The organism is Rhodanobacter glycinis (assembly GCF_900114325.1).
Classification (GTDB): Bacteria; Pseudomonadota; Gammaproteobacteria; order Xanthomonadales; family Rhodanobacteraceae; genus Rhodanobacter_A; species Rhodanobacter_A glycinis.
In genome coordinates this window covers 199364-255594 of the sequence record NZ_FOSR01000001.1, presented here as the reverse complement: position 1 = coordinate 255594, position 56231 = coordinate 199364, and the positions used below count along the sequence as shown (strand labels likewise).

The window sequence follows — 56231 nt, the reverse complement described above, 5'->3', positions numbered from 1 at the left end:
ATCGAGCTTCTTGCGATCTTCCGGCGACTGCAGGCGCTCGCGATCCGGCGCCGCGCTCTGCGTACGGATCCACGGTTTGATCGAGGCGAACTGGGCGTAGAAGTGCGTGAGATCGGGCACCAGATCCTTCACCACCGGCATATGCGGCAGCGGATAGATCTTCACGTCGCCCTTGGCCACGCCATCGATCGCGCAGATGCACGCCAGCGTGTTGGTGCCATCGATGTTCATCGCGCACGAGCCGCAGATGCCTTCGCGGCAGGAACGACGCAGCGTGAGCGTGGGATCGATCTCGTTCTTGATCTTCAGCAGTGCATCCAGAACCATCGGACCGCACGCGGCCAGATCGACCTCGTAGGTGTCGATGCGCGGATTCTCGCCGTCATCCGGCGACCAGCGATAGATGCGGAACGTACGCGGTTTTTTCGCGTCCTTCGCCGGAAAGTGCTTGCCCGGCTGGATCTTGGAATTCTTGGGTAGCGTGAACTCGGCCACGATTGCCTCTCCAGTCGGTAATCAGTAAACGCGCTTTTTCGGGGGCACCACGTCGACCTCGTCGGTCAGCGTGTGCATGTGCACGGGGCGGTAGTCGAAACTGGTCTTGCCGTTTTCGTCCACCTTCACCAGGGTGTGCTTCATCCACTCGGCATCGTTGCGGTCCGGAAAATCCTCGCGCGCATGGGCGCCGCGGCTTTCCGGGCGTTGTTCGGCCGAATGCATGGTGCCCACTGCCTGGTCGAGCAGGTTGGCCAGTTCCAGCGTTTCGATCAGGTCGGAATTCCAGACCATCGAACGGTCAGTGACGCGCACATGCTTGAAGGATGCGTGGACGGCGTCGATCTTGTCGCAACCTTCCTTCAGGGTCTCGCCCGTACGGAACACCGCGGCATCGGTCTGCATGGTGCGTTGCATGTCGAGGCGAATCTTCGCCGTCGGCGTATCGCCATCGGCATGGCGCATGGCGTCGAAACGGGCCAGTGCCTTGTCCAGCGCGCTGGCCGGCAGATCCTTGTGCGCTGCGCCCGGCTTGACCAGCTCGGCACAACGATGCGACACCGCACGACCGAACACCACCAGGTCGAGCAGCGAGTTGGAGCCGAGGCGGTTGCCACCATGCACCGACACGCAGGCCGCTTCGCCAATGGCGAACAGGCCCGGCACCACCGCATCAACGTCGTCGCCGCGCTTCTGCACCACTTCGCCGTGATAGTTGGTCGGGATGCCACCCATGTTGTAGTGGACCGTGGGCAGGATCGGAATCGGCTCCTTGGTCACGTCCACGCCCGCGAAGATGCGTGCCGATTCGGCAATGCCCGGCAGGCGTTCATGGATCACTTCGGCGCCCAGGTGCATCAGGTTCAGGAAGGCGTGGTCCTTGTGCTCGCCGACACCGCGACCCTCGCGGATCTCGATGGTGATGGCGCGGCTGACCACGTCACGCGAGGCCAGGTCCTTGGCGCTCGGCGCGTAGCGCTCCATGAAGCGCTCGCCCTTGGAGTTGGTGAGGTAACCGCCCTCGCCGCGCACGCCCTCGGTAATCAGGCAGCCCGCGCCATAGATACCGGTGGGATGGAACTGCACGAACTCGAGATCCTGCAGCGCCAGACCCGCGCGCAGCACCATGCCGCCGCCGTCGCCGGTGCAAGTATGGGCCGAAGTCGCACTGAAATAGGCGCGACCGTAGCCGCCGGTGGCCAGCACCACGGACTGGCCGCGGAACAGATGCAAGGTACCTTCGTTGAGATCCAGCGCGAGCACGCCGCGGCAAACGCCCTCTTCGTCGAAGATCAGGTCGATCGCGAAGTACTCGACGAAGAACGTGGCATCGTGCGCCAGCGCCTGCTGGTACAGCGTGTGCAGGATCGCATGACCGGTGCGGTCGGCCGCGGCGCAGGTGCGCTGCGCGGTGCCCTTGCCGTAATGCGTGGTCATGCCGCCGAACGGGCGCTGGTAGATCTTGCCGTCCTCGGTGCGCGAGAACGGTACGCCATAATGTTCCAGTTCGAGGATCGAGGGAATGGCCTCGCGGCACATGTACTCGATCGCATCCTGGTCGCCCAGCCAGTCGCCACCCTTGATGGTGTCGTAGTAGTGGAAGCGCCAGTCGTCCTCGCCCATGTTACCGAGCGCGGCGGCGATGCCACCCTGCGCTGCCACGGTGTGCGAGCGGGTCGGGAACACCTTGGTGATGCAGGCGGCCTTCAGGCCCTTCTCGGCCAGACCGAACGTGGCACGCAAGCCCGCGCCACCGGCGCCGACCACGATCACGTCATACTTGTGTTGCTGAATCTTGTAGGCTTCCATCGAGCTCAGGCTCCCAGTGCGATGCGCAGTACGGCCAGCACACCCGCGAGTGCACAGAGCACCGCGAGGAACTTGATCGCTACCAGCAGGACGACTTCCTTCCAGCGGGTATGCACGTAGTCTTCGATCACCACTTGCAGGCCGAGCACGGCATGCCAGAACGCGGTGACCACGAACAGGATCAGCAGCAGCGCGTTCCACGGCTTGGCCACGGTGGCCCGGGCCGTGGCGAAATCGGCGTGCAGCAGGCACAGCACGGTGATCACGAACCACAGGCCGAGCACGACCAGTGCCGCGGCAGTGACGCGCTGGGTCCACCAGTGGCCCGCACCGGACTGTGCCGAACCCAGCGCGCGGGCGCGCTTGAGGGGATTGCGCAGATCGTTTGCGTTCGCGCTCATGCGGCACCTCCCGTGCTCAGCACCCAGGCCCAGACAATCACCACCAGCACGATGCTGGCGATCAGCGACAGCCAGCTCGAGCGCACGAACTTCGGAATCGCGTAACCCGCGCCGGTGTCCTGCACCAGATGACGGATGCCGTTGCACAAGTGATAGAACAGGGACCAGCTCCAGCCGATCAGCAGGATGATGCCGACGGGACTGCCGATGCAGGCCTTGAACTGATCGAAATGACTTTCTCCAGCGGCCAGCGCGAGCAGGCCCCACAGCACCAGCAAGGTGCCTACGGCCAGCGCAATGCCGGTGGCGCGATGCAGGATGGAACTCACCATCTGCACTTGCCACTTGTAGATCTGAAGATGCGGAGAGAGCGGTCGTCGCGTGTCTGCCATGGCGGCTATCCTGGGGTGGAATCGCTGGATGTCCTTGCCGCCTCGCCTCGTTCCCTCGCCGATCGACGCACGCGCCGATCATGCGCGAATCAGAAGTCGATGCAACGCCCGTTCTTTTCCCAATCGCCATAACGCGTCGGGTCGGGCGCCGGCCGCTCGACCTTTGCTTCGCCGGACGTGTCGGAGGCAGGAACGACAGAGCGTTCCGGCACGGCGGACTCGGGCTTGGTTTCGGTTTGAGAGGGCGTCTTGGACATGGTTTTCTTTAGCCGAGAAAGCGTAATACTTGCGGCAGTGCGGCACAACCATTGACATGCACGCATCCACCTTGTGCAACCCGCCCCAAGCCCCTACATGACATTGCAGATGACGACTCCGCTTCCCGCCCATACCCTGCTGATCGAAGGCCCGGACGCCATCGCCTTCGCGCAATCGCAGTTCAGCAACAATATTGCCGCACTGCCGAACGGACGGTGGCAATTCAGTGCATGGCTCGATGCGCAGGGGCGCGTACGCGCGCTGTTCCACCTGCTCCGGCTGGATGACGAGCGCCTGCTGCTGTTGCTGCGCGGCGACCATCCCGATGAACTGGCTTCATCGCTGCAGCAGTTCGTATTCCGCGCCAAGGTCCGGCTGACGCACTCATCTTCATCGATGCTCGCGTGCGGCCCGGCACGACCGATCTTCGACGTGAATTGCGATGGCGATCTCATCGAACTGGGCTGTGGCAATCATTCATTGCTGTGTGGCAACCACCTCTCCGGCGACGACAGCTGGCGCCGATTGCAATTGCTCGACGGTTGGGCGTGGCTGCCGGAGGCCGCGACCAACACGCTGCTGCCCCCCGCACTGTCGATGTACCGATTGCCCGCCGTCGCACTGGACAAGGGCTGCTATCCCGGACAGGAAATCGTCGCACGACTGCATTACCGCGGCCGCCACAAGCGCCACTTGCACCGCGTCAAGTTGTCGCAAGCCGTATCTCACGGCACGGTTCTGCACGTCGAACACGATGACGCCGTGCAGTTGCTGCAGGTGCTGCTACACGAACACGGCGCCGAAGCACTCGCCGTCCTCTCCGATGAACTGGCGGAACGCTTTCCACACGGCTCCGAGGTCGCCTCCGACGAAGGTCCAAGCCTTCGCCTTGAAACCGGCTGGAGCGACTGATACAGACGCATTGCAAGACGATCTTGTCGTTCATTCAAACGTGAAATGAATGTGAACATTTCCCTCAAGGCACTTGCACACGACGAAAAGCGCCACTAGTCTCCGCCGATCATTTGGAAGCGCCGCCAATACTGGGCGCTGATGTACGCGACGAACCGGAGGGGTCCGGATCTCAGCGCGACCCGGCAGCAACAACGCCGGATGGAATGAACGCCGAATGGCGAAAGCAGTTGCAGGCACCAGGGCCGAAACGGCTCTTGCAGCGCCAAGACAACACACACCTCGACCGACATCGGATCAGCCGGTCGAACGCCACAATCCCGTGGCAAAGCACCCGACCACAAGTTTCGGTTCGGCGTGATCAATCCAGGTGGAAGGGCCTGCCCGCTCTCCATCGCAACGGCGCGCGAGACATCCATTCGTCCCGCGCGTACAGCACGTTGGAGGCAGAATGAAACTTGCAATGATGTTGTGGCTGGCGTCCGTGCTACCCCAACACCTCGCCAACCAGACCTGTCTGGCGACGACGGTTTACCTTGAAGCGCGCAGCCAGCCCACCATCGGCCAGCTCGCGGTTGCAGAGGTGGCCATGCGTCGCCGCGACCAGGGCCGGTGGGGCAACACGGTGTGCGATGTCGTCACGGCGCCGCACCAGTTCGCCACCGCCACCACGCCGAAATCATTCGAGATCACCAATCTCGCCGCGTTCCAGAAGGCATGGAAGATCGCCGGCGACTCGATCAACAACTGGAACCTGCCGCGCAACGAGCGCCGCTTCGTGGTACCCCATGCCGACCACTTCGCCACTGCCGCGGTATCGCCGACGTGGGAACGCAATCGCACCGGCACCACCATCGGCGCGCACACGTTCTACGCCGTCAACTGACGCGACAATCGCCCACAAAAAAGGCCCTCGTTCGAGGGCCTTTTTTTGGACGTATAAACGGCTAAATGAAAACAAGGATCAGCGTGCGTAAACCTGGTTTCCGCTGACCTCGACATAGTCGCCGCGACGAACACCGGGATCATTGCGCTGGGTCACGGTGACATACTGGCCATTGTCCAGCCGCACCGAAACCTGCCACGCCGTCTCGGAACCGCCCGAGCGCTTGCCGACCTGGTCGCCCACGACACCGCCCGCCACGGCACCGGCAACGGTCGCAGCCTTGCGACCGTCACCCTTGCCGACCGTATTGCCCAGCAAGCCGCCGGCGACTGCACCGATCACGGCACCCAGGGTGCCGTTGCTGCTTTTCTGCACGTAGACCTGCTGCACGTCCTGCACCACGCCACACTGCTGGCAACGAGCACCCCGTCCGCCATAACCCTGCCCTTGCTGGACGTAACCGCCATTGCGAACGCCATAGGGTTGCTGTGTTGCACAGCCGGCCAACCCCAGGCTGGCAGTCAGCGCGACAACAAGAATCGGCTTGCCGATACGGATACTCATGCTCGTCTCCTTTTGAAAAGAAATCAGCGTGCGTCGGATACGGCCACTACACCCTGCTGCACTTCCACGCGATCACCCGGATCGTGATCCATCCGCGTCGAACGCGTTACACCGTTGTACTGGTACGTGACGTCGTAGCCGACGATCTTGGTGGACGAGCTGTTGACCGTATTGCACTCGCGCTCGGTGGTCGACGTCACCGTGCCATGCTGATGGGCTGCTTCAATGCGGTTGCCCGCGTAGCCACCACCCACGGCACCGGCCACTGTCGCCAGCGTCTTGCCCTTGCCACCGCCCACCATGTGGCCAAGCAGGCCACCGGCCACGGCGCCGATCGCGGTACCGGCAATGCGATGCTGATCCTTCGGTGGCGCCGTGTGGTTGACCACCACATCCTTGCAGACCTGATGCGGATTGTTCACGGTCTTGCGTACCGGCGTCACGCTGACCACCTTGGCGTACTGCGGACCACTGTTCGCGGCAGCCTGTTGGGCCGCCGGCGTGCCCGCCGCACCTGCATCGGCGCTGGCATCGCGGTTGCAGGCCGCCAGGCTCACCGCGAACGTGGCCGCGATCCCCATGTAAAGCGCATTGACTACCAACCTGTTCATCGCGAATCTCCCATGTTGAATTGATGGTCACGTCTGACGTCTTCCGTCACGCCATGCTCCACCTGATTACATTGATAACCCGTGCAGACTGAATCCGAACTTGATCAAATTCGTCACACATCCTTCACAACTCCCCCATGCCCCGCGCAGATTAGCCACAAGCCATGGCACAAGGAAGAATCCACTTCACGAAAACTCCATGCCCATCCTTGCCGACAGCCACGTACACCTCGATGACCCGCGCTTTGACGACGATCGTGGCGACGTACTCGCACGCGCCCGCCGCGCCGGCCTGAACACCTTGATCATCCCCGGGGTCGATGCAGCCAGCTGGACCAAGCTCCTCGCGCTGCATCATGCCGAACCGGGTGTGTACGTTGCGTATGGCCTGCACCCGATGTTCCTGGCTCGCCACCAACCCTGCCACCTCGACACACTCAAGCAATGGCTGGTCCGTGAACGCCCGGTAGCCGTGGGCGAAATCGGGCTGGACTTCCATGCCGAAGGCCTCGATGCCGAGACCCAGCGACAGTATTTCCATCGTCAGCTCGAGCTGGCGCGCGAACACGACCTGCCGGTCATCGTGCACGCCCGCCGCGCGCTGGACGAAGTCATCCACACGCTGAGGCGCTTCGATATCCGTCGCGGCGTGGTGCACAGCTTTTCCGGCAGCGAGCAGCAGGCACGCCAGCTATGGCAACTCGGCATGCATCTGGGTATTGGCGGACCGGTAACCCATGCGCGCGCGCAGCGCCTGCAGCGCATCGTGGCGAACATGCCGATCGAACACCTGTTGCTGGAAAGTGATGCGCCGGATCAACCCGGCGCCGGACACCGTGGCCAGCGCAACGAGCCTGCCTTCATCACCGAAACCCTGCGCTGCATTGCACGACTTCGCGACGAAGCGGAAGACGCGATCGCAGCGGCCACCCTCGCCAATACCCGCCGCCTGTTCGGACTGGACGCACGCGCAGACACGTAATCCGGATTGTCCGGTTCGCGCCGCACCGTGTCGTCACGGCACTTGCACCCCTCTGCATCGACTGCTAAATTTTTCACTTCATCAGTGAAATATAATCCAGTGAAGTGGTCGCGCTGAAATGATTGGACTGGGCAACTGCATCGAAATGATGGACGAGGGAATCGACCGGGTGAACCAGGTCATCCCCCAACTGCCTCGCGACGAGGCCAAGCTTTGTCGCCTGCTGCTCATGGTCGGCACTGGCCTGGAAGAGGATCTCGAGTTCCAGCTCAAGCCGCACAAGCTCAACCACAGCGAATTCCTCACCCTGATGATCCTGTACAGCCGCCCGGATGGCAGCTCGACACCCGGCGAGCTTTGCGAATTCGCCAGCCAGGGGGCCACCAACATGACCCGCATCGGCAACGCGCTCTCCAAGCGCGGCCTGATCGTCCGTGGCGCCAGTGCCGAGGACCGCCGGCGCGTGGCCATCCGCATCACCGCGGCGGGCCGGCGCTTCGTGCAGAAAGTGCTGCCGCCGCTGTTCCCCCGCCTCGACACGATGTTCGATGGCTTCAGCACCACCGACAAGCGCAACTTCAGTCACCTGCTGCGCAAGCTCGCCCACAACCTCGATCAACTGCACGCGGACCCCGCGCCATGAATCATTCCCCATCCCGGCCCGCGCGACTCGTCTTGTCGGCCGCGCTGGCGATTGCCGTTGCCGGTTGCGCCCTCGCGCCAGCGAAAATAAAGCACCCCGCATTGCGCGACGACGTGCCGCTGGCCGGCCTGCAGGTGCCTACCCGCGCCGGCTGGCCGGCGGCCGACTGGTGGCGTGCCTACCACGACCCGCAGCTCGACACGCTGATGGCGCTGGCGCTGAAACAATCGCCCAGCCTGGCCGAAGCGCATTCCCGCGTGCAGACGGCGGAACAGTCGGTGCGCCTGGCCGCGGCCCAGGCCGGCCTCAGCATCAACGGCAGCGCCCAGGTCACGCGCCAGCGATTGAGCGAACACGGCATGATCCCGCCGCAGTTCCTCGGCTTCACCTGGTACAACCAGGCCGACCTCGGCGTGCAGTTGCAGTACGACTTCGACTGGTGGGGCAAGAAGCGCGCCGCCATCGATGCCGCGCTGGACCAGGCGCACGCCGCCGAGGCCCAGCGCAGCGCCGCCGCGCTGACCATCGAGAACGCTGTCGCCGATACCTACTTCGGCTGGCTGGCCGACCAGGCGCGACTTGAGCTTGCGCGCAAGGCCGTCGCCACCCAGCAACAACTTCTGCAGATTGCCCGCCTGCGCGTGAAGCAAGGCGTGGACGAGCCGGATACCGTCCAGCAGTCGGCATCCAACCTGGCCGCCGCGCAGCAGATGCAAGTCGCCATCGACAGCTCGGCGCAAATCCGCAAGGTGGCGCTCGCCGCGCTGCTCGGCGTGGCGCCAGCCGACCTGCCCGACTTGCAGCCGCGCGCCCTGCCCGCCATCAATGGCGCACTGCCGGCCAATGCTCGCCTCGACCTGATTGCCCGCCGCCCGGACATCGCTGCCAGTCGCTGGCAGGTGGAAGCCGCACTGCGACAGACCGACCAGGCTCGCGCGCAGTTCTTCCCCGACATCAGCATCAGCGCAATGGCCGGCCTGTCCAGCACCAACCAGGGCGCCCCGGCGATGTTTGGCGGTGGCAGCAGCGGCGATCTGATGAATGTCTTCAGCCCGAGCAGTCGCGTGTTCAGCCTGGCTCCTGCCATCCACCTGCCGATCTTCGAAGGCGGCCGGCTGAAGGCGGCCTACGGCGTCAGCCGCGCCCAACTCGATGCCGCCGTGGCCCAATACAACGCCGTGGTGACCGATGCGGCGCGTGACGTCGCCACCCAGGCACTGGGCGCCGAGCAGATCGCCGCCCGTCGCAAGCAGCAGGCACGCCAGGTACAGGCCGAACAGCAGCTCGTCGACAGCGCACAGGCCCGCGTGCGCCAGGGCGTGCGCGATGCCCGCGCCAGCCTCGCCGCCACCGCGCAATGGCTGCAGCAGAAAGACACCGCGATCAATCTTCACGCGCAGGCACTGACCACCGATCTGGCCCTGATCAAGGCGCTCGGCGGCGGCTATCACATGCCGGCGCCCGCCGATTCCACGTCCGCACCGACGACATCCCCCTCCGGAGCCCACACCCCATGAGCGCGAACGAAACCACCGCGTCGCCCGAAAGCAACGACAGCGGCATGGCCGCCAAGGACCCGGCCAAGCGCCGGCGTGTCCTGCTGATCGTCGCCGGCATCTTCATCCTCATCGGGCTGGTCTGGTTCCTGCTGTGGCTGTTCGTGTTCTCCACCCGCGAGACCACGGACAATGCTTACGTCGGCGGCAACCAGGTGACCATTTCGTCACAGGTTCCCGGCACCGTCGTGGCGATTCTTGCCGACGACACCGAACATGTGAAAGCCGGCCAGGTGCTGGTGAAACTGGACAGCACCGATGCCGACGTGCGCCTGCGCCAGGCACGCAGTGCGCTGGCCATGGCCGTGCGCCAGGTGCGCCAGCAGACCGATTCGGCCGGGGGCGCCGACGCCGGCGTCGCCGCGCGCAAGGTGCAACTGGCACAGGCGCAATCCGATCTCAAGCGCCATCTGCCGTTGCTGGCCGCCCATGCCGAATCGCCCGAGATCGTGCAGCACCTGCGCGATGGCGTGGCGCAGGCGCAGGCTGCACTGGCCACTGCCGAAGCCCAGGCCAAGGCGGCGCACGCGGCGATTGCCGGCACCGATATCGCCCAGAACCCGGCGGTGGAACAGGCCCGCGCCAATTTCCGCGCCGCCTGGGTCGCCTCCGAGCGCAACACCATCGTGGCGCCGGTCTCCGGCTACGTGGCACAGCGCAGCGTGCAACTCGGCAGCAGCGTGGCGCCGGGCCAGCAATTGATGACCGTGGTGCCGCTGCATCATTTATGGGTGGACGCCAACTTCAAGGAAAACCAGTTGCGCCACATCCGTATCGGCCAGCCGGTGAAGATCACCACCGACCTGTACGGCGATGACGTGACCTATCACGGCAAGGTGGTCGGCATGGGGGCCGGCACCGGCAGCGTGTTCTCGCTGCTGCCCGCGCAGAACGCCACCGGCAACTGGATCAAGGTGGTGCAGCGCGTACCGGTACGCATCTCGCTGGACGACAAGGAGCTGGACAAGCATCCGTTGCGCGTGGGCCTTTCCGCCGATGCCGTCGTCGACATCAAGAACGACAACGGTCCCGTGCTGGCCCCGGGCGAAGCGCTGCCGGCCGCCTCGACCAGCGTCTACGACCAGATCGCCAGCCAGGCCGACGCGGAAGCCGACAAGATCATTCGCGCCAACCTCGGTTCCGCGTCGCACTGACCGCCCGGATCCCCCGACATCCCCATGGCCGACCTCCCCGCCGAGACCACCGCCGCGCCCAAGCCGTTGCAGGGCATGCCGCTGGTGCTGCTCACCATCGCCGTCGCGTTCAGCACGTTCATGGAAGTGCTGGACATGACCATCGTCAACGTGGCCGTGCCACACATTTCCGGCAGCCTGGGCGTAAGCCCCAACGAAGGCACCTGGACGATCAGCTCCTACGCGCTGGCCAGCGCGATCATGCAACCGCTGACCGGCTGGCTGGCACGGCGCTTCGGTGAAGTACGAACGTTCACCGTCTCGGTGTTGTTGTTCGTGGTGTTTTCCATGCTGTGCGGCATGGCCACCAGCATGCCGATGCTGGTGATGTGCCGCCTGCTGCAGGGCGCCGGTTCCGGCCCGATGGTGGCACTGTCGCTGACCCTGCTGCTGTCCAGCTATTCAAAGGAAAAACAGGGCATCGCGCTGGCCTTGTGGGCGATGACCGTGGTGGTGGCACCGATCTTCGGTCCGATCCTGGGCGGCTGGCTCACCGACAACTTTTCGTGGCCGTGGATCTTCTTCATCAACCTGCCGGTGGGATTGCTGGCGGCCATCATCACCTGGACTTTGCTGCACAAGCGCGAGACGAAGACCGTCAAGGCACCGATCGACATGATCGGCCTGGTGCTGCTGGTGGCCGGCGTGGGCTGCCTGCAATTCATGCTGGACAACGGCAACGACCACGACTGGTTCGCCTCGCCGCTGATCCTGACCCTGGGCATTATCGCGCTGGTCAGCCTGACCTTCCTGGTGGTGTGGGAGATCCACGCCAAGCACCCGGTGGTGGACCTGTCGCTGTTCAAGCAGCGCAACTTCACGGTCGGCGTGGTCGCGTTGTCGCTGGGCATGTTCGCGTTCTTCGGCATCAACGTGGTGTTCCCGCTGTGGTTGCAGGTGGACCTTGGCTACACCGCCACCTGGGCCGGTCTGGCCACCGCACCGGTGGGCGTGCTGGCGTTCCTGATGTCGCCGATCCTCGGCAAGAACATGCACAAGCTGGAACTGCGCTGGGTGGTGACCTTCGCGTTCGTGATCTTCGCGATCACCTCGTACTGGTTTTCGCGCTTCGACAGCTCCGCCTCGTTCGGCACGCTGGCGCTGCCGCGCTTCGTGATGGGTCTGGCAATCCCCTGCTTCTTCATTCCGCTGAACCAGATCTACCTGGCTGGTCTGCCCGCCACCGAAATTGCCAGCGCCTCGGGCCTGTCCAACTTCTGCCGCACGATCGGTTCGAGCATGTCCACCGCCATCACGGTGACGCTGTGGCAGCACCGCAGCGAAATGCACCATGCCACGCTCACCGAATATGTCAGCCCCGGCCAGCCGGCAGCCACGCACTTCATCGAGCGGCTGTCGCACAGCGGTTTGTCGCACACGCAAAGCCTCGGCCTGATCGACAATCTGGTCACGCGCGAATCGCTCACGCTGGCGGTGAACGACGTCTTCCTGGCCTGCGCCGTGCTGTTCCTGCTGCTGATTCCGGTGTTGTGGTTTGCTCGCCCACCGTTCGGCAGCGGTGGCGCCATGGGTCACTGACGCCGCCCATGCTGCACCATGCAGTGCAGCATGGATTGGCCACTGGCGACTGGTGCGGCGCAATAAGTTCTGCTAGGTTGCCGCCATGGCACAAGCAACCCGCATCATCAAAAAGTACCCGAACCGCCGGCTGTACGACACGGAGATCTCCAGCTACATCACGCTGGAAGAAGTCCGTCAATTGGTCCTGGACGGCGAAAATTTCGAAGTGCGCGACGCCAAGAGCGGCGACGACCTGACCCGCGCCGTGCTGCTGCAGATCATCTCCGAACACGAGGAGAAGGGGCAGCCGATGCTGTCGCCACAATTGCTGCGGCATATCATCCGTTTCTACGGCGACTCGCTGCAGGGCTTCATGGGGCCGTATCTGGAGCGCAGCCTGCAGGTCTTCCTCGACCAGCAACAGCAATTCCGGACCCAGCTCAACAGCCTGATGGGCCAGACCCCGTGGTCGATGCTCAACGACCTGACCGAGCGCAACATGGATGCGTGGAAGTCGATGCAGCGCGGCCTGATCGACGCTGCCACGCAGGTGCAGTCCGCCACCACCGGGCCTGCCGGACGCGGCGGCAAGAAATCCGGCTGACGGGCCTTTCCCGCCATCCCCGCGCTGCAGCACGATACGTGCTGCTGTGCGCCATGAGCGCGAGTCGAGATCATGAGTTCTTCCGCATCCGAAGCCCGTCTGGCCGTCGTCACGGGCGGCCTTGGCGGGCTTGGCACTGAAATTTGCCGTCACCTGGCTCGGGCCGGCCGCCGCGTGGTGGCGCTAGACCTGGCCGCGCGCACGGAACGTATCGAAACCTTCCAGCGCGAACTGGCCGATCTCGGCGACAGCGTCACTTTCGAACCGGGCGACGTGGCCGACTTCGATGCCAGCCAGACCGCCATAGAGCGCATCGAGGCCAAGCACGGCGACATCGACATTCTGGTCAACGCCGCCGGCATCACCCGCGACGCCAGTCTGCGCAAGATGACGCCGCAGCAATGGCACGAACTGTTGCGGGTGAACCTGGACGGCGTGTTCAACATGTGCCGCCACGTGGTCGAAGGCATGAGCACGCGCAGCTTCGGGCGCATCGTCAACATCAGTTCGGTGAATGGCCAGACCGGGCAGTTCGGGCAGACCAACTACTCCGCCGCCAAGGCCGGCGTGCACGGCTTCGGCATGGCGCTGGCTCGCGAAACCGCACGCAAGGGCATCACCGTCAACACCGTCTCGCCCGGCTATTGCGACACGCCGATGGTCGCGGCGGTACCGGAAGACATCCGCGCACAAATCATTGCCGGCATCCCGGTGGGGCGCCTCGGCTCACCCGCCGACATCGCCCGCGCGGTGGTGTTCCTGGCCGCCGACGAGGCTGGCTACATCACCGGCGCCAACCTGCCGGTGAACGGCGGCTACTTCATGAGTTTCTGAACACAAGAATCTCCTGTAGGAGCGCACCCTGTGCGCGAATGCTCTTGGCTTCGATCCGGCGCGAGAGCATTCGCACACAGGGCGCGCTCCTGCCTCGGAAAGACGAGCTCGCCGAGGGCGTAGGGATTGCGGTCGCGTACGACTTGCGGAACAGTGGCGCGATCCCCTCGACGGAACGCGGCATGACGAAGCCCTCCATCACCCTCATCGGCGGCGGCCTGGTCGGCGCACTGCTCGGCACCCTGCTCGCACGCCGTGGCTACCGGGTCGACCTGTTCGAGAAACGCACGGACCCGCGCCGGGCTGGCTTCGCCGGTGGACGCTCGATCAACCTTGCCCTGGCCGAACGCGGGCTGCATGCGTTGCGCCAGGCTGACCTGGCCGACGAGGTGCTTGAACACGCGGTGATGATGCGTGGCCGCATGGTGCATCCGCGCGAGGGCGCCTCCGGGCTGCAACGCTACGGCGTGGACGACAGCGAGGTGATCTGGTCGGTCGCGCGAGGCGGGTTGAACGTGTTGCTGCTGGACGCCGCCGAGGCCGCTGGCGTGCAACTGCACTTCGGCCAGTCGCTGGCGAGTGCGGACTTCGACGCACGACGTATCCGGGTAATCGATGACCACGGTATCCACCGCGAAGTCGAGGCCGGCGTGCTGATCGGCGCCGACGGGGCCGGCTCGGCCCTGCGCGCGGCGATGGACGCACACACGCCACTGGGCCTGCGTGTGGAAGCACTCGGCCACGGCTACAAGGAACTGGAAATTCCACCCGCGCAAGGCGATGGCCGCGCCCGCTTCGCGCTGGAGCCGAACGCGCTGCATATCTGGCCGCGCGGCGGCTACATGTGCATCGCACTGCCGAATACCGAGGGCAGCTTCACCGTCACGCTGTTCCTGCCCGCGAAGGGCGCGCACCCCAGCTTCGCCAGCCTGCCCGACGCGGCGCATGCCGCCGCATTTTTCCGCGAGGATTTTCCCGACCTGCTGCCGCTGATCCCGAACTTCGCCGAGGACTACGACAGTCATCCGGTCGGCACGCTTTCCACGCTTTACCTGGATCGCTGGCACCTGGACGGTCGCGCGCTGCTGATCGGCGACGCCGCCCACGCCATCGTGCCGTTCCACGGCCAGGGCATGAACTGCGGCTTCGAGGACACCGTGGCGTTGGCAGATCTGCTGGCCGAGTCCGGTCGCGACACCGCCGATGCCTTCGCCGAATTCCAGCGCATCCGCCAACCCGATGCCGACGCGATTGCGCAGATGGCGCTGGAAAACTACGTGGAGATGCGCGACTCGGTGGCCGACCCGCACTACCTCGCCAAACGCGAACTGGGTGCCGCACTGGCCGAACGCATCCCCAGCCACTACATGGCGCGCTATCGACTTGTCACGTTCACCCACCTGCCCTACGCCTACGCACTGGAACGCGGCCGCGCACAAGATGCCTTGTTGCGCCGGCTGCTCGGCGAGAGCTGCGACGCGAAGACCGTCGACCTCGCCGCCGCCGAAGCGCTGTTCAAGTCCGCACTGCCGCCGCTGGCGCATGGATGACGCGCTGCTGGCGGCGTATCGCGCCAGCACCTATCGGGTTCGGCTGACCGGTGGCGGCTGGGCCACGATTCGCATCGATGAAGCGCTGCCCGACGCGCTGGCTCCGCACGTCGGCCGGCAACACTGGGCATTCATCACGGCCTGGAACCCCGGTTCGCAACCCGTCGCCCGATCGATCAATCGCCGCTCGCAACGCACCTTGCTCGAAGCCCTGCATGCGCTCGCGGCCACAGTCGTCGTGCGTCCGGGCTGCGGGGTCGGCACCGACGGCTGGCACGAACCCAGCTTTTTCGTGATCGGCCCGGGCTTGGGCGACATGGATATCCTGGCCCATCGATACGAACAAAATGCCTATGTCCACGGCGAAGGCGCCCAGCCGGCCCGACTGCGACAACTGCGTTGAACCCAGCGGCAGCGCGCCGCATGGACAAGGTCAGCAGGCATTGCGGACAATGGCGGTAATGACCGCCGCCATTCCAGCCACGCCACTGCTCGAAGCCCGCGCCCTGTGCTTCCATCGCCAGGACGAGCCGGTATTCGGTCCGCTGGATTTCCGTCTCGACGCCGGCGAACTCACCCTGATCGAGGGCGACAACGGCAGCGGCAAGACCACGCTGATGCGCATCCTCACCGGTTTGCTGCACGCCGAGGAAGGCGAGTTGCTGTGGCGTGGCGAGCCGCTGCATCGCGACCGCTGCGTGGGCGACATCGTGTTCCTCGGCCACCAGCTTGGTCTGAAATCGGAATTGACGCCGCGCGAGAACCTGCGCGTGGCCATCGGCCTGCACGGCCATCGCGAGCACACCGACATCGATGCCGTGCTCGCCCAGGTTGGACTGGCAGGCTACGGCGATGAACCCGTGCGCCGTCTCTCCGCCGGCCAGAAAAAACGTGCGGCACTGGCGCGACTGTTGTTGATTCCGGCGACGCTGTGGCTGCTGGACGAGCCCTACGCCAACCTCGACCGCACCGGCATCGAGCTGGTCAACCGCCTGCTCGCCGAACACATTGCCCGCGGCGGCGCGGCGCTGGTGACCAGCCATGGTGCGGTGGGCTTCCACGGCGGCGAACCACAGCGTATCCGGATGCACGCATGAACCACGCACCGCTTGCGCCCGCCTGCGCCGCGCTGCTGCGACGCGACCTCACTCTGGCCTGGCGCCAGCGCGGCGACATCGCCTTGCCTGTGCTGTACGCACTGATCGTCAGCACGCTGTTCCCGTTCGCGCTGGGGCCGGACCTGGCCTTGTTACAACGGATCGCCGGCGGCGCGGTACTGGTGACCGTGCTGCTGGCCATGCTGCTGGCACTGGATGCGATGTTCCGCAGCGACATCGAGGACGGTTCGCTGGAACAACTGATGCTCTCGCCGCAACCGCTGGCGCCGATGCTGGGCATGAAGATCCTCGCCCACTGGCTGACCACCGCGCTGCCGCTGATCGTGATCGCACCGCTGCTGGCCAGCCTGCTGCACCTGCCCGTGGCGGTGATGCCGGTTCTGCTGCTAGCGCTGTTGCTGGCCACGCCACTGATCAGTCTGCTCGGCGCCGTGCTGGTGGCGCTGACGGCCGGCTCGCGACGCTCTGGTATGCTGCTTGCCTTGATGCTGTTGCCCTTGTGCGTCCCGGTGGTGATCTTTGCAGCCGGCGCCTTGGCGGCGGCCCAACAGGGTTTGCCGTGGATTGCCCCCATCGCCTGGCTGGGCGCCGCACTGGCGCTGGCCGTGGTGCTGGCGCCGCTGGCCTGCGCCGCCGCCTTACGCATTGCGCTGGATTCATAAGATGGCCAAGTGGATTCCCCTCTGGTTGCACAAGTTGAGCTCACCGCCGACGTTCTACGCGTTCGCCGGCAAGGTGCGGCCGTGGGCCATCGCGTTGGCGCTGATCCTCGGCGTGATCGCGCTGTACGGCGCTCTGGTGCTGGCGCCACCGGATTACCAGCAAGGCGATGATTACCGCATCATCTTCATCCACGTGCCGAGTGCGTGGATGAGCCTGTTCATCTACGCGGTGATGGGCGTGTCCGCCTTCATCGCGCTGGTCTGGCGGATCAAGCTGGCCGAGGTGGTGGCGATGGAATCGGCGCCGATCGGCGCGGCCTTCACCTTCATCACCCTGGTCACCGGCTCGCTGTGGGGCGAGCGCATGTGGGGCACCTGGTGGACCTGGGATGCGCGGCTCACCTCGGAGCTGGTGCTGCTGTTTTTGTACCTGGGCGTGATCGGGCTGTACCACTCGTTCGAAGACCGCCGCCAAGGCGCGCGCGCCGCCGCGTTCTTGGCCATCATCGGCATCATCAACGTGCCGATCGTGCACTTCTCGGTGCAATGGTGGAACACGCTGCACCAGGGCAGCACGGTGAACCTGTTCGGCAAGTCGCACATCGCGACGGACATGTTGTGGCCGCTGCTGACCATGATGGTGGCGACCAAGGCCTATTACGTGGCCAGCCTGTGCGGCCGCGTGCGCACCGACCTGCTGGCGCTGGAAGGCGGCAAGGACTGGGTGCGCAAGATCGCTGCCGCGGAGAAATCCCGATGAGCGGTTCGTTCGAAAGCTTTCTCGCGATGGGCGGCTACGCGGCCTACGTATGGCCGTCCTATGCGGTGTTCCTGCTGGTGCTGCTCGCCGACTGGCTGGCGCCCGCCTTCCGCCGCCGCCGCATCCTGCGTGAACTTCGCGGCCGCATGGCCCGTCAAAGTGCCCGCGAACGCGGCAAGGATGGCGCCGCACCTTTTCCACCCGCGCCCTAGCGCAATCTTTTCTGCGACATCGACATGAACCCCACGCGCAAACGCCGACTCATCATTGTCCTGCTGGTCATCGCTGCTGCCGCCGTGGCGGTGGGGCTGACGGTCTTCGCGTTGCAGCGGAACATGAATTACCTGTTCACCCCCAGCCAGGTGGAAGCAGGCAAGGCCCACGCCTACAGCACGTTCCGCCTCGGCGGCATGGTCAAGGCCGGCTCGATCAAGCGCAGCGACGACTCGCTGAAAGTGCAGTTCACCGTGGTCGATGCCTCCGGCGCAATGCCCGTGGTGTACACCGGCATCCTCCCCGACCTGTTTCGCGCAAATCAATCGGTCATCACTACCGGCCACATGGACGGCAACCACTTCGTGGCCACCCAGGTACTCGCCAAGCATGACGAGACCTACATGCCGAAGGAGCTGAAGGACGCGATGGCGCAAGCCCATGCGGGCAAGCACATCGACGAATCCGCCATGCCGGAGAAAACACCATGACACCCGAACTCGGCCAACTCGCCCTCATCCTGGCCATGCTGCTGGCAATGGCGCAGGCCGTGCTGCCGCTGGTTGGTGCATGGCGCGGCAACCGCGCGCTGATGGCCACCGCGCGCCCCGCTGCCGCCGGACAGGCGGTGTTCGTGGCGCTGGCCTTCCTGATCCTGGTGTGGGCCTTCCTGCACTTCGATTTCTCGGTGCGTTACGTGGCCGACAACTCCAACCTGGAGCTGCCGTGGTACTACCGCATCGCCGCGGTATGGGGCGCGCACGAGGGCTCGCTGCTGCTGTGGATCCTGATCCTCAACGTGTGGACCATCGCGCTGGCGATCTTCAGCCGCAACCTGCCCGAAGCTTTCGCCGCGCGCGTGCTCGGCGTACTCGGGCTGATCTCGGTCGGCTTCCTGTCGTTCACCATTTTCACTTCTGATCCCTTCGGCCGCCTGCTGCCGATGCCGATGAATGGCGCCGACCTCAACCCGGTGCTGCAGGATCCGGGCATGACCTTCCACCCGCCGATGCTGTACATGGGTTACGTGGGGTTTTCGGTGGCCTTCGCGTTCTCCATTGCGGCGCTGCTGGGCGGTTCGATGGAGCAGGCCTGGGTGCGCCAAGCGCGCCCGTGGACCAACGCGGCATGGGGCTTCCTCACCTGCGGCATCGTCGCCGGCAGTTGGTGGGCCTACGCCGAACTGGGCTGGGGCGGCTGGTGGTTCTGGGACCCGGTGGAAAACGCCAGCTTCATGCCGTGGCTGGTGGGCGCGGCGCTGATCCATGCGCAGGCGATCACCGAAAAGCGCGGCTCGTTGCGCGCGTGGACCATCCTGCTTTCGATCTTCGCCTTTTCGCTATCGCTGCTGGGCACCTTCCTGGTGCGCTCGGGCGTGCTGACCTCGGTGCACGCTTTCGCCTCCGACCCGCGCCGCGGCGTTTACATACTGGTCTTCCTGGCCATCGTGGTCGGCGGTTCGCTGCTGTTGTATGCCTTGCGCGCGCCCAAGGTGATGGGCGGCAAGCCGTTCGCCGTGTTCTCGCGCGAAACCGCCTTGCTGATCGGCAACCTGATGTTCGCCGTGGCCGCCGCCATGGTGTTGCTGGGTACGTTGTTCCCGCTGATCGGCGATGCGCTGCACCTGGGCAAGATCTCGGTCGGACCACCCTACTTCGGCCTGCTGTTCCCGCTGCTGATGACGCCCGTGGTGCTGCTGTTGCCGATGGGCCCTTATCTGCGCTGGGGCAAGGGCGATGGCGGCCTGCTGAAAGGCATGCTGATCCGCTGCGCCATCGCGGCCGTGGCGTGCGCCATCGTTGCGGCCTTCTTCGTCGACGGCAGCCTGAAGGCCATCGTCGGCGTGGCTGCCGCCGTCTGGGTCGGCGCCGGCGTGCTGCTGTACGTCATCAAGCGCTGGCGCGAGATGCCGCACGGCCGGCGTTATCCCGCCGAAATGGCCGGCATGCTGTTCGCCCACTTCGGCGTGGCCGTGTTCCTGATTGGCGTGCTGCTGTCCGAATCGCTCAGCGTGTCGCGTGACGTGCGCATGGCGCCGGGCGACGTGCAGACCATCGGCAGCTACCAGTTCCGCTTCGACGGCATCAAGCAGACCACCGGTCCGAACTGGCATGCCGAGCAGGCCTCGGTGACAGTCACCCACGACGGCAAGCTGCTCAGCGTGATGCACCCGCAAAAGCGCACCTACCCGCACGACCAGGTGCAGACCGAATCGGCGGTGGACGCCGGCATCACCCGCGACCTGTACGTGGCGCTGGGCGAGCCGATGGACGCGGGCAACCTGCACGGCGCCTGGGCGCTGCGCGTGTACTACAAGCCGTTCGTGCGCTGGATCTGGGGCGGCGGTCTGCTGATGATGCTGGGCGGTTTCGTGGCGGCCTGCGATCGCCGCTTCCGGGTCAAGCGCACGGCCACGGAAACTGCCGTGACAACCGCACCGTCGCCGAACACCCGCTTGGCTGGCGAGGCGCAGGCATGAGTCGTCTGGTCCCTTTCCTCGGCTTCGTGCTGCTGGCCGCCCTGCTCGGCTTCGGCATCTGGTGGAATACCGGCCACGATCCGCGCACGGTGCCGTCGCCGCTGATCAACAAGCCCGCGCCGGATTTCGTGCTGCCGGAACTGGACGACCCGGCCAAGACCGTCAGCAAGGCCTCGCTGCTGGGCAAGCCCTATCTCGTCAACGTGTTCGCCAGTTGGTGCTACGTCTGCGGCGAGGAACATCCGGTGCTGATGGCCGAGGCCAACCAGCTCGGCGTGCCGCTGATCGGCTACAACTACAAGGATGCGCCCGACGACGCCAAGGCGTGGCTGGCCCGGCACGGCAATCCCTACAGCATGGTGATCGCCGATCGCAGCGGCCGCACTGCGCTGAATTTCGGCGTCTACGGTGCACCGGAAACCTACCTGATCGACGCCAGGGGCATCATCCGTTACAAGCGGATCGGACCGCTCACGCCGGAAGTCATCAAGCAGCAACTGGAACCGGCCATCGCGGCGCTGAAAAAGGAGGCGCCATGAACCTGTTTCCATGGCGCGTCACCCTGCGCAGGAGCGCACCCTGTGCACGAACCCCTTTTGCCGCACGTTCACGCAAGACCCATCGCGCACAGGGTGCGCTCCTGCGCGCGCTGTTGATCGTGCTGGTGCTGGCGTTCGCCGCCAGTGCCACGGCACAGGCGATCGATCCGCTGCCGTTCAAGGATCACGCGCAGGAGCTGCGCTTCCAGCACCTAACCGCGCAGTTGCGTTGCATGGTCTGCCAGAACGAAACCCTGGCCGACTCCAACGCCAGCCTGGCGCGCGACATGCGCCACGAAGTGTTTCGCCTGATGCAACAAGGCAAGACCGACGTGCAGATCAAGCAATACCTGGTCGACCGCTACTCCGACTTCGTGCTGTACGACCCGCCGGTGCAACCCAGCACATGGCTGTTGTGGTTCGGGCCGTTGCTGATCCTGCTTGCCGGTGCCGCGGTGGTGGCGGTCAACGTACGCAAACGCAGCCGTGCCAATGCACGCGCCGCAATGGAATCCGCCGGCGCGGCCGACGACGGGCGCGCGGATATCGGGCCTGACCATACTGGGCCGGACAATATTGGGGACGACTGGTGAAGCTCGCTTTCTACTTGGCTGCCGCGGTGATGATCATCGTGGCGCTGGCCCTGCTGTTGCTGCCGCTGCTGCGGCACGGTCGTCGACAAGGTCACTCCCGTCGCGTGTTCGCGCTGGCGCTGTCGATCGCTTTCGCACTGCCGCTGACCGCCGCCGGCCTGTACCTGTACATCGGCACGCCGGCAGCACTCGACGGCGTGGCCTCGCAAGACCAGGCCACGATGAACATCGACCAGGCCATCGGCAAACTGCGGGCGCATCTGGCGGCACATCCCGAGGATGCCCAGGGCTGGATGTTGCTGGCGCAAACCGCCACCGCCATGCAGCAGCCGGACGAGGCACGCGAGGCCTACGCGCGGGTATTGAAGATTTCGCCCAACGACACCGCGGCCATGGTCGGTTGGGCCGAAACCGATGCCATGCTGCGGGCCGACCACCGCATCCAGGGCCATGCCCGCGACCTGCTGGAGCGCGCGGTCAAGCTGGAACCGGACAACCAGCGCGGCCTGTGGCTGCTCGGCATCAGCCAGTTCCAGGCCGGCGAATTCGCCGATGCCGCCTCCACCTGGCGTCTGCTGCAACCGCAGCTTGAACCCGGTTCGAAGGTAGCCCAGGCCGTGGCCGAACAGATCGCCCTGGCCGACAAGCAGGCGGGTGGCAGCAAGCCGGCGCAAGCCGGATCCACCGCGGCTGCCGCGCCCCAAGGACCAGCCATCACGGTGAACGTATCGCTGGCCCCGGCACTGAAAAGCCGGCTCGCCGCGGGCGACACCTTGTTTGTCTACGCGCGTGCCGAGAAAGGACCGCCGATGCCGCTGGCCGTGGCCCGGATGAAGGCGGGCGCGCTGCCGACCACCGTGGTGCTCACCGACGCCATGGGCATGATGCCGCAGATGAAACTCTCATCGGCCAAGCGCGTTTTCGTCGGTGCCCGCATCAGTCGCAGCGGCCAGGCCATCGCCGCATCCGGCGACCTTGAAGGCAATGCCGGCGTGGTGCCGGTGGACAGCAAGAAACCCGTCAGCATCGTCATCGACAAAATCCACGGGTGATCCATTCCGCATGAAGACTCCCGCATGAGCAACGACGCGCGCCGTTACTTCAACCTTCCTTCGCCGTTCCCGATGAAACGCGGCGGCGCATTGCACGGCGCGCGCGTCGCCTACGAAACCTGGGGCTCGCTGAACGAAGCGCGCGACAACGCCGTACTGATCCTCACCGGCCTGTCGCCGAGTGCGCACGTCGCCTCCTGTCCCGAGGACCCGTCGCCTGGCTGGTGGGAAGGCATGCAGGGTGCGGGCAAGGCCATCGACACCGATCGCTGGTTCGTGATCTGCGTGAACTCGCTGGGCAGCGACAAGGGTTCCACCTGCCCCGCCTCGATCGATCCGGCCAGCGGCAAGCCATACCGGCTGGACTTTCCCGAGCTGGCGCTGGAAGACGTCGCGCACGCCGCGCACGCCGTGGTCGCCAGCCTCGGCATCGACCGCCTGGCCTGCCTGATCGGCTGTTCGATGGGCGGGATGAGCGCGCTGGCCTACATGCTGCTGCACCCAGGCAGCGTGCGTGCGCACATCAGCGTGGATACGGCACCGCAGGCACAGCCCTTCGCCATCGCGATCCGCTCGCTGCAGCGCGAAGCGATCCGCCTCGACCCCCAATGGAACGACGGCAATTACGACATCCATGGAGGGATGAGTGCTGCGGGCGACATTGCTGACCAGGGCGATGCGTCCCAAAGCCCGCGCTACCCCGACATCGGCATGAGCATCGCGCGCAAGCTCGGCGTGATCACCTACCGCTCGGCGATGGAGTGGAACGGTCGCTTCGCCCGCATCCGGCTCGACCCTGAACAGCGCGACGACGATCCGTTCGGCCTGGAATTCCAGGTCGAGTCCTACCTCGAAGGCCATGCACGCCGTTTCGTGCGCACTTTCGACCCGAACAGCTACCTCTATCTGTCACGCGCCAGCGACTGGTTCGACATCGCCGAATACGGCCACGGCAGCGTGCTGGAAGGCCTCAAGCGGATCCGTATCGAACAGGCGCTGGTGATCGGCGTCAGCACCGACATCCTTTTTCCGCTGGAACAGCAGGAACAGATCGCCGAAGGCCTGCAGGCTGCGGGCGCCGCGGTGGAGTTCGTGGCGCTGGATTCGCCGCAGGGCCACGATGCCTTCCTGGTCGACATCGAGAGCTACAGCCGTGCCATCGGCGGTTTCCTGGCGCGCCTGTAGTCGCCCGTCGCGCTGCGATAAGATAGCCGCATCCCGCTTCACCACGAGAACGCCATGCTGACCACGGAATTTCCCGGTTGCCACACGCTGATCGACGCCATCGACGCGGCGGTGGTCAAGGGTTCGACCCCTGCCATTACCGACAGCCTGCGCAACAGCCTGTGCAAGCTGATCCGCAATCAGGAGGTGAAGCTGCCCGACTGCGTGCTCGAGACTGCCGAAGGCCGTTACGCGCGCCGCGAGCTGTATATCAGCGAAGAACACGGCTATTGCGTGGTCGCGATGACCTGGGGCCCCGGCCAGGGCACACCGATCCATGACCATTGCGGCATGTGGTGCGTCGAAGGCGTGTGGCGAGGCACCCTGGACGTGGTGCAATACGAGCGGCTCGAAGACGAAGACGGCCGTTGCCGCTTCCAGCCGGTCGGCTCGATCCAGGCCGGCCCCGGCTCCGCCGGCAGCCTGATCCCGCCGCACGAGTACCACACCATCCGCAACCCCAGCGACGACAGCATCGCGGTCAGCCTGCACATCTATTCGGGCAACATGACCCATTGCGCAACCTTCCAGCCGCTGCCCGGCGAACACGGCGAGCACGGCTACCTGCGCAAGGAAAACCAATTGGGGCTCGACCCGGTCCACTGAAGACGGCATAATGCACCGCCTTCCATGCCGGTGTGGCGGAATGGTAGACGCGGCGGACTCAAAATCCGCTGGCAGCGATGTCGTGTAGGTTCGAGTCCTATCACCGGTACCAGGAACCGAAAAGCCCCGCCTCGCGCGGGGTTTTTCATGCGCGCAATATGCCCCCTTACAACTCGCGCACCACCCGGAAACCCACGCGCCCGCTGCGGATATCCCCGTCCGCGCCCTGACGGAAAGCCGAGCGCACCTGCTCGGGCGAGCTGCCCCATGAACCGCCGCGGATCACGTGCACGCTGCAGCCCGGGTTGATCCAGGCACTGCCATTGGATGGCGCGCGAATGTAATTGTCATGCCAGCAGTCGGCGACCCACTCGGACACGTTACCGCCCATGTCGTACAAGCCAAACGGGTTGGGCATGAATTTCATGACCGGTGCCGGCCCCCAGTAGCCATCGCGGTAACCGCGGAAAGCGTGGCTCCAGCGGCGGCCATTGGACGAATGATCGAGGCCGCCGGTGATGTTCTCGACCTTTTCCACCGGCGTGCCATCGCCCCACCAGTAACGCGTGGTGGTGCCTCCGCGCAGGGCATATTCGAACTCGGCCTCGCTGGGCAGGCGATAGGTCTTGCCGGTGCGCTGGCTGAGCCAGGCGGCATAGGCCGTGGCATCGCGCCAGGAAACGTTCACCACTGGCAGGTCGTCGTCGGCCGGGTGACCGGCATAGTCGTCTTGCCAGGTGGCGCTGGTGTCATCGCGCATGGCTCCGCTGCGCGCGTCGTAGACGCTGGCACCACCCAGTCGCACCGAGTCCGGCTGGTAACCGCTCGCCTTCACGAATTGGCGGAACTGCCCCACCGTGATCGCGCTGCGCGCCATCGCGAAGCCCTGCTTGATGGTGACCTGATGTTGCGGCGTCTCCGCATCGCTGCGGCCGTTCTCGTTGTTCGGCGCCCCCATCGTGAAGCTGCCGGTGGGAATGACGACCATTGCCGGTGAATGACCCGGCATATCCACGAAGCGATCGGAGAACACCTGCCCGGGCTTGTGGCTGGCGTACAGCCGCGCATTGGTCAGGTGTTCTTCGAAGGCTTTCACCGCTGCCGGATCCGAACCGATGGCTTCCGCCTGCGCCGCCAGTTGTTTCGCCAGCGAGAGATTGCCCGCGTCGAGTGCGGAACGTGCCTGCGCCAGCACGCCATCGGCCCGCTGCTTGCGCATGCCGTCGACCCGTTTGCGCACGCTCTGCAATTGCGGCGTGCCCGGCTCGATGACCTGGGCCTCGGCCAGCGCCTTGTCCGCACCATCGAAATCGTTCTGCGCCACCGCCGCCAAGGCCCGATCGAGCACGGCGCGCTGCACCTGCAACACGCCCTGGGCCGCCACTGCATTGTCCGGATCAAGCTGCTGCACCTGTCGATACAGATCCAGCGCGCTGGCGCCCCTGGGCTGATCCGCCTTGCCCTGGGCCAGCAGTCCGGCGGCCCTGGCCAGCATCGGCCGCACGGTCTTCAGCGTTTTCAGGTTGGCGGCCAGCACCGTGACATCGCCGGCCGTGCCCGGCAACGCTTTCAGGCCATCGAGCAGGGTCGACGCCGAGTCGGCATCGCCCACGGCAATATCCTGGCCAATCCCGGCAATCAGGCTGGAGCGCACGTGATCCAGCCCCTGTGCGGCCGCACGGCTGTCCGGCTTCTGCTTCAGCGCCTGTGCGTACAGCGCACCGGCGCTGTCGTCGGTACCGGCCAGGTCACCCGCCTTGAAGGCCTTGTCCGCCCGCGCCAGCAAGGCCCGCACGGCCGGCGTATCGGCACTCAACTGCTTGGGCAGCGCGGCATCCTGTTTGCGCAGGCGCGCGGCGATCACCTCGGTCGGGGCCAGCGTCAGCGGCGGGCCGGCATTGAGCTCGCGCTGCGCGGCATTGGCCGGTGTCGCGGCCGACGGCGCGGATGGCAACACCATCCGTGCCGCCTGCTGACTGTGCCGCGCTGCCTCTTCTTCCGGATTGATATGGAACCACTGCGGAAAAAAGTGATAGGACAGCGCAAAGGCGAGGACCAGCACGCCGAGTCCGCCACCGAGAGTGCGCTGGCGATTGACGGATTGCTTGCTCGGCATGGTTGGGGGTTCCGGGGGCGGCCTGCTATGGTGCGGCGCCTACCTTATGGCACTGCCGATGATGGGGCAATGCACACCTGTGCGCTCCAGCGTTTTACCGAGGATTCCCATGCCCCCCGCAGCCCCCGCCGCCGAATGGATCGACCAGCGCCACGCCCTCGAGCGCTGGCTGGCCGAACTGCCGTCCGCCGCGTCGCCCGGACTCGACACCGAGTTCATGCGCCGCAACACCTTCCACCCGCAGTTGGCGTTGCTGCAGCTGGGTTGGGATGGCCGTTACGCACTGGTGGACCCGTTGGCGTTCGACATTGGTGACGCCTTGCGCCCACGCCTCGGCGCGACCAACACCGTGGTGGTGATGCACAGCGCCGGCGAGGATCTGGAAACCCTCGCCCCGTTCCTGCCCGAAGGCCCCGGCACGCTGTTCGACACCCAGATCGCCGCCGCCTTCGCCGGCATGGGCCTGGGCATGAGCTATCGCGCGCTGGTAGCCGAACTGGCCGGCGTCGAGCTGGACAAGGGCGAAACCCGCTCGGACTGGATGCAGCGTCCGCTCACCGAATCACAGTGCAGCTACGCCACGCTCGACGTGGTGTATCTGGACACCATCCACGCCCAGCTCGCCGAACGCCTGCAACAGCGCGACCGTACCGCCTGGCACGCCGAAGATTGCGAACGCCTGAAGCAACGCGCCAGCCATCGCGACGGCGACCCGCAGCCGCAGCGCGGCTCCCGCGGCGCGGCCGAGTGGCCGCGGGCGCAGCAAGCGCTGTTGCGCCGCATCCTGCTGTGGCGTGACCGCAGCGCCCGCACGCTCGACCGCCCGCGTCCCTGGCTGCTGGAAGATGCGCTGGCGATGAGCCTTGCCCAGCAACCGCCCGCCAGCCTCGCCGAACTCGACCAGCGCAGCCGTGGCCAACGCGCCCTGCGTTCGCCGCAACGCGCCGAATTGTTCGAACTGCTGGCGCCACCGGTGTCCGACGAGGAGCTGGCCAGCACCGCATCCATTCCTGCCGTACCGCAAGGCGAAGCGAAAAAAGCGCTTGGTGCGATGAAGCAGCGGATCGACCAGCGCGCGACCGAACTGGACCTGCCGCCCGGCCTGCTGTGCCCGCGCAAGGTGTTGGAGGAATACGTGGTCACTGCCGAATGGCCCGACTTCCTCGACGGCTGGCGCCGCAGCGTATTGCACGACGAACTGTCCGCCCTGTTGCCAGGCTGATCCGCACAACACCACCCGGCAATTTCCCTCCGGAAGTGCGTGTAAAGTGCAAACAGGTGTGGCCGGGGATTCCCAGGTCACGTTGCCCACCTGATCCATGCACGTGGTTGACGGGCGTGGCTCGCATGGTCGTTCAGGAAGGCCACGCCGCCACGCGATTTCAACGATGCATAGTCGAGGAATCTGGAGAACTCATGTTCGACCATATCGTATTCGGAGTCAGCGACTACGCTGCGAGCCGAACGTTTTTTCTCAAGGCACTCGCGCCCATTGGCATGGCCGTAGTCTCGGAAGGCGCACCGGGAATCGAACTCAGCGCAGACGGCAAGTCTTCCCTGTGCATCCGAAGAGCCGGCGAAAAGTCTGGACATCTCCATCTGGCGTTTGTCGCCGAAAGTCGTGAACAAGTCCAAGCCTTCTATTACGCGGCACTGGAGGCTGGCGGCACAGACAATGGCGCGCCCGGGCTGCGTCCCAACTATACGGGGCGATACTATGCGGCCTTCGTCATTGGTCCGGACGGGCACAACATCGAGGTTGTTTGCCACGAGCCCGAGGCCTGACCGTTTGCCGTAATCGACCGTCAACCATTACGCAAGCTGCCGGCGGCCGGGCTCAGGCCGTGTGTATCGCTCCATTTTTGAACGGCAGCTTTGCGGAACCACCAGCCGATGCCGCGCAATCCTTGCCGCGCCAAGCTTCCACACAGGGTCTTGGCGACACCCCGACACGCTGCTAAGATGCCCAGCTCGCGTGGGGCGGTAGCTCAGCTGGGAGAGCGTCGCGTTCGCAATGCGAAGGTCGTGGGTTCGATCCCCATCCGCTCCACCACGCGTATCAACAAAAAAGCCGAATCTTCGAGATTCGGCTTTTTTGTTGCCTTGCCCCCTGAAACGACGAAGGCCGGCAGTGCCGGCCTTCGCTTGCAAATGGTGCCCTCGAGACGATTCGAACGTCCGACCTGCCCCTTAGGAGGGGGCCGCTCTATCCAACTGAGCTACGAGGGCAAGACGCGAATTCTGGCATGGATCGACGCTTTGCGCGATCCGGCCAACTTGACCCGCCTGCTAGAATCGGCGTTTTGAAACAGGACGCTCTCGCGCGTCCGGCACAGGAGTCCGCATGTCCCACAGCATTCTCACCGCACTCGGCCTGGCTGAAACCAATTCCGGCACCTACCTTGGCAACGGCGAATGGTCGAAGACCACCGACGCCGGCACGCTGCAGCCGGTGAACCCGGCCACGGGCGAAGTGATCGCCACCGTGCACGCCTCCAGCGCGGCCGACTACGAGACCATCGTCAAGCGCGCGCAGGAAGCCTTCAAGGTGTGGCGCACCACGCCAGCGCCGCGTCGCGGCGAAGCCGTGCGCCTGGTCGGCGAAGCACTGCGCAAGCACAAGGATGCGCTGGGTTCGCTGGTGTCGCTGGAAATGGGCAAGATCAAGCCCGAGGGCGACGGTGAAGTGCAGGAGATGATCGACATCGCCGACTTCGCCGTGGGCCAGAGCCGCATGCTGTACGGCTACACCATGCATTCGGAGCGTCCCGGCCACCGCATGTACGAGCAGTACCACCCGCTGGGTCTGGTCGGCATCATCAGCGCGTTCAACTTCCCGGTCGCGGTGTGGGCGTGGAACGCCATGCTGGCCGCCGCCTGCGGCGACATCTGCATCTGGAAGCCGTCGCCGAAGGCCTCGCTGACCTCCATCGCCACCATCAAGATCGCCAACGAGGCCCTGAAGGACGGCGGTTTCCCCGACCTGTTCTTCCTGTTCAACGACGCCGGCAACGAACTGGCCGAAACCTTCGTCGACGACAAGCGCATTCCGCTGGTCAGCTTCACCGGCTCGACAAAGATCGGTCGCATCGTCGGCGAACGCGTGGCGCGTCGCATGGGCCGCTCGCTGCTGGAGCTGGGCGGCAACAACGCCATCATCCTGGACGAAAGCGCCGACCTGAAGCTGGCCATTCCCGGCATCGTGTTCGGCTCGGTCGGCACCGCCGGCCAGCGCTGCACCAGCACGCGCCGCCTGTTCGTGCACGAGTCCATCCATGACCAGGTGGTCGACACCCTGATCAAGGCCTATGGCCAGGTCGAAGGCAAGATCGGCGACCCGACCGACCCGAAGACCCTGATGGGTCCGCTGAACAGCGCCGACGCCGTGCAGGCTTACCTGGATACGGTGGAAAAGGCCAAGGCTGCGGGCGGCACGGTGCGTACCGGCGGCAAGGCACTGACCGATCGCAAGGGCAACTTCGTGCTGCCGACCATCGTCACCGGCCTGAAGAATTCCGATGCAGTGGTGCAGCACGAAACCTTCGCGCCGATCCTCTACGTGATGCCGTTCAAGAGCATCGACGAAGCCATCGACATGCAGAACGACGTGCCGCAGGGCCTGTCCAGCGCCATCTTCACGCAGAACCTGAAGGTGGCCGAGCAGTACCTGTCCGCGGCCGGTTCCGACTGCGGCATTGCCAACGTCAACATCGGCACCTCCGGTGCGGAAATCGGCGGCGCGTTCGGCGGTGAGAAGGAAACCGGCGGTGGTCGCGAGTCCGGCTCCGACGCATGGAAGGTCTACATGCGCCGCCAGACCAACACCATCAACTATTCGAGCGAGCTGCCGCTGGCACAGGGCATCAAGTTCGACCTGTAAGCGCACGACTGGTGGCAGGCTTTCCGCGGGAAGCCTGTCGCCGACACCGCTGTCCCGACGCGCTCCGCGCCCGGGACAACAGAACACGGTACGCCCCATGACACATGCGCTCCCCTTGCCCTTTCGCCTGCCCGGCTACCGCGTCGTCGTCGCCGGAGGCAGCAAGGGCATCGGTCGCAGCATCGCGCTGGCCTTTGCCGAAGCAGGCGCAGCTGTCTCCGTCTGCGCCCGCGGACAAGCCGCACTGGACGAAGTGGCACGCGAGATTGCTTCATCCGGCGGTGTCACCCATGCACAAGGCTGCGACCTGGCCGATCCGGCCGCCATCCGCCGCTACATCAACACGGCTGCCGAAGCACTCGGCGGCATCGACGTGCTGGTCAACAACGCCAGCGGCTACGGTTTCAGCGACGATGACGATGGCTGGCTCGCCGGCTTCAATATCGACTTGATGGCCGCCGTGCGCGCCTCGCGCGAAGCACTGCCGCATCTCAGGACATCGGCGCACGCCAGCATCGTGCATACCAGCTCCATCGCCGCCTTCCACCCTCGCCGCAACGGCGCGCCGTATGCCGCGGTCAAGGCAGCGCTCAGCCAGTACACCACTTCGCAGGCGCTGGCATTGGCCGAAGACCGCATCCGCGTCAATGCAATCGCCCCCGGCTCGATCGAATTCGCCGACGGCCTGTGGGACCGGCGCAAGCGCGAGGAACCCGCGCTGTATGCCTCCACCCTGGCGAAAATTCCGTTCGGACGCTACGGCGCGCCAGAGGAGATCGCCCACGCCGCACTCTTTCTCGCTTCGCCCTGGGCCGGCTGGATCACCGGCCAGACGCTGTGCGTGGATGGCGGCCAGGGCCTGTCGGGTTGATGCCATGAACACGTTGCAATCCACCGAACGTTTCAGCGATCGCGTCACCGACTACGTGCGCTATCGCCCCGATTATCCGGCCGCCCTGCGCGACTGGCTGCACCACGAACAGGGCGTGACATCCGACTGGCACGTTGCCGACATCGGCGCCGGCACCGGTATCTCCAGCAAGCTGTTCCTCGACGCCGGCCACGCGGTCACCGCGGTGGAACCCAACGCCGCCATGCGCGAAGCGGCCGTTGCATGGCTGGGCGCGAATCCGAACTTCCGTGCCATCGACGGCCGCGCCGATGCCACCGGCCTGCCTGCTGCCAGCATCGATCTGGTGACGGTGGCGCAGGCGTTCCACTGGTTCGATCCGGAAGCCACGCGACGCGAGTTCCAGCGCATCCTGCGTCCGGGCAGGCTGGCGGCGATCTTCTGGAATTCGCGCCGACTTACCGGTACGCCGTTTCTCGAAGGCTACGAGGCCTTGCTGCAACGTTACGGCACCGACTACACCCGCGTGGCCGAACGCTACGCCGACGATGCCAGCATGCGTGCATGGTTCGGCGCCGGCTGGCGCGGCGGTGCCCGCTTCGACCACAGCCAGCAGCTGGACTACGAGAGTCTGCGCGGTCGCCTGATGTCGTCGTCCTATGCCCCCCGGGCCGGTCACCCGCAGCACGCGCCCATGCTCGCCGCGCTGCGTGACCTGTTCGACCGCTGCCAGACGAACGACCGGATAAGCTTCGACTACGACACCCGCATTTTCACCGGAACAGTGAGCTGAGCATGTACGACTACCTGCGCCCCCTGCTGTTCGCGCTCGACGCCGAGACCGCGCACCGCCTCACCCTGTTCGGCCTGGGCGTAGCCCACCGCAGCAACCTCGCCAGATACGTGGCCACGCCCGCAGACGACCTGCCGGTGGAGGCGTTCGGCATCCGCTTTCCCAACCCGGTCGGCCTGGCCGCCGGACTGGACAAGAATGCCGAGCATCTGGACGAACTGGGCGCGCTCGGTTTCGGCTTCGTCGAGGTCGGCACGGTGACGCCGCGTCCACAGGACGGCAATCCGAAACCGCGCATGTTCCGCCTGCCACAGCGCGAAGCCATCATCAACCGGATGGGCTTCAACAACGCCGGCGTGGATGCGCTGGTGCGCAACGTGCAGAAGTCCGACTACCGCGGCGTGCTTGGCATCAACATCGGCAAGAACAAGGACACCGCAAACGAGCATGCGGTGGACGATTACCTGTTCTGTCTGGAACGCGTGCATGCGCACGCCAGCTACATCACGGTGAACATTTCCTCGCCCAACACCCAGGGCCTGCGCGACCTGCAACAGGAAGAAACGCTGCGCCGCTTCATCGGCACCCTGCGCGAGGCGCAGGAACGACTCGGCGCCCAGGCCGGTGCGCGCAAACCGATGCTGCTGAAGATTGCGCCCGACCTTTCCGAAAGCGAACTCGACGCCATTGCCGACGTACTGCTCGCCTGCGGCATCGACGGCGTGATCTGCACCAACACCACCGTCGACCACAGCGCCGTCGTCAACGAACCCAACGGCGGTGAAGCCGGCGGGCTGTCGGGCAAGCCGCTGTTCGCACACTCCACCGCCGTGTTGCGCGGCATGCGCAAGCGGCTGGGTGAACGCATCGCCATCGTCGGCGTCGGTGGCATCCTCGATGGCGGCGACGCCGCCGAGAAGCTCGATGCCGGTGCCACCTTGGTGCAGCTTTATTCCGGGCTGGTCTATCGCGGTCCGAAACTGGTGGCCGAATGCGTCGACGAAATCCGTCGCCAGCGCGAGCACGCCGATGCCATCTGAACGAATCGACATGGGTGGTTACACGCTGAGCGACAACGCCCCGCTGACCCACCGCAACACCTTGCGCGTGGCGGCCCGGGCCAAGCTGCTGGCCGAAGTCCGCGACGCCGCCAAACTGCCCGAGCTGCTGGCCTACCCCGCCGTGCGCAGCGGCAAGGTGCTGGTACTGGGTGAAGGCAGCAACGTGCTGTTCGCCGGCGACTTCGACGGCACCGTGGTGGCGATGGCCACGCAAGGCGTGCAGGTGGAAGCCGACGGCGAGCGCGCCCGCATCGCCGTGGCCGCCGGCGAACGCTGGGACGACTTCGTGCGCTGGACGCTGGGCCAGGGCTTCGCCGGACTGGAAAACCTGATCCTGATCCCGGGCACGGTCGGCGCCGCACCGATCCAGAACATCGGCGCCTACGGCACCGAGGTCGCCGAATTCATCGAGAGCGTGGAAGCCTGGGATACCCGCGAACAACGCGTGGCCACGCTGGACAACGCTGCCTGCGCCTTCGCCTATCGCGACTCGGTGTTCAAGCGCGAACCGGATCGCTACGTCGTCACCGCCGTACGCTTCAGCTTGCCGCGACAACACGAACTGCGCCTGGACTACGCCGGCATCCGCGAAGTACTGCTGCGCATGGGCGTGGACAAGCCCGCGCCGTTCCATGTCGCCGAGGCGGTGATCCACCTGCGCGCGCGCAAGCTGCCCGACCCGGCAGTGATCGGCAACGCCGGCAGCTTCTTCAAGAACCCCGTGGTCGATGCCGCACTGGCCGAAACACTGCAACGCGACCACCCCGAACTCGCCGCATGGCCGCAGCCGGATGGTCGTCGCAAGCTGTCCGCCGCGTGGCTGATCGAGGCCGCCGGCTTCAAGGGCCGGCGCGAAGGCGACGCCGGCATTTCCAATCGCCACGCGCTGGTGCTGGTCAACCACGGACACGCCAGCGGTGCCGAACTGTGGGCCTTTGCGCAACAGGTCATCGAGGGCGTGCAGGCGAAATTCGGCGTGCGGCTGGAGCCGGAACCGCGGGTGATCGGCTGAGTCTGTACCCGTGCCATGTGGCACGGGGTCCATGTCACGACATGAGCGCAAAATGGCGTGAATATGCCTGTCCGGGCGCCACGCATCCGTTGTCGCGCCCGACTCATCACCGAAGGAGTCGTCGACAATGAAGTTGAACAAGCTCAAGCCGCTGGCCTGGGGCGTCATGCTGGGCATGGGCCTGCTGGTCGGTCCGGCGCTCGCCCATGCCGATGCCAGTCACGCGGCCGCCAGCCAGAACACCCACGTGCTGCGCGCCACCCTGGACAACGGCTTGCGCGTGGTGATCGTGCGCGACACGCTGGCACCGATGGTGACCACGCAGATCACCTATCTCGCCGGCAGCTACGAAGCGCCCAAGGGTTTTCCCGGTACCGCGCACGCGCTGGAACACATGATGTTCCGCGACAGCACCGGCCTCACCGGCGCGCAGCTCAACGAGATGACCGGCAAGATGGGCGGCGACAACAACGCCTTCACCACCAACGACGCCACCCAGTATTACTTCGTGGCGCCGTCGGCTTATCTCGACATCCTGCTGCACATCGAGGCATCGCGCATGCGCGGCGCCAAACTCGATGCGAAGGACTGGAGCCTGGAGAAAGGCGCGATCGAGCAGGAAGTCTCGCGCGACATTTCCGACCCCGGCTATATCGCCTTCCAGAAGGCCGAGCGCCTGCTCTACGGCGACACCGGTTACGCCGAGGATGCGCTGGGTTCGCGACCCTCGTTCGACAAGACCACCTCGAAAATCCTGCACGATTTCTACAACGACTGGTACGAGCCGAACAACGCGATTTTCGTGATTGTCGGCGACGTCGATCCGCAGGCCACGCTGGCCAAGGTGAAGCAGCTGTTTGGCGCCATCCCCGAACACGCCACGCCGGCACGCGCGCCGATCGCGCTGCAACCGTTCAAGTCGCAGACCATTGCCAGCACCACGCCGCAAGGCACCGGCTCGGTGCAGTTCATGTACCGCATGCCCGGCATGCAGTCGAAGGACTTCGCCGCCACGCAAATCCTGCTGGACGTGCTCGGCAACGCGCGCAGTTCGCTGTCCGAGCTGGCAGTACAAGGCAAGGTGTTGAGCGCCGATGCCGGGCTACAGCCATTCACCCGCGGCGGCATCGGCACGATCGAGGTGGGCTTCGCCAAGGGTGCCGATCCGAAGCAGGCCCAGGCCGATCTCGACGAGGTGCTGAACAACCTGCTGAAGAACGGTGTCTCCGCCGACCTGGTGGAAGCGGCCAAGCGCTCCGAACTGGCCCAGGCCGAGTTCAACAAGAACAGTGCGGTGACCCTGGCCAGCTCGTGGTCACAGGCATTGGCCTGGCAAGGCCTGGATTCACCCGCACAGGCCGAGGACCAGATCCGCGCGGTAACCGTGGCCGACGTCGACCGCGTCGCGCGCGAATTCCTGAAGCCGGACGCGCGCATCACCGTGGTGCTCACGCCCAACCCGAACGGCAAGCGTCCGCCGGACAGCAACGGCTTCGGCGGTACCGAATCCTTTGCCAGCAACGACAAGCTCGACGCGCCGCTGCCAACGTGGGCGGCCGGCCCGCTGGACACGCTGTCGATGCCGCACTGGACGCTGGCACCCGTCTCGATGACGCTGGACAACGGCATCCGCCTGATCGTGCAACCGGAAAACATCAGCAAGACCGTCACCGTGGTCGGCCACATCGACCACGACGCCGGCCTGCAGGAACCCAAGGGGCAGGAAGGCGTGGGCAAATTGCTGGGCTCGCTGTTCGACTACGGCAGCGCAGACCTGGACCGCAGTGCCTTCCACAAGGCGCTGGACGCCATCGCCGCCAGCGAAAGCGGTGGCTCCGATTTCCGCCTGGCGGTGCCCAGTGCCGATTTCGACCGCGGCATGCAGCTGCTGGCCGATAACGAACTGCACCCGGCATTGCCGCAAAAGGGCTTCGAGGTGCAGCGCGACGCGCTGTCGCGCAGCCTGGCCGGCGAGATGCAGTCGCCGCGCTACAAGATGTTCCGCGCGCTGCGCACGGGGCTGTTGCCGGCAGGCGATCCCGGCCTGCGCGAAGCCACGCCGACCACGGTAAACGCCCTCACCCTGCCCGACGTGAAGCAGTACTTCGCGCAGACGTATCGCCCCGACCTCACCACGCTGGTCGTGGTGGGCAACGTGACGCCGGCGCAAGCCAAGGCCACGGTGCAGAAATACTTCGGCGACTGGAAGGCGCAGGGTCCGAAGCCCGACGTCATCCCGAAGCCGGTACCGCTCAACCCGGCCAGCTATGCCGTGGTGAACAACGCCTATGCCTCGCAGGACCAGGTGCTGATCGGCCAACAGCTCGCGGTGAACCTGCATGACGTGAACCGCTATGCATTGAAACTGGGCAACGACGTACTCGGCGGCAACGGCTTCGCCTCGCGCCTGATGGTGGACGTGCGCGTGCGCCACGGCTACGCCTACGGCGCCAGTTCCGGCATGGACTTCGACCGCTCACGCTCGATCTTCTACGTGCAATACGGCAGCGACCCGGCCAAGGTGGCGCCCGTCGACGGGCTGATCAGGAAGAACCTGGTCGAGATGCAGACCAAGCCGGTGAAGGCCGACGAGCTGGTCAACGCGCGCCAGTTCGAGATCCGCTCGATCCCGCTCGGGGTATCCAGCGTCAACGGCATCGCCCGCTCGCTGCTGCAATGGGGTTATCAAGGTCTGCCGCTGGATGAACCGATGGTGGCCGCGAAGCATTACCTGAGCCTCACCGCCGAACAGGTGCAGCAAGCGTTCAAGACCTACCTGCACCCGTCGAACATGGTGCAAGTGGTGCAGGGGCCGAAGCCAGCCAAGCACTGAGCACCAAAGCAATGAAACCGGCCCGCGTCATGCGGGCCGGTTCAAGCTCAAGGCTTGCGCTGCCGGGCACACAGCCGCGGCGCAGGAGCGACTCGCGTAGAAGCCCGCTCGCGGGCGATGCTCTCCCGAATCTCGAAAAGCATCGCCCGCGAGCGGGTTCCTACACGATCACTTCGGATCTTTGCACATCCGCTCAGGCCACCCGCCCCACTTTCGCCTTCACGTAATGCCGGCCGCCATCGGCGGGGTCGTGATACACCGCCACCAGCGCGCCGGTTTCCGGATCGACGAAACGCTCGCCGGTATCGATCCAGCGCGGATCGGGGCGGTCATCCTGCAACGGCTTGTAGCGCCAACGCTCGATCGCCAGTCCCACCACCAGCAGCAATCCACCCACGATGAGCTGTGGCAGCAACATCGCGAACAGGCCGGTGATCGCCGCCAGCACTGCACCAAGCAGCAGCACGCCACCGACGACGTACAACACGACAGGCAGCATGGTGCGACTCAGATGGCTGGCGGATCGAGCACCACGGCGGTGCCATAGGCGACGATCTCGCTCATCGTCTGGCCGATTTCGGCCGAGTCGAAGCGCATCATCACCACCGCGTTGGCGCCCATCGCGGTGGCGTTCTTCACCAACCGGTCCAGCGCGTGCCGGCGCGCTTCTTCCAGCATCTGCGTGTACTCGTGGATCTCGCCGCCCACGATCGAGCGCAGACCGGCCATCAGGTTGCCGCCGATGCCACGGCTACGCACCACCACGCCAAACACCTGGCCCTTCACTTCACGCACCTGGCGGCCGTGAACATTTTCCGTCGTGACCACGATCATGCCCTGCCCCTCCGCATTGAAAATGCCGATCAGCGACGCGCCTTCGACAGCAGGCGCAGAATTTCCATGTACAGCCACACCAGCGTCACCATCAACGCGAACGCGCCGTACCATTCCATGTACTTCGGCGCGCCCTGTGCGGTGGCGCGTTCGATCATGTCGAAGTCGAGCACCAGGTTCAGTGCCGCCAGACCCACCACCAGCAGGCTGAAGCCGATGCCCAGCGCGCCGGATTCGTGGATGAAGGGAATCTGGATGCTGGTGAACGCACGCAGGCCGATGTCGACCAGGTACAGCAGTGCAATGGCGCCGGTGGCGGCCACCACGCCCATGCGGAACTTGTCGGTCACCTTGATGATGCCTGAGCGGTACAGCAGCAGCATTACCGCCAGCACGCCGGCCGTGAGCATCACCGCCTGCAGCACGATACCCGGATAACGCATTTCCAGCATCACCGAGATGCCGCCCAGCGCGCAGCCTTCGGCCATCGCGTAGAACGGTGCGGTCAGGCCCGCCCAGCGGCTGGCAAACGTGGTCACCAGTGCCAGTACCAGGCCTACGATCAGCCCACCCCAGATGTACGGCGAGATCGCCGCCAGCCCGGCCGGCAAGCCGCCGCTGCGTGCCACCTCGACGAAGTGGTGCCAGGTCCACCCGCCGGTGATCACCGCCAGCAACAGCAGCAACCCGGTACGCGCAATGGTGCCGTTCATGGTCATCCGCTCGCCGGTGGCGGGCAAGTCGCGGAAGGCTTTTTCCTGCAGGACGGGATTGCCGGAACGCATCGTGGTTGACTCCTGGGGACAATGAAATGGCTGCGACCGCCAGCCGTAGCGGCCCATCCTAACCCGCGGCCTGCACCGCGTCACTCGGATGCCACGGCATGTCACACGGGTACGCGGCACACGGGTTATCCGGCAACCGGACCGGCTGATACCGGTTCATGGACCACAGTCCGCCGCGCGGGTTCGCTGCCGCAGAACCGACGATCCGGCAGGCACTCTGGCCAGCGCGCCTTTCGCCGGGCAGCCGGCGCGATATTCGGCAGCAGTCGTACCGATGCCGTGCAGGCAAGCCGGCCCCTCAGGCCTGCAGGTGGCTGCGCACCCACGCCACGTAGCGGTCGACGAACCCTTGCAGGAATTTCTGCGTGCCCTCGTTGGACACGTGTCCCTCGGCGTCGATCAGCGTGTCGTCCTTGAACTGCACGTACACCTCCGGCTGCGCCAACAGCACCACATCCAGGTAGGCCAGCACGTTGCGCAGGTGTTGCTGGGCCAGCGCGCTGCCGGTGGCGCCGATGGAGGCGCCGATCACGCCGCCGGGCTTGCCGGCGAAGGAATTGGTCCCCCAGGGCCGGGAGCCCAGATCCAGCGCGTTCTTCAGCACGCCGGGAATCGAACGGTTGTATTCCGGGGTGACAAACAGCAGCGCATCGGCCGATTCGACAGCCTGTTTCAGCCGCTTGCCCTGGGCTGGATAGTCCCCGTCGAAATCCTGGTCATACAGGGGCAGATCGTCGATCCGCACCGGCTCGAACACGACATCGTCCGGCGCCAGCTGCGCCACGGCCCGCGCCAGCCGCCGGTTGATCGAAGCCTTGCGCAGGCTGCCGATGAATACCGCTACCTTGATCGTGTCCATGCTGCCTCCTGACGGGCCGGAAAATCGCCACCGGCGGCATGCGGCCACGCGACCGGGACTCGAAGTATCCACTCTGCCGCAATATCGGCGTAGCCTGTGTGAAGGGTGCCTCGCCATGAACGGACCCGGCGACGTTTCACGCACCCATGCGACTAAGGATCAGTATTCGGGGGTGGACTATGGGGAAATGGCACTGGCCATCCGGTCCGGCGTGGCGTTGGCTGCCCGCGCTGGGCATGGCGTTGCTTTTGCTGGGCCCTGCCGTTCACGCCGCCACGCCGCTCAACGGTGCCTGGCGCGAAGTGCAGGCTGGCGACACGCCCCAACGCGTACTGCAGGACTACCGCCACGGTGACCTGCGCAGCTTCGATCCGGGCCAGTTGCAGCATTTCCCTGTGCAGGGATTGGGCGCGTGGGTGGTCCTGCAGGCCCAGCCGCCCGGAGCCCTTGCCGGCCACGTGCTGACGGTCAACCCGCCGCCACCCGGCAAGGTGGCGCTCTACGATGCCTACGGCACCGCCGTAACGCTGGCGCTGGATGACTTCACCGCCCCCAGCCACGCCCATGGACGCCTGGCCTGGTCGCTCGGCGATGACCCGCACGGCGCGGGCCTTGTCCTGCTGCGCTTCGAACCCGGGGCTGGTGCGGTGGCGCCTGCCAGCTTTGCCCTGCTCAGCGCCAGCGAATTCCTGCGCCTGGACGCGCGCTGGCTGGTTTTCGCCAGTGCCTGCTTTGCGGTGATGCTGGCCATGGCGCTGATGGCGCTGTGCATTGCGCCAATGCTGCGCGATGCCACGTTCGCCTGGTATGCCGGTTTCCTGCTCTGCTACGCGTTCATCCAGGGCACACGCAGCGGTTTCCTGTTCCATCCATTGGAGATGGCATGGCTGGCCGGCCTCTCGCCCGTGGCCACCTCGGTCGCGATCGGTTTGTCGATGGCCTTTGCCGCACTGTTCGCGGTGCGCTTTTGCGAGTTGCGCCGCTTTGCCCCGCTGCTTCGCGCGCCGGCGATGGCGCTGGCGGTGGGCATGCTGCTGGTGACCGTGATGCGCGCCTGCGGCTTCAAGCCACTGCAGAACATCGGCCAGTTGCTGATCGACCCGCTGCTGATCCTCGGCTCGGTGCTGCTAGGCGTGGCCTCGCTGGTCGCCGCGATCCGCGGTTCGCGCCACGCGTGGTTTTTCCTGTTCGGCTGGATGCCCTTGCTGGCGTTGACAGCGCTGTGGAGTGCCGAAATCAGCGGCACCCTGGCCGGCGCCCGCTGGCTGGGCAACGCCAGCCTTGCCGCCGGCGCACTGGAAGCGCTGGTGCTGTCGTTCGGCCTGGCCGACCACGCTCTCAGCATGCGCCGCACGCATGCCTCGGTGCAGGTGCTGGCCGACCATGATGCGCTGACCAATGTGCTCAATCGGCGTGCCTGGCGCGAGGCCGTCGAGGAAACCTTGCGCGCCCATGTCGGACAGCCGATGACACTGCTGTTCCTCGACCTCGACCATTTCAAGATCCTCAACGATCACCAGGGCCACGCGGCGGGTGATCGCGCACTGGTCGCCGTGGCCGACGCCCTGCGCCACGAGCTGCGTCCGCTGGATCGGCTCGGTCGCTACGGCGGCGAGGAATTCGTGGCACTGCTGCACGGCACACCACAAGAACCAGCCACGCAGGTGGCCATCCGCCTGTGCCGCCGCGTGCACCGGCTGGAGATCCCGCTGGACAACGAAGGCGGCCGCCTCAGCGTCAGCATTGGTCTGGCCATGCACCATCCGAACGAAACCATGGACAGCTGGATCGAACGCGCCGACCAGGCCATGTATATGGCCAAGCTGGACGGCCGCAACCGGGTCCAGGTAAGCGGCACCCGCCCCAAGGCCGTGCGCTCGCGGCAACCGTTGAAGGTCGTGGAATAAGCTTGGCCTGAGCGGGGGGCGTGCATCCACCTCGTCTATTCCAACACTCGCCATTCCGGCGCAGGCCGGAATGACGAGCAGGATCATGGCGGGGCTGGATCTACAGCCTCATCTGCGCTCAGGCCAGTTTGCGCGCCGCGGCCACCACGTCTGCGTCACCCGGCAACACCAGGAAGGCCGCACCGGCCAGTGGCGTGAACGTGTCGGCGCCCACCACGCGCTGCAGCGGCGTGCTGCCGAAGCCGGCCTCGACGATGGCGGTGATTACGCCCTCGCCCACGCCGGCGCTCTTGCGCCCTTCGTCCAGCACGATGATGCGTTTGGCACTTTTCGCCTGCGCGGCGATGAATGCGTCGTTGAGCGGCGCCAGCCAGCGCAGGTCGACCACGCGCACCTTCCAGCCCTGTTCTTTTTCGATGGTGCGCGCGGCGCGCAGCGCCATCGGTACGCCATTGCCGAAGGTGAACACCACCAGGTCGTCCGCATCCGCGTCGTAGACGCGCCCTTCACCCAGGATCATCGCCTCGCCCGGCGCGGGATAGGCGAACTGCCACGCGCCGTCGCCGGCTTCATACAGATCCTTGGCCATGTACAGCGCGATGGGTTCGAGGAAAGCGCAGACGCGGCCATCCACCTTGGCCAGCGCGGTCAGCGTGCGCAGCATGGTGGCGGCATCGTCGCCACGCGACGGGCAACCAACGACGAGACCGGGAATGTCGCGCAGCGCGGCAATCGAGTTGTCGTTGTGGAAGTGGCCGCCGAAGCCGCGCTGGTAACCCAGCGATGCCACGCGCATCACCAGCGGGTTGCGGTACTGGTTGTTGGAGAAGAACTGCAGCGATGCGGCCTCGCCGCGGATCTGGTCGCCCGCATTGTGGAAATACGCCAGGTACTGGATCTCGGGAATTGGCAGCATGCCCATGTTGGCGTAGCCCTGGGCCAGGCCAAGAATGGTCGTCTCGTCGAGCAGCGTATTGAACACGCGACTGTTCTTGAACGCCTTGTGCAGGCCTTTGGTAACCGTGTACACGCCGCCCTTCTGCGCCACGTCCTCGCCGAACAGCAGCGACTCGGGGTACTTCGCCATGATGTCGTGCAGCGCCTGGCCGATCTGGATCGCCAGGTGCCGCGGCGGCTGGTTCTCCGGCAGCTTCGCCTCGCCGCCGAACGCCTTCAGCCGCGCCTCGGCGTAATCGCCACGCTCGGCCTCGGCCTTCACTTTGGCTGGCGTGTACGGCGCCAATGGCGCCATCACGTCATCCAGCCGTTCCAGCCGCGGACGACGGTCGGCTTCCTCGGCCGCGGCGAAGCAGCGCTTGCGCATGGCTTCGTACATGGCCAGCAATTCGTCCTTGTCGTACACGCCCGATTCCAGCGCAATCGCGGCCGAACGCAGCAGCGGATCGGTCGCCTCCAGCGCTACCAGTTCCTCGATCGAGCGCCACTCGATCTCGAAATCGGTACCGGCGTGGCCCATGATGCGGGTGGTCTTCAGATGCAGGAAAGTCGGGCGGCGCGTGTGGCGGCAATGTTCCACCGCGCGCTGCACCTGCGCATAGCCTTCAGCCAGGTCGAGGCCATCGGCGAAGAAATAATCGAGGTTCGAGCGCTGACGGAAATTGCTCGCCACCCAGTCGTTCGGCGTCTTCACCGAGATGCCGATGCCGTTGTCCTCGCACACGAACAACACCGGCGCAGGCAGCTTCTGGTAGGCGGTCCAGCCAGCCGCGTTGAACGCGGTCTGCGCGGTGGCGTGGTTGCTCGACGCATCGCCGAACGAACAGATCGCAATGGAATCGTCCGGCACCGGCAGCACGTGGCCGATACGCCGTGCGTGGTCGATGGCCACCGCCGTGCCCAGCGCCTTGGGCAGGTGCGAGGCGATCGTCGAGGTCTGCGGCAACACCCACAACGGCTTGCTGCCCCACACCTTGTGGCGACCACCGGAGGCGGGATCGTCCTTGCTGGCGGCGAACGACAACGCCGAATCCATCACCGGGTCCATCCCCGGCAACTTGCGGAAGCGCTCGGCCATGAAACCGCCGGAACGGTAATGCAGGAAAGCCGGATCGGTATGCCGGGTCAGTCGCGCCACCATCGCATTGCCTTCGTGACCGGACGAACCGATGGTGTAGAACACCTTGTTCTGCACGCGCAGCACGCGCGCCATCAGATCGAGATGGCGCGAGACCAGCTGCGACTCGAACAGCTCGCGAAAACCCTTGGCATCAAGCGCACTGCCCGGCAACACCGGTTCGTCGTCACGCGGCGCCGCATGTGTCTCACCCTGCCATTGCTGCACGAACTCGCTGAAGTTCTGATCGACGATTTCGGCGCGATTGAAACCCTTGTGACGTGCGGCGATAGGCGTGGTGGACATGGTGCAAGATCTTCCGTAGCGGGGCGTGCCAGGGCACGACAAAAAGGGATTATCGATCCGGGGAACCTGGCGCCGCCAGCGCAAGAGCAATCCTGTCGGCCTCGGCATGCGGGACAGCGCCAGGACGGTGCCAGTGCAGAACACCCGCAATGGGTGTTCCATACAGTGACGATGGCGTGTCGCTGACCAGCATGTCCGAAAGCCTTTGTTCACCGACCGTCGTCCCCACTCCGCGCAGGAGAGAGGGTCGAGACGAGGAAGGCTTGCGATATCTCCATGACCGAAGCACGCTTCGATGTCGGGTCTTCGCAAGATTGGCCCCTCACCCCGGCTCTCTCCCCAACGGAGAGAGGGAGACGAATCAGAACGCGTTGATACCAGTCAGCTCGCGGCCCACGACCAGCTCGTGCACGGTTTCCGTGCCTTCGTAGGTGATCACCGATTCCAGGTTCAACGCGTGGCGGATCGCGCCGTGCTCGGTGGTGATGCCGGCGCCCCCGAGGATGTCGCGGCACTGGCGCGCGATGTCGATGGCCATGCGGCAGTTGTTCCACTTGGCCAGCGACACCTGGGTGGGCGCCATGGTGCCGGCGTCCTTCAGGCGGCCGAGCTGCAACGACAGCAGCTGCGCGGTGGTGATGCGGCGCGCCATGTCGGCCAGCTTGAGCTGGACCGCCTGGTTGGCGGCCAGCGGGCGGTCGAACAGGATGCGTTCGGCGGTGTAGTCCAGCACTTCCTTGAGGCAGGCCTGGGCGGCGCCGATCGGACCCCAGGTGATGCCGTAACGGGCCTGGGTCAGGCAGCCCAGCGGCCCCTTCAGGCCCTTCACGTTGGGCAGGCGATTCGCATCAGGCACGCGCACGTTGTCGAAGAACAACGCGGAGGTGACCGAGGCGCGCAGGCTCATCTTCTTGTGGATCTGCTGCGCGGTGAAGCCCTTGGTATCGGTCGGCACGATGAAGCCCTGGATGCCGTCCTCGGTCTGCGCCCAGACAATGGCGACGTGGGCGAGGTTGCCGTTGGTGATCCACATCTTGGCGCCATTGATGACCCAGTCGCCGCCGTCCTTCTTGGCATTCGTCTTCATGTTGGCCGGATCGGAACCGCCGTGCGGCTCGGTCAGGCCGAAACAGCCGATGATCTCGCCCGCCGCCATCTTCGGCAGGTAGGCCTGCTTCTGTTCCTCGCTGCCGTAGGCGTAGATCGGATACATCACCAGCGAGCTCTGCACCGAGGCGAAGCTGCGCAGGCCCGAGTCGCCGCGCTCCAGCTCCTGGCAGATCAGGCCGTAGCTGACGCCGTTCATGCCGGCGCAACCGTACTTCTCCGGGATGGTGGCGCCGAGCAGGCCGAGGTTGGCGATCTCAGGGATCAGCTCGGTCGGGAAACGCGTCTGGTCGAAGCAGTCGCCGATGATCGGCAACACCTTCTCGTCGACGAAACGGCCCACGGTGTCCTGCACCATGCGCTCCTCGTCGGTGAGCAGCGAACGGACGTCGTACAGATCAAGCGGGTTCAGGCGCGGGGCAGCCATGCAAAGACTCCGTGGTGAAAGGGAATCTTCCGATTGTAGCTGGCCCGTTCCCATCAGGTCATGGCGGTATGCGGCATGACAGAGGTGGTTCCGTTCCACGCCCCCTTTCCCAATGGGCATCATCGAATGATGCGACGCAACACGAATCGTGCGAACATGGCGATCTTGCCATGCGTGCATGCGGTCGCGGCACGCAAGCTCGTCCCCACTTCCATCGAACACCCATGGTCAAAGGCATACTGCTGGGCTTCGCCTGCTTCGCGGCCTACGCGATGAGCGATGCCTTCGTGAAGTCGCTGCACGGTACGCTGCCGCCTTACGAAGCCGTGTTCTTCGGCGGCTTGCTGGGGCTGGCTGCGCTGCCCTTCATCATGGGCAAGGGGGATCGCTGGAGCGACGTGTTTTCCGCCCGTCGCCCGAAGCTCTGGTGGATCCGCGCGCTGGCTGGCGCGCTCGGTAATATCTGCTCGGTCACCGCGTTCACCCTGCTGCCAATGGCCGAGGTGTTCTCGATGATCTTCCTGATGCCGATCTTCGTGACCATCCTCTCGGTGTTTCTGCTGAAAGAACACGTGGGCTGGCGACGCTGGACTGCCGTGCTGATCGGTTTCGCCGGCGTGCTGGTGGTATTGCGTCCCGGCTTTCGCGTGTTGGGGCTGGGCGACCTGGCCTCCATCCTGTGCGGCCTGTGCGCGGCCATCTCGGTGGTCGCCCTGCGCATGGCTGGAACGGAAGAAAAGCGCGTATGCCTGTACGGCGCCGGCGTGATCGGCCCGCTGGTGGTCGGCGGCCTGCTGATGCTGCCGCACTTCATCTGGCCTGACCTGCACCAATCCTTTCTGCTCGCCGGCTACGGCCTGCTCGCCGCGCTGGCCGGCGTGCTGCTGATGTACGCCACCCTGATCGCCCCCGCCAATCGCGTCGCCCCCACCCAGTACAGCCAGATGCTGTGGGCCATCGTGTTCGGCTACTGGCTGTTCGGCGACAAGCTCGACTGGCCGATGCTGGTCGGCATCGTAATGATCCTGGGCGCCGGCCTGTTCACGCTGGTGCGCGAGGAAAAGAAGACCAGCTGGTGGCGGCGCACGCGGGTCCTCTAAGGCGTGACGTTTGCCACGGCATCGCAGCCGGCGCCGCCATGGATCACCAGCGGCTGCGTGAACGCTGCCGACGCGGGCCACGCACCAGCATGCACACGCCACCGTAGATAACGAACAGCGGCCACCAACGCGCCCACGACAGCGGCACGATGAACATCAGCGCCACCAGCACGATGGCGGATGCGCTGAGCAGCTCCTGCCAGACCAGGGCGTCGGCGTGGCCCAACCGGCGGTAGCGCGCCCAAGCGTCACCTAGCGGCCAGGCGGCAGCCAGCAGGATGAACCAGGCCCACCAGCGATTCCAGCCGAAGAAGGGCCAGTCGATGCCCAGGTTGCCAAGAAGGAAGAACACGCCCACCGCGATCACGGCCAGCGCGGGAATCAGTCGTTCGTGGCCACTGCGTGGCAGTTTGTCGGCATCGTCGTCGGTCATGTCCCTTGCCTCCCTGAAGTTGCCGCCACGATAGGGCGCCAACCCGGCGCAAGCCAGTGACAGGCGTCACCTCGAACGGGTGCCTCAGCGGTTGCTTACCCCGTGCGGCACGTGCCCCGTCGCCACGTGCCGGCGCGCAGATTCCACGTTGGCCGGCGAATCGTCGAAGAAGATGTCGGCACCGAAGGCATCGAGGAACGGGCCCTTGTCGCGGCCGCCGAGGAACAGCGCCTCGTCGATGCGCACGCCCCATTTGCGCAAGGTGAGGATGACGCGCTTGTGCGCGGGCGCGGAGCGCGCGGTGACCAGCGCAGTGCGGATCGGTGAGTTCTCGGCCGGGAACGCCGCCTGCAGGTGATGCATGGCGGTGAGGAAACCGCGGAACGGGCCGACCGATAGCGGCTCGGTGGCATGCTCGGTCTCGCTGCGATGGAAGGCTTCCAGGCCTTCCTCGCGCGACACGCGCTCGCCCTCGTCACCGAAGATGACCGCATCGCCGTCGAAGGCAATGCGCAGCTGCTCGCTGGCCCGCGGTGGCGCAGTGCTGGGCAGAATCGTCGCCGCCGCCACGCCGGCGGCCAGTGCGCGGCCTACGTCCTCGGCGTTGGCGGACAGGAACAGATCGGCCTTGAACGGCGCGATGTAATCGGAGGTCGGTGCGCCGCTGGTGAAAGCGGCGCGACTGATCTCCAATCCGTAATGCTGGATCGCATTGAAAATGCGCAGGCCGGTGTCACCGGAATTGCGCGACAGCAGGATCACCTCGACCGGCGGCACATCGCCCGCCAGCCGATTGAGGCCGAGCAGCTTCTGCACCAGCGGAAAAGCCACGCCCGGCTTGAGGATGTCGTTTTCGTGCTCGATCTGGAACGCACGATACGCATCCAGTCCATCGCGCTCGAACAGCGCATGGCTGTCGCCCAGGTCGAACAAGGCGCGCGAGGAAATCGCCACGACGAGGCGTTTGTCGGTCGCGGCGGCAGGATCATGGGCGGTCGGTGGATTCATGGCATCAATCTAGCGCAAGGAGCGAGGAGTGAGTGGAGAGGAGTGAGAAGTGAGAGAAAAGCGTAGCCCGCTGTCTCTCACTGCTCACTTCACGATCCTCACTTCTGCCTTTTCATTCGGAAGCGAATTGTTCGTCGAGTATGCGCTGTTCCAGATTGTGCTCCGGGTCGAACAACAGGCGCACGCCCTGCCCTTCGGCTTGCACCACGTCCACCGTGCGCACGTCGCGCACCTCCAGGAAGTCGGCGGTGGCACTGACCGGGCGCTTGCCCGGATCAAGCACGCGCAGGCTGACCCGGGTGCGATGCGGCAAGATCGCGCCACGCCAGCGGCGCGGCCGGAACGGGCTGATCGGGGTGAGCGCCAGCACGTTGGCGTCCAGCGGCAGGATCGGCCCGTGCGCGGACAGGTTGTAGGCCGTCGAACCCGCCGGCGTGGCCACCATCACGCCATCGCAGGTCAGGTTGGGCAACTTCACCGTCTCGTTGAGCTTCACCTCCAGGTGCGCGGCCTGGTTGCTCTGCCGCAGCAGCGAGACTTCGTTGAAGGCCAGCGCCTGGTGCACGTTGCCCTTGGCGTCCGTGGCACGCATGTCCAGCGGATACAGCACCGCGGTGTGCGCGCGCTCGATGCGCTCGGGCAGGCCATCGAGCCGGTGCTTGTTCATCAGGAAACCGACGCGGCCGAGCTTCATGCCGTATACCGGAATCTCGAGCGCACGATGCGCATGCAGGGTGCGCAGCATGAAACCGTCGCCGCCCAGCGCCACGATCACCTCCGCGTCGATGGCGGGCACGTCGCCGTAACGTTCGACGAGCTTGCGGCGCGCCTGCTGGGCGACGCTGGTGTCACTGGCAACAAAGGCGAAGCGCATGGGAATCGGCATGTGGCGACGGTCCAACCAGCTTACCGTAGGAGTCCGTTCACGGGCGATGCTTTTCCAGGAAGGCAATGGAAGCAACAGCATTGCCCGCGAGCGGGCTTCAACAAGTAGTGTCACGCGGGAGCGGGGCCAAAAGAAACGCCCGATGACCTTGCGGGCACCGGGCGTTCTTTACTGCACGACGATGGAAGGTTCCTCAGCCCACCGGCACCTGGGCCAGCTGCGCCAGACGGCGGACCGCGACCGAGGCGATCGGGTAGTCCGCGTTCTGGGTGAGGATTTCCGCCAGCATGCTGCGGGTGTACTGCAGCGTGGCGTCGTCGCGTTGCAGCCAGGCCTGTACCGGCGAAACACCCTTGCTTTCACCAGCCAGGGCCAACACCTGCGACGCCAGCGCACGATGCTGGTGGTTCAACTCGTCCAGCAGCGAACCGCGCGCCTGGGCGTGCCAGTGGCCTTCCACCGGCAGCGCCTCGATCTGGTCGCGCAGCCACTCGAGATCGAGCGCCTCGCCCAGCTCGTAGAACACGCCGGCCACCTTCTCCACTGGCTGACCGCTCTGCTGCGCCACTTCGACCATGTCCAGCGCGGCACGCAGTTCGGTGATGCGGGCCAGGCGCAGGGCCAGCTCGGCCGGCAGGCCCAGACCTTCCCACTTTTCCTGGCTGGACTCGAAATCGCCCTTGCCGGTGAGCGTGAGCGCACCCGGCAATGCCATGCGCAACGCGGACACGCCGATGTTGTAGCGCTCCACGTTGGCGGCGATGTCCAGCGTGCCACCGGGACGGTTGAGCAACCAGCGCGTCAGGTGGCGCAACAACGACCAGATCTGCATGATCGCGTCGATCTGCGTGCTCTCGGCTACCTTGCTGTCCTGCGCCTCGATCTGCGCCCACAGCTCGCGTGCCTCGAGGATCTCGCGCGCGGCGGTATACGCCTTGGCGATCGCCGCCGGACCCTGCCCGGTGTCTTCCTGCATGCGCATCATGAAGGTGGCACCCATGCGGTTGATCGTCGAGTTGGTCACCGCGGTGGCGATGATCTCGCGCTTCAGGCGATGGCGCTGCATGTGCGCGGCGTACTTCTCGTGCAGCGGCGCGGGGAAGTAGCGCACCAGCTCCTTGGACAGGTACGGGTCTTCCGGCACGTCCGAGGCGAGCAGCTGCTGGAACAGGCGGATCTTGTCGTAGGACAGCAGCACCGACAGTTCCGGCCGGGTCATGCCCTGCCCGCGCGCCTTGCGCTCGGTCAGCTCGGCTTCGCCGGGCAGGTTCTCGACCTGGCGATCCAGCGTGCCCTCGGCTTCCAGCGTGCGGATGAAGTGGGCCAGCGAACCGATGCGGTGCGCCGACTGGTGCTCCATCAGGGTGATCGCCTGGTTCTGGCGATAGTTGTCCCACAGCACCAGCTGGCCGACCTCGTCGGTCATCGACGCCAGCTGGGTATTGCGACCGTCGAAGCTCAACTCGCCGCGCTGCACGGCATCGTTGAGCAGGATCTTGATGTTCACCTCGTGGTCGGAGGTGTCCACGCCGGCGGAGTTGTCGATGAAGTCGGTGTTGAGCAGCACGCCCTGGTGTGCCGCTTCGATGCGCCCCTTCTGGGTGAAGCCCAGGTTGCCGCCTTCGCCCACGATCTTGCAACGCAGCTCCCCGCCGTTGATGCGGATGGCGTTGTTGGCACGATCGCCCACGTCAGCCTGCGTTTCGACCGACGATTTCACGTAAGTACCAATGCCGCCGTTCCACAGCAGGTCGACCGGCGCCTTGAGGATGGCGCTGAGCAATTCGTTCGGCGACAGGTGTTCGACATCAGGCTTCAGGCCCAACACCGTACGCACTTCCGGTGAAATCGGAATCGATTTCACGCTGCGCGGATAGATGCCGCCACCGGCGGAGATCAGCGACTTGTCGTAATCCTCCCAGCTCGAGCGCGGCACCTTGAACATGCGCTGGCGCTCGACGAAGGACTTCGCCGCATCGGGGTTCGGGTCGAGGAAGATGTGGCGATGGTCGAACGCGGCCAGCAGGCGGATGTGCTCGGACAGCAGCATGCCGTTGCCGAACACGTCGCCGGACATGTCGCCGATGCCGACGCAGGTGAAGTCCTCGCTCTGGCTGTCGCGACCCAGCGCACGGAAGTGGCGCTTGACCGACTCCCACGCACCCTTGGCGGTGATGCCCATGCCCTTGTGGTCGTAACCGTGCGAACCGCCGGAAGCGAACGCGTCATCCAGCCAGTAGCCGTGCTCGGTGGAGATGGCGTTGGCGATGTCGGAAAACGTGGCCGTGCCCTTGTCGGCGGCCACCACCAGGTAGGGGTCGTCCTCGTCGTGGCGCACCACGTCGTGCGGCGGCACCAGCTTGCCTTCGACCAGGTTGTCGGTGATATCCAGCAGACCGTTGATGAACAGCTTGTAGCAGGCGATGCCTTCGGCCTGCTGCGCGTCACGGTCGCCGCCTACCGGTGGCTTCTTGACGAAGAAGCCACCCTTGGAGCCCACCGGCACGATCACGGTGTTCTTCACCATCTGCGCCTTGACCAGGCCCAGCACCTCGGTTCGGAAATCCTCGCGGCGGTCGGACCAGCGCAGGCCACCGCGCGCCACGGCGCCGAAGCGCAGGTGGATACCCTCAACCCGCGGCGAGTACACCCAGATCTCGCGGAACGGCACCGGCTTGGGCGCGTCCGGGACCTGGTGCGAATCGAACTTGAAGCTGATGTAGTGACGCGCGGCGCCATTCCACAGCTGGAAGTAGCTGGTACGCAGCGTGGCATGGATCACGTCCATGTAGCTCTTGATGATGCGCTCGTCGTCGAGGCTGGCCACGTTGTCCAGCAACGACTTCAGGGCATCCCACAGCACCTCGACCTGCTGCGCGCGCGGCTTGGCCAACACGGCGACCATGCCGTCGATCAGCTCGGGCTTCGCCTTCTGCGTGGCTTCCGGGATCAGCGCCTTCATCTCGCGACGCAGCGCTTCGCCAGCCTGCTCGCGGGTCGCGGCGTCGAGCTGCTCGCGCTGCGGGTCGAACTTGGCGTTGAACAGCTCGATCAGCACGCCGGCGATGGCCGGGTAGCGGTTGAGCGTTTCTTCCATGTAGGTCTGCGAGAACGCGATGCCCACCTGCTGCAGGTACTTGCAGTAACCGCGCAGCACCGCCACCTGGCGCCAGTCGGCCTGCGCCGACAGCACCAGGTTGTTGAAACCGTCGCTCTCGGCCTGGCCACGCCACAAGGCCTCGAAACCGCGCTCGAAGCGCTCGGCCACATGCGCCAGCTCGAACGCCATCGGCGCTTTCGGCTTCAGCTCGAAATCATGGATGGTCAGCGGACGCTCATCACTCTCCAGCGTGTAGACATGCTCGGCCAGCATGCGCACGCCCATGTTCTCCAGCATCGGCAAGGCTTCGGACAGCGGAATCGGCGCGCCGAAGTGGATCACCTTGAAGCGCAGGCTCTGGTCGCGCGCGTCCTGGTACAACTGCACGTGCAGTGCATCGTCGGCCTTCAGCGTAGCCATGGCACGCACATCGGAAGCGGCCGCTTCGGGCGACACTTCCTCGATGTAGCCGGCCGGCAACACCTTGCCGAAACGGTTGAGCAAGGCCACGCCCTGCGCCTCGCCTAGATCGCGCACGAGATTTTCGCGCAAGCTGTCGTGCCAGTTGCGCACGATCTGCAGCAAGCGGTTTTCCAGCTCGTGCACGTCGAACACCGGCTGGTCGCCCGGGTGCGGACGCACGGTGACATGCAACCGTGCCAGCGCGGATTCGCCCATCAGCACGTTGGAATCCAGACTTTCGCCATGGAAGGTTTCGCGCAGCATCGCCTCGATGCGCTCGCGCACCGTGGTGCTGAAGCGCTCGCGCGGCACGAACACCAGGCAGGTGAAGAAGCGGCCATAACGGTCGCGACGCACGAACAAGCGGGTCTGCGCACGCTGGCGCAGTTCGAGGATGCCGGTGGAAACGGCCAGCAATTCGTCCTCGCTGCCCTGGAACAGTTCGTCGTGCGGTAGCGTCTCCACGATGTGGCGCAGCGACTTGCCCGAATAGGCATCGCGCTTCAGGCCGGAACGCGACAGCACCGCTTCCACCTTGTGACGCACCAGCGGCACGTCCTGCGGGCGCGCCATGTAGGCATTGGAGGAGAACAGGCCGAGGAAGCGTTGCTCCGAGACCGGCTTGCCAGCGGCGTCGAACTGCAGCACGCCGATGTAATCCATGTGACCGGCGCGATGCACATGCGAGCGCGCGTTGGTCTTGGTCAGGATGATCGCGTCGGTGGCGCCGGAATGCGGCAGCTCGCTCGCCGCCAGGGTGCGCAGCGAACGCGGTGCCACCGAGCGCTCGCGACCGCGCAGGATGCCCATGCCCGACGCATCGCGCGCGCGCAGCACGCGGTCGCCTTCCGCTTCGGTCACTTCATATTCGCGGTAACCGAGGAAGGTGAAGTTGTCGTCGGCCAGCCAACGCAGGAATTCCGACGCCTCGTGCGCCTCTTCCGGGTCCAGCGCCGGCTTGCGCTGCGGCAGTTCCCCGGCGATCGCCAGCATCTTGCTGCGCATCGCGGCCCAGTCGTCCACGGCCAGCCGCACATCGTCCAGCGCCGCTTCCACGCCGGCGCGCAGTTGTTCCTGCGCAGCCTGGTCGGCCAACGGGTCGATCTCGAAGTACATCACCGACTCGGCATGGCCGGCCGCATCGTCAAAGCGCTGCAAGCGCCCCGCAGCATCACGCACTGCCTTGAGTACGGGATGGATCACCACGTGGATCGACGTGCTGGCCGAAACCACCATGCTTACCGTGTCGACCAGGAACGGCATGTCGTCGGTCACCACCTGCAACAGGTGACGGCCACCGACATCGGCGGATACCACCCGCACGGAAGCCCGGCCCGGCTCGCGCTGCTGCACGAAATCGAGCAGGCCGGCGATCAACGTGGCCCAGGTCGCCGGCGCGTGCAGCGCGCAATCATTGGCGGACACCCGCGCGAAAAAGGCGCTGATAAAAAATTGCGCCTCATCAAGGCGCTGGGTCGGGAAACCGCTTTTTTTCAGTTCCTGGAAAACTTCGGATGGCAGGGGAACGTCGCTAGCCGCACGGATCGCATTCATGGCACTCAACTGTCAGTGGAAACGGAATGGGTGAGAGCAAAAATCCGTTAAAGGATACGCCTCGACATTCCGCTTATCCATAAGACGCGCCATGCGTGGGCGCATGGCAAACGCGTTCCCGAAGATCCATCGCGACGACATCCGGACACGTCGACGTTGCACCCACGCGACTTGACTTGCGCTGTCACCACGAGGCGACGCCCCCCACCCGCACGCATCGTGGCGCCCGTCGTTCACCTGCGGTTTCGTATCGCATGCCGCTACCCGCGCCGTGAGGCTTTGCGCAACGCACATGGGACTGGATTCATGCACGCGACAAATTGTAAACTGGTCGGTATAGTCTGCTGCATCACCACGCCTGACGAGCGTGGTTCAGACTGTATTCGACGAAGCACGACGAACGACACGTGACGCGCAATTCCCGCGCGACGAAGATGGCGAACGTCATGCGTTGGACACAGCGTGCGCAGACGTACCCCCACCCGTTAAAGAAGCCTCAATTGGAGCTCACATGAAGTCTTCGTCATTGCGCACACCCGCGCTCTGCCTCGGCCTGCTGGCGTTGGCAGCCTGCAGCAAGGGCAAGCAGCAGGGAGCGCCGCAGATGCCGCCGCCGCAAGTCGGCGTGATCACTGTGCAGCCCCAGAACGCACCGCTGACCAAGGACCTGGTCGGTCGCCTGTCCTCCTATCGCAGCGCCGATGTGCGCGCCCGCGTCGCCGGCGTGCTGCTCAAGCGCGTGTATACCGAAGGCAGCGAGGTGAAGAAGGGTCAGTTGCTGTTCCAGATCGACCCGGCCCCGCTGAAGGCCACCCTGCGTGCCGCGCAGGCATCGCTGGCCCAGGCCCAGGCCACCTACACCAACGCCCACGTCAACGCACAGCGTTCGCGTGAGCTGGCGCCCAAGGGCTACATCTCCAAGGCCGACCTGGACAATGCGCTGGCCACCGAGCGTACGGCCGCCGCTTCCGTGCAGGCCGCACGCGCCGACGTGGAAACGGCACGCATCAATCTCGGCTATGCCAACGTCACCTCGCCCATTGATGGCCGCGCCGGCCAGCAACAGGTGACCGAGGGTGCCCTCGTCGGCAACGGCACGGCCACCCTGCTTACCACGGTCGACCAGCTCGACCCGCTGTACGTCAACTTCAGCCTGAGCGTGTCCGAGCTGGACCAGATGCATCAGGCGCAGAGCAAGGGCAACGTTAGCCTGAGCCAGACCGACAAGGCCAGCGCGCAGATCACCCTGCCCGACGGCACGCCGTACAGCGAGCCCGCCACGCTCGATTTCTCCGACACCGCGGTGAACCCGTCCACCGGCGCGGTGAACCTGCGCGCCCTGGTACCCAATCCGCAGCATCGCCTGTTGCCGGGTATGTACGTCACGCTGAAGGCCAAGCTGGGCGAGCACCACAATGTGTTCGTGATTCCGCAGGCCGCGGTGCTGCGCGACACGGTGGGCGCCTACGTGCTGGCGGTCGGTGATCAGGACAAGGTCGTGCGCCACGACATCAACGCCGTATCCATGAGTGGCAGCGACTGGATCGTCAACAGCGGTCTTGCCGCCGGCGAGAAAATCATCGTGTCCGGGATCCAGAACGTGCATGAAGGCATCGCCGTCAAGGCCACGCCATGGCAAGCCCCCAAGGCAGCATCGAAGGGCGCGCCCGCCGGCGCCGCCCCCAGCGGTGCAGCCCCTGCCGCCACCGCCAAGGCTCCGGCCGGCGCGGCGCACGGCAAGTAACGGAGCGCATACGACATGCCGAGTTTTTTCATCGACCGCCCGATTTTCGCCTGGGTGGTGGCCATCCTCATTTCGCTGGGCGGCATCCTCTCCATCCTCAATCTGGGCGTGGAGTCGTATCCCGATATCGCGCCACCATCAGTGACGGTCACGGCCACGTATCCGGGCGCCAGTGCCGACACCACCGAAAAGACGGTGACCCAGGTCATCGAGCAGCAGCTCACCGGCATCGACCACCTGCTGTACTTCAGCTCGTCGTCCAGTGCCACCGGCCGCGCGCAGATCACGCTGACCTTCGAAAGCGGCACCGACCCCGACATCGCCCAGGTGCAGGTGCAGAACAAGGTGGCGCTGGCCACCCCGCGCCTACCGTCCGAGGTGACCCAACAGGGCGTGGTGGTGGCCAAGGCCAACGCCGGCTTCCTGATGGTGATCGCGCTGAAGTCGGACAATCCGAGCATCGACCGTGACCGCCTGAACGACATCGTCGGTTCGCGGGTGCTGGACCAGATTGCCCGCGTTCCGGGCGTCGGTAGCACCCAGCAGTTCGGTTCCGAATACGCCATGCGCATCTGGCTGAACCCGGACAAGCTGCAGGGCTATGGCCTGTCGGCCACGCAGGTGCTTGCCGCGGTGAAGGCGC

The 56231-nt window shown here is 65.4% G+C and carries 52 protein-coding genes and 3 tRNA genes (2 of these 55 running past the window's edge); 36 read left to right on the top strand and 19 right to left on the bottom strand.

The window, feature by feature from the left end:
- The 5 genes from BMY90_RS01175 to BMY90_RS01155 form a co-directional block, all read right to left on the bottom strand.
- Nucleotides 1–495, bottom strand: partial view of a succinate dehydrogenase iron-sulfur subunit gene (locus BMY90_RS01175; RefSeq protein ID WP_008213921.1) — the 5' portion only. It extends 285 nt beyond the left edge of the window; the window shows 495 of its 780 coding nt (coding positions 1–495); it begins with the start codon at nucleotides 493–495; the stop codon falls past the left edge of the window.
- 21 nt (nucleotides 496–516) lie between these two features.
- Complete coding sequence (gene sdhA / locus BMY90_RS01170) at nucleotides 517–2304, bottom strand: succinate dehydrogenase flavoprotein subunit (RefSeq protein WP_008213919.1); 1788 nt, start codon at nucleotides 2302–2304, stop codon at nucleotides 517–519.
- Nucleotides 2305–2309: 5 nt separating this feature from the next.
- A complete protein-coding gene (sdhD, locus tag BMY90_RS01165; protein ID WP_008213917.1) occupies nucleotides 2310–2705 on the bottom strand; it encodes a succinate dehydrogenase, hydrophobic membrane anchor protein in 396 nt (131 codons plus the stop codon).
- Nucleotides 2702–3097 (bottom strand): succinate dehydrogenase, cytochrome b556 subunit, encoded by a 396-nt coding sequence (sdhC, locus tag BMY90_RS01160; protein ID WP_092700614.1) that lies wholly within the window; start codon nucleotides 3095–3097, stop codon nucleotides 2702–2704. The genes sdhD and sdhC overlap by 4 nt, the downstream gene beginning before the upstream one ends.
- Nucleotides 3098–3186: 89 nt before the next feature.
- The gene (locus tag BMY90_RS01155) at nucleotides 3187–3354 is read right to left on the bottom strand and encodes a DUF1674 domain-containing protein (RefSeq protein ID WP_081491810.1); all 168 of its coding nucleotides are present in this window, start codon (nucleotides 3352–3354) and stop codon (nucleotides 3187–3189) included.
- A gap of 109 nt (nucleotides 3355–3463) precedes the next feature.
- On the opposite strand from BMY90_RS01155, the gene ygfZ reads away from it, so the two are divergent.
- Nucleotides 3464–4267 (top strand): CAF17-like 4Fe-4S cluster assembly/insertion protein YgfZ, encoded by an 804-nt coding sequence (gene ygfZ, locus BMY90_RS01150; protein ID WP_092700612.1) that lies wholly within the window; start codon nucleotides 3464–3466, stop codon nucleotides 4265–4267.
- A gap of 451 nt (nucleotides 4268–4718) precedes the next feature.
- Entirely contained in the window at nucleotides 4719–5153 is a 435-nt protein-coding gene (locus tag BMY90_RS01145) for a cell wall hydrolase (RefSeq protein WP_037101197.1), read from the top strand.
- Nucleotides 5154–5231: 78 nt separating this feature from the next.
- Here the strand turns inward: BMY90_RS01145 and BMY90_RS01140 are convergent, their stop codons facing one another.
- Together BMY90_RS01140 and BMY90_RS01135 are read right to left on the bottom strand one after the other, a co-directional pair.
- Complete coding sequence (locus tag BMY90_RS01140; protein WP_092700609.1) at nucleotides 5232–5717, bottom strand: glycine zipper 2TM domain-containing protein; 486 nt, start codon at nucleotides 5715–5717, stop codon at nucleotides 5232–5234.
- A 23-nt stretch (nucleotides 5718–5740) separates the two neighbouring features.
- Nucleotides 5741–6328 carry a glycine zipper 2TM domain-containing protein gene (locus BMY90_RS01135; protein ID WP_092700606.1) on the bottom strand — a complete coding sequence of 196 codons (588 nt, stop codon included), beginning with the start codon at nucleotides 6326–6328 and terminating at the stop codon, nucleotides 5741–5743.
- A 199-nt stretch (nucleotides 6329–6527) separates the two neighbouring features.
- On the opposite strand from BMY90_RS01135, the gene BMY90_RS01130 reads away from it, so the two are divergent.
- From BMY90_RS01130 to BMY90_RS01030, 21 genes are all read left to right on the top strand, one after another.
- On the top strand, nucleotides 6528–7310 hold the full coding sequence (locus BMY90_RS01130) for a TatD family hydrolase (protein WP_092700603.1): 783 nt from the start codon (nucleotides 6528–6530) through the stop codon (nucleotides 7308–7310).
- Nucleotides 7311–7458: 148 nt separating this feature from the next.
- A complete protein-coding gene (locus tag BMY90_RS01125) occupies nucleotides 7459–7953 on the top strand; it encodes a MarR family winged helix-turn-helix transcriptional regulator (protein ID WP_237711886.1) in 495 nt (164 codons plus the stop codon).
- Entirely contained in the window at nucleotides 7950–9470 is a 1521-nt protein-coding gene (locus BMY90_RS01120) for an efflux transporter outer membrane subunit (RefSeq protein ID WP_092700600.1), read from the top strand. The genes BMY90_RS01125 and BMY90_RS01120 overlap by 4 nt, the downstream gene beginning before the upstream one ends.
- Nucleotides 9467–10663: an HlyD/EmrA/EmrK family protein gene (locus BMY90_RS01115; RefSeq protein WP_092700597.1), complete on the top strand. Its 1197-nt coding sequence runs from the start codon at nucleotides 9467–9469 to the stop codon at nucleotides 10661–10663. The genes BMY90_RS01120 and BMY90_RS01115 overlap by 4 nt, the downstream gene beginning before the upstream one ends.
- A gap of 24 nt (nucleotides 10664–10687) precedes the next feature.
- Complete coding sequence (locus BMY90_RS01110) at nucleotides 10688–12241, top strand: DHA2 family efflux MFS transporter permease subunit (RefSeq protein WP_092700594.1); 1554 nt, start codon at nucleotides 10688–10690, stop codon at nucleotides 12239–12241.
- A gap of 85 nt (nucleotides 12242–12326) precedes the next feature.
- Nucleotides 12327–12827 (top strand): polyhydroxyalkanoate synthesis repressor PhaR, encoded by a 501-nt coding sequence (gene phaR / locus BMY90_RS01105; protein WP_008213897.1) that lies wholly within the window; start codon nucleotides 12327–12329, stop codon nucleotides 12825–12827.
- A 72-nt stretch (nucleotides 12828–12899) separates the two neighbouring features.
- Entirely contained in the window at nucleotides 12900–13661 is a 762-nt protein-coding gene (phbB, locus tag BMY90_RS01100) for an acetoacetyl-CoA reductase (protein ID WP_092700591.1), read from the top strand.
- Between the two features lie 182 nt (nucleotides 13662–13843).
- Nucleotides 13844–15211 (top strand): FAD-dependent oxidoreductase, encoded by a 1368-nt coding sequence (locus BMY90_RS01095; protein WP_092700589.1) that lies wholly within the window; start codon nucleotides 13844–13846, stop codon nucleotides 15209–15211.
- Nucleotides 15204–15614 carry a DUF3293 domain-containing protein gene (locus BMY90_RS01090; protein WP_092700586.1) on the top strand — a complete coding sequence of 137 codons (411 nt, stop codon included), beginning with the start codon at nucleotides 15204–15206 and terminating at the stop codon, nucleotides 15612–15614. The genes BMY90_RS01095 and BMY90_RS01090 overlap by 8 nt, the downstream gene beginning before the upstream one ends.
- 58 nt (nucleotides 15615–15672) lie before the next feature.
- Nucleotides 15673–16308, top strand: a complete 636-nt coding sequence (ccmA, locus tag BMY90_RS01085; RefSeq protein ID WP_092700583.1) for a cytochrome c biogenesis heme-transporting ATPase CcmA — start codon at nucleotides 15673–15675, stop codon at nucleotides 16306–16308.
- A complete protein-coding gene (gene ccmB / locus BMY90_RS01080) occupies nucleotides 16305–16991 on the top strand; it encodes a heme exporter protein CcmB (protein ID WP_092700580.1) in 687 nt (228 codons plus the stop codon). Before ccmA ends, ccmB begins: the two co-directional genes overlap by 4 nt.
- Nucleotide 16992: 1 nt before the next feature.
- Nucleotides 16993–17751, top strand: coding sequence for a heme ABC transporter permease (locus tag BMY90_RS01075; protein ID WP_092700577.1), 759 nt, complete (start codon nucleotides 16993–16995; stop codon nucleotides 17749–17751).
- The gene (ccmD, locus tag BMY90_RS01070; RefSeq protein WP_092700574.1) at nucleotides 17748–17963 is read left to right on the top strand and encodes a heme exporter protein CcmD; all 216 of its coding nucleotides are present in this window, start codon (nucleotides 17748–17750) and stop codon (nucleotides 17961–17963) included. Before BMY90_RS01075 ends, ccmD begins: the two co-directional genes overlap by 4 nt.
- A 24-nt stretch (nucleotides 17964–17987) precedes the next feature.
- Nucleotides 17988–18455 carry a cytochrome c maturation protein CcmE gene (ccmE, locus tag BMY90_RS01065; protein ID WP_008207978.1) on the top strand — a complete coding sequence of 156 codons (468 nt, stop codon included), beginning with the start codon at nucleotides 17988–17990 and terminating at the stop codon, nucleotides 18453–18455.
- Nucleotides 18452–20443, top strand: a complete 1992-nt coding sequence (locus BMY90_RS01060) for a heme lyase CcmF/NrfE family subunit (protein ID WP_092700571.1) — start codon at nucleotides 18452–18454, stop codon at nucleotides 20441–20443. Before ccmE ends, BMY90_RS01060 begins: the two co-directional genes overlap by 4 nt.
- Nucleotides 20440–20982: a DsbE family thiol:disulfide interchange protein gene (locus BMY90_RS01055; protein WP_008207974.1), complete on the top strand. Its 543-nt coding sequence runs from the start codon at nucleotides 20440–20442 to the stop codon at nucleotides 20980–20982. Before BMY90_RS01060 ends, BMY90_RS01055 begins: the two co-directional genes overlap by 4 nt.
- A gap of 110 nt (nucleotides 20983–21092) precedes the next feature.
- The gene (locus BMY90_RS01050; protein ID WP_092701058.1) at nucleotides 21093–21575 is read left to right on the top strand and encodes a cytochrome c-type biogenesis protein; all 483 of its coding nucleotides are present in this window, start codon (nucleotides 21093–21095) and stop codon (nucleotides 21573–21575) included.
- Entirely contained in the window at nucleotides 21572–22627 is a 1056-nt protein-coding gene (locus tag BMY90_RS01045) for a tetratricopeptide repeat protein (protein ID WP_092700568.1), read from the top strand. Before BMY90_RS01050 ends, BMY90_RS01045 begins: the two co-directional genes overlap by 4 nt.
- 24 nt (nucleotides 22628–22651) lie before the next feature.
- Nucleotides 22652–23812: a homoserine O-acetyltransferase MetX gene (metX, locus tag BMY90_RS01040; protein ID WP_092700565.1), complete on the top strand. Its 1161-nt coding sequence runs from the start codon at nucleotides 22652–22654 to the stop codon at nucleotides 23810–23812.
- Between the two features lie 54 nt (nucleotides 23813–23866).
- The gene (locus tag BMY90_RS01035; protein ID WP_008207969.1) at nucleotides 23867–24457 is read left to right on the top strand and encodes a cysteine dioxygenase family protein; all 591 of its coding nucleotides are present in this window, start codon (nucleotides 23867–23869) and stop codon (nucleotides 24455–24457) included.
- Between the two features lie 26 nt (nucleotides 24458–24483).
- A tRNA-Leu gene (locus BMY90_RS01030) sits at nucleotides 24484–24569 on the top strand.
- Between the two features lie 54 nt (nucleotides 24570–24623).
- Here the strand turns inward: BMY90_RS01030 and BMY90_RS01025 are convergent.
- Nucleotides 24624–26573 carry a formylglycine-generating enzyme family protein gene (locus tag BMY90_RS01025; protein ID WP_008207967.1) on the bottom strand — a complete coding sequence of 650 codons (1950 nt, stop codon included), beginning with the start codon at nucleotides 26571–26573 and terminating at the stop codon, nucleotides 24624–24626.
- A gap of 109 nt (nucleotides 26574–26682) precedes the next feature.
- Between BMY90_RS01025 and BMY90_RS01020 the strand changes: the two genes are divergently transcribed.
- From BMY90_RS01020 to BMY90_RS01010, 3 genes are all read left to right on the top strand, one after another.
- Entirely contained in the window at nucleotides 26683–27795 is a 1113-nt protein-coding gene (locus BMY90_RS01020; protein WP_092700562.1) for a ribonuclease D, read from the top strand.
- Nucleotides 27796–27989: 194 nt separating this feature from the next.
- Nucleotides 27990–28358 carry a VOC family protein gene (locus BMY90_RS01015; protein WP_008214649.1) on the top strand — a complete coding sequence of 123 codons (369 nt, stop codon included), beginning with the start codon at nucleotides 27990–27992 and terminating at the stop codon, nucleotides 28356–28358.
- A gap of 192 nt (nucleotides 28359–28550) precedes the next feature.
- Nucleotides 28551–28626 (top strand) — tRNA-Ala (locus BMY90_RS01010).
- Nucleotides 28627–28725: 99 nt separating this feature from the next.
- On the opposite strand, the gene BMY90_RS01005 is transcribed toward BMY90_RS01010, so the two are convergent.
- Nucleotides 28726–28802 (bottom strand) — tRNA-Arg (locus BMY90_RS01005).
- 115 nt (nucleotides 28803–28917) lie between these two features.
- On the opposite strand from BMY90_RS01005, the gene amaB reads away from it, so the two are divergent.
- From amaB to BMY90_RS00975, 6 genes are all read left to right on the top strand, one after another.
- Nucleotides 28918–30453: an L-piperidine-6-carboxylate dehydrogenase gene (gene amaB / locus BMY90_RS01000; protein WP_092700559.1), complete on the top strand. Its 1536-nt coding sequence runs from the start codon at nucleotides 28918–28920 to the stop codon at nucleotides 30451–30453.
- A 97-nt stretch (nucleotides 30454–30550) separates the two neighbouring features.
- Complete coding sequence (locus BMY90_RS00995; protein WP_092700556.1) at nucleotides 30551–31324, top strand: SDR family NAD(P)-dependent oxidoreductase; 774 nt, start codon at nucleotides 30551–30553, stop codon at nucleotides 31322–31324.
- Between the two features lie 4 nt (nucleotides 31325–31328).
- Nucleotides 31329–32096 (top strand): class I SAM-dependent methyltransferase, encoded by a 768-nt coding sequence (locus BMY90_RS00990; protein ID WP_092700552.1) that lies wholly within the window; start codon nucleotides 31329–31331, stop codon nucleotides 32094–32096.
- 2 nt (nucleotides 32097–32098) lie between these two features.
- Nucleotides 32099–33136, top strand: coding sequence for a quinone-dependent dihydroorotate dehydrogenase (locus tag BMY90_RS00985; RefSeq protein ID WP_008214658.1), 1038 nt, complete (start codon nucleotides 32099–32101; stop codon nucleotides 33134–33136).
- A gap of 10 nt (nucleotides 33137–33146) precedes the next feature.
- Nucleotides 33147–34169: a UDP-N-acetylmuramate dehydrogenase gene (gene murB / locus BMY90_RS00980; protein WP_092700549.1), complete on the top strand. Its 1023-nt coding sequence runs from the start codon at nucleotides 33147–33149 to the stop codon at nucleotides 34167–34169.
- 127 nt (nucleotides 34170–34296) lie between these two features.
- Nucleotides 34297–37002 (top strand): M16 family metallopeptidase, encoded by a 2706-nt coding sequence (locus BMY90_RS00975; RefSeq protein WP_092700546.1) that lies wholly within the window; start codon nucleotides 34297–34299, stop codon nucleotides 37000–37002.
- A 193-nt stretch (nucleotides 37003–37195) separates the two neighbouring features.
- Here BMY90_RS00975 and BMY90_RS00970 read toward each other — a convergent pair whose 3' ends face one another.
- The 4 genes from BMY90_RS00970 to BMY90_RS00955 form a co-directional block, all read right to left on the bottom strand.
- Nucleotides 37196–37501 (bottom strand): hypothetical protein, encoded by a 306-nt coding sequence (locus tag BMY90_RS00970; protein ID WP_008214665.1) that lies wholly within the window; start codon nucleotides 37499–37501, stop codon nucleotides 37196–37198.
- Between the two features lie 8 nt (nucleotides 37502–37509).
- Entirely contained in the window at nucleotides 37510–37836 is a 327-nt protein-coding gene (locus BMY90_RS00965; RefSeq protein ID WP_008214667.1) for a YbjQ family protein, read from the bottom strand.
- A gap of 29 nt (nucleotides 37837–37865) precedes the next feature.
- Nucleotides 37866–38621 carry a Bax inhibitor-1/YccA family protein gene (locus BMY90_RS00960; protein ID WP_008214669.1) on the bottom strand — a complete coding sequence of 252 codons (756 nt, stop codon included), beginning with the start codon at nucleotides 38619–38621 and terminating at the stop codon, nucleotides 37866–37868.
- A 298-nt stretch (nucleotides 38622–38919) separates the two neighbouring features.
- Nucleotides 38920–39480 (bottom strand): NADPH-dependent FMN reductase, encoded by a 561-nt coding sequence (locus BMY90_RS00955; RefSeq protein WP_092700543.1) that lies wholly within the window; start codon nucleotides 39478–39480, stop codon nucleotides 38920–38922.
- Between the two features lie 236 nt (nucleotides 39481–39716).
- Between BMY90_RS00955 and BMY90_RS00950 the strand changes: the two genes are divergently transcribed.
- Nucleotides 39717–41387 (top strand): sensor domain-containing diguanylate cyclase, encoded by a 1671-nt coding sequence (locus tag BMY90_RS00950; RefSeq protein WP_245734790.1) that lies wholly within the window; start codon nucleotides 39717–39719, stop codon nucleotides 41385–41387.
- Between the two features lie 118 nt (nucleotides 41388–41505).
- Here BMY90_RS00950 and BMY90_RS00945 read toward each other — a convergent pair whose 3' ends face one another.
- Nucleotides 41506–43767 carry a thiamine pyrophosphate-dependent enzyme gene (locus tag BMY90_RS00945; RefSeq protein ID WP_092700537.1) on the bottom strand — a complete coding sequence of 754 codons (2262 nt, stop codon included), beginning with the start codon at nucleotides 43765–43767 and terminating at the stop codon, nucleotides 41506–41508.
- Nucleotides 43768–44128: 361 nt separating this feature from the next.
- On the bottom strand, nucleotides 44129–45301 hold the full coding sequence (locus BMY90_RS00940; RefSeq protein ID WP_092700534.1) for an acyl-CoA dehydrogenase family protein: 1173 nt from the start codon (nucleotides 45299–45301) through the stop codon (nucleotides 44129–44131).
- Between the two features lie 224 nt (nucleotides 45302–45525).
- On the opposite strand from BMY90_RS00940, the gene BMY90_RS00935 reads away from it, so the two are divergent.
- Entirely contained in the window at nucleotides 45526–46401 is an 876-nt protein-coding gene (locus BMY90_RS00935; protein WP_008214678.1) for a DMT family transporter, read from the top strand.
- A 43-nt stretch (nucleotides 46402–46444) separates the two neighbouring features.
- Here the strand turns inward: BMY90_RS00935 and BMY90_RS00930 are convergent, their stop codons facing one another.
- The 4 genes from BMY90_RS00930 to BMY90_RS00915 all read right to left on the bottom strand — a co-directional run bounded on the left by BMY90_RS00930 (nucleotide 46445) and on the right by BMY90_RS00915 (nucleotide 53844).
- A complete protein-coding gene (locus BMY90_RS00930) occupies nucleotides 46445–46834 on the bottom strand; it encodes a LiaF transmembrane domain-containing protein (protein ID WP_092700531.1) in 390 nt (129 codons plus the stop codon).
- A gap of 84 nt (nucleotides 46835–46918) precedes the next feature.
- Nucleotides 46919–47842, bottom strand: coding sequence for a 5'-nucleotidase (locus BMY90_RS00925; protein WP_008214682.1), 924 nt, complete (start codon nucleotides 47840–47842; stop codon nucleotides 46919–46921).
- Between the two features lie 112 nt (nucleotides 47843–47954).
- The gene (locus BMY90_RS00920; protein WP_092700527.1) at nucleotides 47955–48716 is read right to left on the bottom strand and encodes an NAD kinase; all 762 of its coding nucleotides are present in this window, start codon (nucleotides 48714–48716) and stop codon (nucleotides 47955–47957) included.
- A 205-nt stretch (nucleotides 48717–48921) separates the two neighbouring features.
- Complete coding sequence (locus tag BMY90_RS00915) at nucleotides 48922–53844, bottom strand: NAD-glutamate dehydrogenase (protein WP_092700524.1); 4923 nt, start codon at nucleotides 53842–53844, stop codon at nucleotides 48922–48924.
- Between the two features lie 511 nt (nucleotides 53845–54355).
- Here BMY90_RS00915 and BMY90_RS00910 point away from each other — a divergent pair.
- Nucleotides 54356–55588: an efflux RND transporter periplasmic adaptor subunit gene (locus BMY90_RS00910; RefSeq protein WP_092700522.1), complete on the top strand. Its 1233-nt coding sequence runs from the start codon at nucleotides 54356–54358 to the stop codon at nucleotides 55586–55588.
- A 15-nt stretch (nucleotides 55589–55603) separates the two neighbouring features.
- Nucleotides 55604–56231, top strand: partial view of a multidrug efflux RND transporter permease subunit gene (locus BMY90_RS00905; RefSeq protein ID WP_092700519.1) — the start only. Its footprint extends 2552 nt past the window's final position; 628 of the gene's 3180 nt are visible here — the first part of the coding sequence; it begins with the start codon at nucleotides 55604–55606; the stop codon falls past the right edge of the window.

What these genes read in the sequence shown, in the direction of transcription:
- BMY90_RS00975 (WP_092700546.1), top strand. Translation starts at nt 34,297, where the DNA reads ATGAAGTTGAACAAGCTCAAGCCGCTGGCCTGGGGCGTCATGCTGGGC.
- amaB (WP_092700559.1), top strand. Translation starts at nt 28,918, where the DNA reads ATGTCCCACAGCATTCTCACCGCACTCGGCCTGGCTGAAACCAATTCC.
- BMY90_RS00935 (WP_008214678.1), top strand. Translation starts at nt 45,526, where the DNA reads ATGGTCAAAGGCATACTGCTGGGCTTCGCCTGCTTCGCGGCCTACGCG.
- BMY90_RS01145 (WP_037101197.1), top strand. Translation starts at nt 4,719, where the DNA reads ATGAAACTTGCAATGATGTTGTGGCTGGCGTCCGTGCTACCCCAACAC.
- BMY90_RS00925 (WP_008214682.1), bottom strand. Translation starts at nt 47,842, where the DNA reads ATGAATCCACCGACCGCCCATGATCCTGCCGCCGCGACCGACAAACGC.
- BMY90_RS01075 (WP_092700577.1), top strand. Translation starts at nt 16,993, where the DNA reads ATGGCCAAGTGGATTCCCCTCTGGTTGCACAAGTTGAGCTCACCGCCG.
- BMY90_RS01120 (WP_092700600.1), top strand. Translation starts at nt 7,950, where the DNA reads ATGAATCATTCCCCATCCCGGCCCGCGCGACTCGTCTTGTCGGCCGCG.
- BMY90_RS01035 (WP_008207969.1), top strand. Translation starts at nt 23,867, where the DNA reads ATGCTGACCACGGAATTTCCCGGTTGCCACACGCTGATCGACGCCATC.
- BMY90_RS01135 (WP_092700606.1), bottom strand. Translation starts at nt 6,328, where the DNA reads ATGAACAGGTTGGTAGTCAATGCGCTTTACATGGGGATCGCGGCCACG.
- BMY90_RS01095 (WP_092700589.1), top strand. Translation starts at nt 13,844, where the DNA reads ATGACGAAGCCCTCCATCACCCTCATCGGCGGCGGCCTGGTCGGCGCA.
- BMY90_RS00960 (WP_008214669.1), bottom strand. Translation starts at nt 38,621, where the DNA reads ATGCGTTCCGGCAATCCCGTCCTGCAGGAAAAAGCCTTCCGCGACTTG.
- BMY90_RS01155 (WP_081491810.1), bottom strand. Translation starts at nt 3,354, where the DNA reads ATGTCCAAGACGCCCTCTCAAACCGAAACCAAGCCCGAGTCCGCCGTG.
- BMY90_RS01090 (WP_092700586.1), top strand. Translation starts at nt 15,204, where the DNA reads ATGGATGACGCGCTGCTGGCGGCGTATCGCGCCAGCACCTATCGGGTT.
- BMY90_RS00940 (WP_092700534.1), bottom strand. Translation starts at nt 45,301, where the DNA reads ATGGCTGCCCCGCGCCTGAACCCGCTTGATCTGTACGACGTCCGTTCG.
- BMY90_RS01055 (WP_008207974.1), top strand. Translation starts at nt 20,440, where the DNA reads ATGAGTCGTCTGGTCCCTTTCCTCGGCTTCGTGCTGCTGGCCGCCCTG.
- sdhD (WP_008213917.1), bottom strand. Translation starts at nt 2,705, where the DNA reads ATGAGCGCGAACGCAAACGATCTGCGCAATCCCCTCAAGCGCGCCCGC.
- ccmD (WP_092700574.1), top strand. Translation starts at nt 17,748, where the DNA reads ATGAGCGGTTCGTTCGAAAGCTTTCTCGCGATGGGCGGCTACGCGGCC.
- BMY90_RS00915 (WP_092700524.1), bottom strand. Translation starts at nt 53,844, where the DNA reads ATGAATGCGATCCGTGCGGCTAGCGACGTTCCCCTGCCATCCGAAGTT.
- ccmA (WP_092700583.1), top strand. Translation starts at nt 15,673, where the DNA reads ATGACCGCCGCCATTCCAGCCACGCCACTGCTCGAAGCCCGCGCCCTG.
- BMY90_RS00965 (WP_008214667.1), bottom strand. Translation starts at nt 37,836, where the DNA reads ATGATCGTGGTCACGACGGAAAATGTTCACGGCCGCCAGGTGCGTGAA.
- BMY90_RS00950 (WP_245734790.1), top strand. Translation starts at nt 39,717, where the DNA reads ATGGCGTTGCTTTTGCTGGGCCCTGCCGTTCACGCCGCCACGCCGCTC.
- phaR (WP_008213897.1), top strand. Translation starts at nt 12,327, where the DNA reads ATGGCACAAGCAACCCGCATCATCAAAAAGTACCCGAACCGCCGGCTG.
- BMY90_RS00985 (WP_008214658.1), top strand. Translation starts at nt 32,099, where the DNA reads ATGTACGACTACCTGCGCCCCCTGCTGTTCGCGCTCGACGCCGAGACC.
- BMY90_RS01130 (WP_092700603.1), top strand. Translation starts at nt 6,528, where the DNA reads ATGCCCATCCTTGCCGACAGCCACGTACACCTCGATGACCCGCGCTTT.
- metX (WP_092700565.1), top strand. Translation starts at nt 22,652, where the DNA reads ATGAGCAACGACGCGCGCCGTTACTTCAACCTTCCTTCGCCGTTCCCG.
- BMY90_RS00920 (WP_092700527.1), bottom strand. Translation starts at nt 48,716, where the DNA reads ATGCGCTTCGCCTTTGTTGCCAGTGACACCAGCGTCGCCCAGCAGGCG.
- BMY90_RS01020 (WP_092700562.1), top strand. Translation starts at nt 26,683, where the DNA reads ATGCCCCCCGCAGCCCCCGCCGCCGAATGGATCGACCAGCGCCACGCC.
- BMY90_RS00970 (WP_008214665.1), bottom strand. Translation starts at nt 37,501, where the DNA reads ATGCTGCCTGTCGTGTTGTACGTCGTCGGTGGCGTGCTGCTGCTTGGT.
- sdhC (WP_092700614.1), bottom strand. Translation starts at nt 3,097, where the DNA reads ATGGCAGACACGCGACGACCGCTCTCTCCGCATCTTCAGATCTACAAG.
- BMY90_RS01110 (WP_092700594.1), top strand. Translation starts at nt 10,688, where the DNA reads ATGGCCGACCTCCCCGCCGAGACCACCGCCGCGCCCAAGCCGTTGCAG.
- ygfZ (WP_092700612.1), top strand. Translation starts at nt 3,464, where the DNA reads ATGACGACTCCGCTTCCCGCCCATACCCTGCTGATCGAAGGCCCGGAC.
- BMY90_RS00955 (WP_092700543.1), bottom strand. Translation starts at nt 39,480, where the DNA reads ATGGACACGATCAAGGTAGCGGTATTCATCGGCAGCCTGCGCAAGGCT.
- BMY90_RS00945 (WP_092700537.1), bottom strand. Translation starts at nt 43,767, where the DNA reads ATGTCCACCACGCCTATCGCCGCACGTCACAAGGGTTTCAATCGCGCC.
- ccmE (WP_008207978.1), top strand. Translation starts at nt 17,988, where the DNA reads ATGAACCCCACGCGCAAACGCCGACTCATCATTGTCCTGCTGGTCATC.
- BMY90_RS00910 (WP_092700522.1), top strand. Translation starts at nt 54,356, where the DNA reads ATGAAGTCTTCGTCATTGCGCACACCCGCGCTCTGCCTCGGCCTGCTG.
- BMY90_RS01015 (WP_008214649.1), top strand. Translation starts at nt 27,990, where the DNA reads ATGTTCGACCATATCGTATTCGGAGTCAGCGACTACGCTGCGAGCCGA.
- BMY90_RS01125 (WP_237711886.1), top strand. Translation starts at nt 7,459, where the DNA reads ATGGACGAGGGAATCGACCGGGTGAACCAGGTCATCCCCCAACTGCCT.
- BMY90_RS00990 (WP_092700552.1), top strand. Translation starts at nt 31,329, where the DNA reads ATGAACACGTTGCAATCCACCGAACGTTTCAGCGATCGCGTCACCGAC.
- BMY90_RS01115 (WP_092700597.1), top strand. Translation starts at nt 9,467, where the DNA reads ATGAGCGCGAACGAAACCACCGCGTCGCCCGAAAGCAACGACAGCGGC.
- BMY90_RS01140 (WP_092700609.1), bottom strand. Translation starts at nt 5,717, where the DNA reads ATGAGTATCCGTATCGGCAAGCCGATTCTTGTTGTCGCGCTGACTGCC.
- BMY90_RS01060 (WP_092700571.1), top strand. Translation starts at nt 18,452, where the DNA reads ATGACACCCGAACTCGGCCAACTCGCCCTCATCCTGGCCATGCTGCTG.
- BMY90_RS00995 (WP_092700556.1), top strand. Translation starts at nt 30,551, where the DNA reads ATGACACATGCGCTCCCCTTGCCCTTTCGCCTGCCCGGCTACCGCGTC.
- BMY90_RS00930 (WP_092700531.1), bottom strand. Translation starts at nt 46,834, where the DNA reads ATGACCGACGACGATGCCGACAAACTGCCACGCAGTGGCCACGAACGA.
- phbB (WP_092700591.1), top strand. Translation starts at nt 12,900, where the DNA reads ATGAGTTCTTCCGCATCCGAAGCCCGTCTGGCCGTCGTCACGGGCGGC.
- sdhA (WP_008213919.1), bottom strand. Translation starts at nt 2,304, where the DNA reads ATGGAAGCCTACAAGATTCAGCAACACAAGTATGACGTGATCGTGGTC.
- BMY90_RS01025 (WP_008207967.1), bottom strand. Translation starts at nt 26,573, where the DNA reads ATGCCGAGCAAGCAATCCGTCAATCGCCAGCGCACTCTCGGTGGCGGA.
- ccmB (WP_092700580.1), top strand. Translation starts at nt 16,305, where the DNA reads ATGAACCACGCACCGCTTGCGCCCGCCTGCGCCGCGCTGCTGCGACGC.
- murB (WP_092700549.1), top strand. Translation starts at nt 33,147, where the DNA reads ATGGGTGGTTACACGCTGAGCGACAACGCCCCGCTGACCCACCGCAAC.